A 45,267-nucleotide genomic window follows, 5' to 3' on the forward strand; every position below is an offset into this window, starting at 1 on the left:
GTCGAAGGTGATGACGCCGCCCTTCGCCACGGCCTCGATGAAGGCCGAGGAGGTACAGCTCGCTGGCGTTCCGCTACCGACGACGGTGGTGGGCTTGGAGACGTCCGCGAGCCCTGCCTCGGCGGGCACGCTGCACGTGGCCTCCGCGTTCGGATTGCCAGCGGGAGGGCCGTCCTTGGGATTGGTGAGCGGATTGGGCACGTCCACGCCCGGCCCCTCATCGTCTGAACAGCCCGCGGCGCAGGCGAGCACGAGCCCCGCGACCAGTGAGCGTGCCGTGGTCGCGGGCAACCGGTGAAGTCTCTTCGAGTGCATCAAGCCTCCGGGGATGGCGGCAGTGTAGGGCGGCGCTTCGCCCGAGACGAGCCGGCCTGTCCCGGGCGCCTCACATCGCCGCGGAAGCGCGGGCCAGTCGCCTGGGCTGCCAATTCCGCCGTGGCCAGGGCTCACCCGCCTGATGTGCTTCGGGTGAGGCCCCGGTCATCCCAACATCACTGCATTGACAGCGCCCAGGTGTAGCTGCCGCTCGAGCCAATGCCAGTCAGGGTCGCCTTGCAGGTCGCGAGCGTGCTGCCATTGGAGGTGGCCGTGCCGCTCGGCGTCCAGTACTCGGAGGTGCCCAGGAACGGGTTGGCGGGGGTGTAGATGGAGCTCAGGTTGAAGGTACAGGTCTTGGTCCCGCTCGCGTATCGAAATGCAACGGCCGTGGACGTGCCGCAGTTGAGCTGGTGCATGCCCGACGTCGTACCGGCCAGGACCGTGCCGAGGCTCGGGATGATGGGCGTGCACGTGTTCGTGAAGGTGTTGATGATGTCGCTGGTGGTGATCTTGTTCTGGACCGTGAAGGTCAGGGTCGCTGCCTGCGCGGAACCCATGCCCAGGACAGCCACTGAAAGTGACGCAAACAGCGTAGAGCTCTTCATGATCGACCCCGAGGGAGAAGGGAAACGAGTTTCCCTGGGGTCGAGCTAAACGTTTCTTACCTGCTTTGTCTAGAATGCGATGTTCAGGGGCCTTTGGGCTTGCCATGCGGACTCAAGGAGGCTGACCCGGGGTGTCCGCGGCTACCGGGATGGCCTCCGAGCGGCCGAGCGCCACGTAGATGTCGAACCACGCCCGATAGGCGCGCCAGACGGAATCGTTCTGCTCGATGAGGGTGCGCCGCGCTTCACCCATGCGCTGGGGCACGTCGAAGGGCATCCGCGTGTTCTCCTGCGCATGCAGTTGCGCCGCGAACCAGAGCACGTCCAACTGACCGGCATCGACGGGCGCGTGGGTGCGCTCCTTCAGGGCGTCGGAATGCTCCAGCGCCTTGCCCAGCCAGCGGGCCGCCAGCGCCGGGTCCTGTTGGTCCACGGCGTTCTCGGCCAATCGCAGCTCCGCCAGCGTCACGGCGCGGACGTCCTCGTCGCGGTCCGTCTCGTCGAACTGCTCCAGGAACAGCGCGCGCCGCTGTTCGAGCGCGCGCGCCGCGGCGTCCAGGCGCCCGAGCCGGGTCTCCGCGTTGGCGCGCAGGCCCGCGGCGATGATGCCGTAGGCGCGGTGGATCTGCCGGGGTGTGGCTCGCGCCTGGCTCAGCGTGGCCCGCACGGCGGGGAGCGCCAGGTCTCGCTCCACCTGCGCCAGGTCCTCCAGCGCCTGTTGGGGCTGACCCGCGCCCAACGCGGCGGCGCTGCGGGACAGGCGGACCACCAGCCGGTTGCGCAACCCCGCTTCGTCGCGGGGACTGGCTTCCACGAGCGGCAGCTCGCGGCCGTAGAGCGCCAGGGCCCGCTCGAACCGGCCCGCCGCGAGGTTGTAGAGGGCCGCGCGATCCAGGGCCAGGGGAACGAACCGGGCCAGCTTCGGCGCGGCGTCCACCAGGGCCAGGGCCTTGTCCGCTGCCTGCGCGGACTCCGCCTCCTTGCCGACATGCAGGAGCGCCCGGGCGCGGGCCAGCGACACCGCCACCCCCGCCGCGTTGTCCACGTAGGGATACGCGTCGCGCTGATCCAGGTAGCCCAGGGCGATGTGGTAGTTGCCCACCTGCGTGTGCAACAGCCCCAGTGCACCCAGCACCATGGCCTTGTAGCGGATGTTGTTGCGCACCAGGTCCAGGGCGACCAGGTAGTGCCGGTTGGCGCGCTCGGCGGCGGCGGGGTCGTGGCCGCGCAGGAAGTCCTCGTGCTGGATGGCGCCATACAGGGCCCGCGCCGCGCGCTGGTTCTTCAGCTCCGGCCAGGCCGCGCGCAGCTCCTTCACGGCCGCCGCCACCGCCTTCGCGTGGGCGTCGTCCTCCAGTTTGGTCATCCGGCGTGTCAGCAGATACGCCTTCACGAAGCGCTTGAGCGGTTCGCGCATCTTCGCGGAGGTGGTGGTGACCTCCTGCTCCACCACCTCCGGGCTGACGCCGGCCCGCAGTCGCAGGCTCATGGATTCGACGGCGCTCTCCAGTGAGCCCGTCCGTCGCGTCACGAGGTCGAAGTCGGCGCGGGCTTCGTCCATGCGCTGCCTTCCCATCCGGCGGTAGGCGCGGCCCATCATCGCGCGGCGGAACAGCCGATCGGCCCGGCGGGCCTCCTCGGTGCCGGCTGGGGCGTCCTCGACGTAGGCCGACGCCAGGGCCTCCATCACCCCGTCCGCGCCGAGGCTCGCCGCGCGCTCGACGGCGTCCTGCACCAGCGCGCGCCGCCGGAGCGGGTCCTTCTGCTGATGGTAGAAGGCCATCAGCGCATCCCGGACGGGGCGGGGTGGGCGCTCTTCGTGCAAGGCATTGACGTGTCGGCCCAGCTCCAGGGCAAAGGCATACGCGGACCCGGCGGGTGCCGCCGCGAGCGCCTGGGCCATCGCGGCATCCGCTTCCGCGTAGGGGCGTCCCCGGTACAGCGCACGGACGGCGGCGCGGGCGAAGTCGAGCTGGTCGTCTTCACGGAAGACCTTGTTCGTGGACAGCCGGCGGCCGGCGTCGAGCAGGGCCTCCCGGTCGTCGAGCATCCGGTACAGCGCGTCCGCGCGTTCAAACCACGCCTCCAGCACCGCGCGCGGCGTGGTGTCCGTCAACTGGGCCGCCTCCAATTCCTGTCGCGCCTGGGTGATGTCGCCCGACGCCTCCGCCAGCTCACTGCGCACCACGTGCTGGAAGACGGCGGAGGGCGGGCTGGGCGCATGCGCGGGATCCAACGCGGCCATGCGCTGCCGTTCGGCTTCGCTCAGCTCGTCCACCATGCGGCCGCGCTCGCGCTCCTTCATGGCCTTCCGGTGGTCGATGAGGATCCGCAGCGGCTCCGCCAGGCCCTGGGTGGCGGGGTCTTCCACGGACGACATGTGGCGGGCGTAGAAGGTCGCCGCGTCGAAGTCCTCGAACGCCAGGTGGAGCTGGCTCAGGCGCATCATCAGCAGCCGGCGCGGCTTGGGGCGGGATTCGCGCAGCAGGCGCTGACGGTAGAGCAGCAGTTGATCCGCGCGCCTCCCCACCATCCCCAGCTCTTCATTGAGGCGGGGCACGTCCCAGTCGCTGGGGACGAGTCCGTCCAGCGGCAGTTGATACACATCCAGCGACTGGTCGCGCGAACAGGTCGCGATGAGTGACGCGTCCGCCGGTGCCGGGTACTGGCAGCTCCAGGCCACGCTGGTGAGCTGGTCCGGACTGGAGGTGGCGGCTTGTTGGGGCGCGTCCTCCTGGTCGGAAGCGAAGGGCACCCGGAACAACACCCCGCTGTCGCTGGCGTCAATCACCCCGTCCGCGTTGGAGTCGGTGAAGAACTGCACCACGTACAGCGAACGCCCATCGCGGGCGAACACGGGCTGGCCGGTCTGCCCCGGCAGGTCGAGCGCCAGCGGGATGGGGGCCGCGTCGGGACGGTCCAGCCGGAGCGCCTCCAGATGGGGCGCGGCGCGCGCGGCGAAGCCCGGGCCCACCTGCTGCACGGAGCGTTCGATGGGGACGTACACCAGCCAGCGTCCATCGGGAGAGACCGTGGGGCTGGTCAGGTTGCGCACGAGCAGCGGGCGCACGCTCCACTCGCGCTCCACCGCGACCCGCGACAGGCGCAGGTCTCCCTGGATGCTCGCGCGGCTCACCAGCGCGATGTTCGCGTTGTCGATCCACTCCGCCTGCAGCGCGCTGGTCTCTTCCTCCAGGCAGTGGCGCTCCTCGGCGGCCGGCAGGTCCCTGACGCACAACTGTCCGCCGGCCTGGGTCCGGAACGAGATGTAGAGCAGGCGCTTGCCATCGGGGCTGATGCGCGGCCACGTCACGTCCGCGCCTTCGTCGAAGAGGCGCCGCTCGCGGCCCTGCTCCAGGTCCTGGGTGTAGAGCTCGGTCGCGATGTTGCGGTTGGACACGAAGAGCAGCGTGTTGCCATCCGGCCCCAACTGACCCAGGAACTGGTCCCCCATGCCCACGGTGAGCCGCGAGAGCGTGCGCATGCCCCCGTCGGGCTCGTCATCCTGGGCCCCGGCCCCGCCCGCCAGGAGCACGGAGAGGAGCGCGAACCACCGGGCCCCGGGCGTCAGCACTTCTTCTCTCCCCAGGTGCCGTCCCCCGCTTCGACCCAGCCGCCGCAGACCACCCCTTCGGCGTGCGCCTGCTGCCAGTTCTTGCGCAGCGTTGCTTCCGGCACGCCCGGGCGCACCGAGTGCATCCACTGCCACAACTGCATCCGGCCCCGGTTCACCCGCTCCATCAGCGCGACGTCGTCGGAGGACAGCCGCCCGGCCTGACACTTGCGCCGGGTGTCCACCAGCAGCCCCTCCCGGCCCTCGCCCACGCAGTGGCGGCGCACCAGGTCGTCCACGCGGTCCGCTGGCGTCCTGCCGAGGTTCTCGATGAGCGGCGTGGGCTGGATGCCCAGATCCTCCAACTGGTTGGGCGTGAGCGGCACCGGTGTCGGGCTCATGCCCGCGCGGGCCAGCCGCTGCTCCACGTCCTTGAATGAACCCGCGGCCTGTTCCTCGAGCGCCGTCGCGCGGTCGACCATGACGATCTCCGGAGCGCGGATGCAGCCGGGAGCGGCCAGGGCGGCCAGGAGCAGCAACCCACGGTGTTTCATGGCGTGGCCTCCGGAGGAGTCAGGGAAAGGAGCATCCGGTCGACGAGCGGCCCCATGGGGATGCCCCGGATCTCATCGATGCTGATCAGACTGGCGAGGCCGCCCATGGTGATGCGCAGGCTGCCAAAGCCGTGATTGAAGCTCACCCGCACGTGCTCCGGATAACCCAGTCCCAATGCGTAGCGGACGCGGTTGGTGGCGGGGTCCACGTGGCGTGGATCCTCCAGGTCGAGCAGGTCGAGCAGGTGGCGGTTGCCGATGCGGAGGATCTCCGCGCGTCCGTTGACGCTGCGCTCCCGGGCGGAGATGACCACGGCGGCATTGCCGTCGAAGGGCTCGCCCCGGGACGACTTCACGCCCGTCGCGCGCACGTGGGCCTCCAGCGTGGAGTGCTTGCCCTGCCAGTCCAGCAGGCACTGTCCGGTGATGCGCCCGCCCCGGACGCCCATCTCCAACTGGCTCATGGACACCACGTTCTGGTGGATGGACAGGTTGCCGGCCAGGGGCGCGATGGTGAGCATGGGCGTGGTGATGCGGCCCACCGACACGAAGCTGCTGCCAGACATCAGGGGATGCTGGTCGGCGAAGCGGAGCATCGAGTAGGGATTGACGTCGCTGTCGTTCATCAGCCGCGCCTGGCCCTCGGAGAACTGCACGTTCTCCGCCAGCGGTACGCTGCCATCGAGCGTTTCAATGGCGACGCCCGACTCAGGCATCCGCAGGTTCACGTTCTGGAAGACCAGGTGGGAGAGGGTCCGGAAGCTCACGAGGTCGGGCGAAGCCACCCGGAAGTCGACGGAGACCTTGCCGCTGCTCTCGATGCGGCCGGGCTGCGCGATCCGGGACAGGTCCTGCTCCAGGGCCCCCCGGAAGGCCAGCCGGCGCCGGCCGTCGCTCAGGTCGAGTCGCCCCTGGATGTTGAGTTCGGTCCCGGTCCCCGGGTTGGACAGCTTCAGGTCGGGGACGTGGATGACGCCATGGGGTTGGTGGCGGACGGTGAACGACGCCTCCAGGTCCTGGACGGGGAGGGGGTAGGGCAGCGCCGGCTTCTGTTCGAGGGTGCGGACCTTCACCTCGTGTCTGCCTTCAATCTCAGCCGCTTCCAGCTTGTCGGTGAAGGCGACGGTGGTTTCGCTCGACACGCCAGCGAGCGACAGTCGGCGGTCGCTCAGGGTCACGGAGAGCTTCTCCGCCGTCAGGTGGCTGTGCAGGCTGCGCTGGGACCCGTCGACGTGGGACTCGGCCTTCCAGTGCGCTTCGGGGAGGTTGATGGACAGGCCCTCCTGTTTCCAGCGCATCCCTTTTCCGTCCGCGACCACGGTTCCGTCGAAGGCGATGGTGCGCGGTGGGTTGGGTGCCAGGCGCGGGGTCCCATCCGTGGCGATGCCGGTGAACAGGCCGAACACCGTGCCGTGAACTTCGCCGCTGAGGGCCAATTTTGAGGGCTCCAGCTCCTTGGGCACCCGGGCCCGGACCAGGAGAGGCGAGAGCGGCCCGAGCGGCGGAAGGTCGCCCTTCACATCCACGCGAAGCCCCCGGGTCTTGCGGTCGAAAGCCAGCGCGGCGTCGACCGCGACCTTCAGCCCGGCCTGGCTGGTGAGCCCCAGCCGAAGCGACGGCTTGCGGCGATCCATGTCCACCGTGAGGCGCTGGTGCTGGGGGCCCGCATCGCTGTCGCCGATGCGCAGCCCTTCGACCTGGAGGTCCAGCTCGCCCTGATGCCGCCAGGAGTCGCCGTGGGAGCTCAGGACGAAGGTGGCGTCGCGCGCCGTCACATCGTCCCAGCCCGGACGCTGCAAGCGCAGCTCCGTCCGGTGCTCCACCCGGGGCGAGGCGGAGAAGAGGGCCGTCAGCTTGCCTTTGGACGCCACGGCCACACCCAACTGCTTCCAGGGAAGATGCGCGGCGACGTCGTCCGGGAGGAAGGGTCGGGCGACGACGAGGTCCGGGGTCTGGACGTCGAGGGTGTAGGCGAGGTCGTCGGAGCCTTTGGTGGCATCCAGCGATGCGTGCAGCGTACCGGCGTCGATTTCCAGACGGGCGCGTGCGCGGCTGAGCTGGGGCTCTTCCCAACCGGGGAACACCTCCGACGCGTGGAGCTTCACGGTCACCGGGCCCTTCAGCAGCTCGCGTCCCTCCGCCGTGACGACCTGGAGCAGCTCCACGGGCATGTCTGCCTTCAGCGTGAAGGGCGGCTTGCCGGCGAGCGGAGCCCGGAGCTGCAATCCCAGACGCTTCGCCATCACCTGGAGCCCGGAGGCGCGGACCTCCAGGGCCTCCACCATCCCAGACAGGGCCACATCCCCCGCGACCTGGAGGGGTGAGGCGGGGTCAGGCCGCAACTGGTGGCCCTTCAGCTCGCCGGAGGCCTTGGGGATGCGGAGCGCGGAGGGGCTCCGGACGTCCAATCCCTGGAGCGCGAAGGCGAGCTGGGCGGTGAGCCCCTGCTGGGGATCCGGGGTCGCCGTCAGGGAGATGCGTCCCCCGCCGAGTGACAGCCGGAGCGAATCCTGGGCGTGCTGGAGCGCCGCGACCTCCACCTCCAGCCCGAGCCTGCCCTGCGCTCCCAGTTGGGGCATGGCGCTGAGCGTGACGTCCTGGGCATCCAGGTGCACCTTGCCGCGCTCGAGGGTGATGGGCCGCAGGTCCGGGGGGAGCGCTTGCAACAGCCGTCCCAGGTCCACGTCCGCCAGGGCCCGGTTCAGGATGGGCGGGAGTTCCGCCGCATCCGGAAGCACCAGCTGCGCCTGCACTTCGGCGCTGTCGGTCAGCCGGGTGCGGTCCAGGTTGACGGTGATGTGTTGCTGCTCGCCGTCGAACTTCGCCGACACCGCGCCATGCAGCAGCGCGCGGACCGTGAACCGGGGATCGAAGGACTGCCGCGCGACGTCGAGGTCCACCCGGGCGCGTGCGGCGGAGGCACCCACTTCCGCGGAGAGGGCCAGCTCCAGCGCTGCCTGGGCCGGGGGCACGGTGGGAGCTTCGCGGCCCAGCACGAGCGGCAGGGGGCTTCCGGGCTGGCCCAGCTCCGCGAAGAGCTTCCATTCCCCGTCGTGACGTTTCGCTTCGACCACGGCCGCGAGCCCGCGCAGGGACCAGCGGTCGACCACGGCTCCGTTGAGGACGCGGACGTACCCCAGCGACACGCCCGACAGCTCGATCCTCCCGAACGGTGGGGCGGAGGACAGGAAATCCGCGGCCTGTCGGGAGGCTCCGAGGGGGGCTTCGAGCGGCGTCGGCTCCGGGGCTTCGGGCCCTGTCACCGCCACGAGGGAGGTGGGGCCCGCCTCATCGGCGACCTGGGTGAAGACCACGTCGCGTGCGACCACCCGCTCCACGCGGGGTGTCCGGCTCAGCAGGTCACCGGGAGACCAGTGCGCCTCCAGTGTTCCGACGCGCAGCAGTTCGGGCGCGGCGGCCTCGAAGGGCGGCGGGGTCCGCACCACCAGTCCTTCCAGGCGCAACCCCGAGAGCACCGCGACGCGCGCCGCCTGGTAGTCCACCCGCAGGCCACTGGCCGCTTCCACCTGGGAGACGATGCGCTGCTTCAACCAGGGCTGGTCCAGGTGGTGCAGCAGGACCACCCCGGTGGCCAGGAGCAGCACGACGGTCGCGACGAGCACGAGCAGCGTGCCCACGAGGATCCGCTTCAATCGCCGACGAGGCCGTTCAGCTCCGGGGGATTCCATGGTGTTCCGTCGAGGCGAGCCGGCCACCCGTGTCCTACCATGTGGCGGAATCAGGCTTCAATCGGAGGTCCCCTCGGAAGACGGGGGGCAGGCAGGGTGGCTCCGTGCGCCCGATTTCTGCTTCAACCGAAGGCGGACGGCGCCATTCCCGCCCTGTCCGCCATCCGGCTCCGCTGTGACGTCGGCTCTGGCCGCAGGAAGCATTCCCGAGGAATGCGGTGCTAGGTTCGTCCTGCCGCCGCATTCGCGAAAGGATCGCCTGCCATGCTGTCGCTGGTCGCCGCCGTCCTGCTGGCCTCTCTGCCCACGTCCTCCTCTCTGTCCCTCGTGTCACCCGCGCCGTCCTTCGATGGGCGGCCTCTGTCCGCGAGGCTGCTCGTGGCGCAGTCGCCCACGGGCTCGGAGCTGGAGCTTTTTCCCGCGGCACCGTCTCAAGACAACGATGCTCGGGACACCCAGGAGCGGGGCACGGACGAAGGTCTGGATGCGCGCATCCAGGAGCTGTCGCTGCGGGTGAGCCTGCTCCAGGGGGAGATCAACTCCATCCGCCTGGGCCGCCCCGCTGGCTACAAGGTGATGACCATCATCGGCTTCGCCCTCGCCCCGATGCTGCTGGTTGCCCTCCCCTTCCTGGTCGCGGGCCTGAACACGTCGGGAGACACGGGGGCCGCATTCATGGTCGCGGGCCTGATCTTCGCGGTGCCAGGCACGGTGGGCGTGGGACTCATCATTGGGGGCTTCAGCGGTGGCTCGCAGGCAGCCCGAGCCAAGAAGGACCGGCGCGACGCTCTCATCGAAGAGCGCACCCTGCTTGAAGAGGAGCTGCGCGACCTCCAGGCCCGTCGCGAGAGCGTGCGCACCCTGCGGTGGCAGCCTCGCCCCGCCGTGCCCCTGCTTGCCGTGCGCTTCTGACGGAGACGCGAGGGACCGCCCGCCATCCGTGTCCAGGCGTCCTCACGCGGGAACCGCTCTTCTCCGGGCCCAAGGCACTCTGCGCACGCCGCTGGATGGCAGACGGTGCGGTGCATCCGTGCGGGGGACATACACGTTCTTGACTGACATCCCTGACGCGCCGTGACTTTGGGTGTTGGATGACCCTCAAACACTGCGGTCGACAAAGACAGACATCTCCCACGGAGGGAAGGAACGAGTCATCCGTGCGCGCTGTCGGAACATGGGAGCGCCTCTTCGCCTGAGAGGTGGGAGGGTTCTGCTCCCGCGACCTCCAGGCCCGGAGCGACTGGACGGTGGAGTCCGCGTTCGACGTGCTCTCGGGACTGGCCCGCGCGGGCACGCTGGAGGTGGTGTTCGGAGGAGGAGAACCCCTGGCGTTCCGGGGCTTCGACATGCTCGTCCAGCGGCTCGCCACCCAGACGCCCCTCGCGGTCCACATCACCACCAACGGCACGCTCCTCGATGAAGAGCGGCTGGCGCGACTGTCTCCGTATCTGGATGAGGTCCGCGTGTCGCTCTATGACGACAACGCGTGGGAAGAGACCGTGCGGCGCCTGGCCCTTTCGGGGCAGACCTTTGGCGTGAATGTCCTCGCCACTCCAAAGCGGCTGGATGTGTTGCCTGGGATGCTGCGCACGCTGCACGAATTGGGGTGCCGGGATGTCGCCGTGTTGCGCTACGTGGGCAACGACCCCCGGCTTCAATTGCGCACGACAGACGAGGCGCGACTTACGGCGCTGCTCGCGGACAGCCCTGTACGCACGCGGCCGTCGGTTCAACGGAACCTTCCGCGTGGCGGGGGGCGGGGTGCTGGTGGAAGCGGACCCCATCGGGTCGTGGCTGCAACGTCGCTCCTGGCGTGGAGCGGTGCCGCTCATCGGCCGTCACGTCATCGTGAAGGGAAGGTTGCGCGGAACGGAACTCCAGCCCGCGGAGGTCAGCTCGCACCTGCGGCCCTCCCTCAAGCCGGAGGACCGGCTGACAGCCGAGGCCGATTCGCGGGGCCTGTCGCTCCAGGTCAGGACGTCGGAACCCCTGCGCGTGCTGCCGGCGGTCGCCGTAATTGGAGACCCTGTTGGGCCAGGACGTCGAGGTCGACCTGCACGAGGAGGACCCGCTCCTGCACCGCCTCCAGGTGGAACGGGAGGCGGAACTCCGGGGGCGATAGTCGCCTCCTGGTGGCGCGGTCACTCCGCCGTTTCGCTCAACCCTGGCGGGCAGATGAAGGAGGCCGGCACGGACCAGAGCTGCTCCAGGCCCGTGTCATCCCTTGCGGGGAAGTAGATGCGGAGGCCGGAGCGGGTGAAGTCCTCCGTCCCGGAGCCCGCGGCTCCCGGGCCGATGTCCGCGATCTGCCCGGTCGTCGCCACGGTGCCCCGGGTGAACCAGGGCTCGGTGTTCATCCCGGTGGACGACCCGGTGAAGAAGAGGGCCCCGTCTCCGGTGGGGAACAGCGGGGCGAATCGGGAGTAGTCCCTCCGGTCCAGTGAACTGAAGAGCCGGCGGAGACGGTTGGCCTCCGGCCTCTCCGGGAGCGCCCACAGGTCCACGCGCGTGGGCAGGTTGCTGGTGCCGTACTGGGCGACCGACAGGTACAGGGTGGTCCCGGAGACGGCCGTCCGCTGCACGGAAGGGGTCAGCGCCGGGGTGTCCTGGGGCAGGACGCTGACGAGCGTCTTCTTCCCGCCGTCCAGCGAGACGCGATGGATCTGCACCTGCTTCGCAACCGCATCCACGGACGCGAGGAAGACGTACCCGCCCAGCGCTCCAATGATGCGGACGCGCCTGCCGAACGTCTCCAGCCGGGAGGTCCCCGCTTCCGTCCCATCTGTCTTCCAGACCTCGTAGTTCGGAAAGTCGCCCAGGACGAACAGGCCCACGTCCCCCGCCCGGCCCAGCTCCTCGATGATCACCGGGCCTGAATCCAATGACTTGACGGCCGTGGTTCCAGCGGATGTGCCATCCGTGCGCCACAGCGTGGTGCCCACCTTGGCCTGGCTGCGGAAGAAGAGCAGCGCGTTGCCCACCGTCAGGGACTCCCGGAGGTTGAACCCGCTCACGGACTCCTCGAAGTCCCTCAACCGCGTCGTGCCCACGTCGGTCCCATCCGAACTCCACAGCTCCACCCGCTCGACCTCGTCCTGTCTTCGCCACACCAGTCGGAAGAAGACCAGGCGGCCGTTGACGGCGGTGGCGTGGCGCAACTCGAGCTGGGTGAGGTCCGACGCGAAACCCTTCAAGAACCGGGTCACCCGGGTCGCCTTGTCACTGAACCACACCTGCTCCGTTTCCGAGTTCGGCTCATAGAACTGGAAGAAGAGCTTGTCGTTCACCGCCACCAGGTTCGTCAGTTGATGGATGGCGTACGGAAACTGCTTGAGCTGGAGGGTGCCTGCCTCCGTGCCATCGCTGCGCCACAGCGCCACGCCGTTGTTCTCGCTGAGGTTGGACGTGAAGTAGACCGTCCCCTGGACATCGGTGAGGTCCATCAGCTTCGAGCCGGGCGATGCCCCCGGTGGATGGATGACGCCCACCCGCGACGCCACCCCGGGAGGACAAGCCTGGGCGCTCACCTCGTCGCTCGTGACCGCGAACGCATTCGGGGCAAGGCCCACCCCCGCCAGCACCAACCCGACCAGGACGCCCCTATTCTTGACACGCATGCCGTCTCCTTCTGGCGCGAAGCCGCCGGAAGGTGGGATGCGAGGCAATCTCTTCCAAGCCACACGCCAAGGAGGGGCAAGTGTCCTTGAACACTTCCCCCTGGCGGACCCTCGGGCACCTGGAGCGCAGCGACTACTTCTTGCCCAGCTTCTCGCCCACGGCGGACAAGAGCTGGTCGAAGGACTCCTCGAACAGGCGGATGCCGTCGGTGGACAGTTGGTCCGTGACGCTCTTCATGGAGATGCCGGCGGCCTCCAACTGGCGCATCGTCGCCTCCGCGCCCGGCAGGTCCTCCTCCAGGCTCGGGCGCACCTTGCCGTGGTCGCGGAACGCATCAATCGTCGCGGGCGGCATGGTGTTCACCGTGTCCTTGCCGATGAGCTCCTCCACATAGAGCACGTCGCGCAGCTTGGGGCTCTTGGTGCTGGTGCTCGCCCAGAGCACGCGCTGCACCTTCGCGCCCTTCTTCGCGAGCGCCTCCCACCGCGCTCCGCTGAAGACCTGCTTGAAGGTGCGGTAGGCGAGCTTCGCGTTCGCGATGGCTACCTTGCCGCTCAGGGCTTCCAGCATCTTCTGCTGCTCGGGCGTGGCGCCCGCCTTCAGCTTCTTCTCGATCTCCTTGTCCACCGCGGCGTCGATGCGGCTGATGAAGAACGACGCCACGCTCGCGACCCGGCTCACGTCTCCGCCCGACGCGGCGAACTTCTCCAGGCCGGACACGTAGGCCTCGGCGATGGCCTTGTAGCGCTCCTGACTGAAGAGCAGCGTCACGTTGACGTTGATGCCTTCGGCGGTGAGCTGTTCGAAGGCCGGCAGCCCCGGCACCGTGCCCGGGACCTTGATCATCACGTTGGGACGGTCGAGCGTCTTCCACAGCCGCCGCGCCTCCTCCAGCGTGCCCTCCGTGTTGAGCGCGAGCCGGGGTGACACCTCCAGCGAGGCGTAGCCGTCCTGGCTCTTCGTCGCCTGATAGACCGGGGCCAGGATGTCGGCCGCGCCCTGGACGTCGCGCACCGCCAGCTTCTCGTACAGGTCGTTGCCGTTGATGCCCTGGCCCTTCGCCCCGTCGAAGAGGTCCTGGTAGTCCTCGCTGCCCGACACCGCCTTCTGGAAGATGGTGGGGTTGGAGGTGAGGCCCTTGAGCCCGTCCTCGTCGATGAACTTCTTCAGGGTGCCCTTCGTGATGTAGCTGCGCTGGAGGTTGTCCACCCAGAGGGATTGGCCAAGCTCGGCAAGCTGTCGAAGCGGATTCATGGGGTTTTTCTCCGGCGGGGCGCGAAGGCTCCCGGATGGCGTTCTCTCAAAATGACCACGTCCGGCCCCCCATGTCCGAGCGGGCGGGCAGGCACTCGCGGATTCTGCCTGGGTCGGGGGCCGGCAGGGTGGACCGCTTCTCCCAGGGCGGGTCAGTCAACACAGTACGGAGGGCACCGGTGTGCCCCCTATTTCCGGGAGCGAGACGATGGCGGACACCTTGGCGGACCTCGCGGCGCAGTTGCGCATCGACAGCATCCGCTGCACCACGGCGGCGGGCTCAGGCCATCCCAGCTCGTCCATGTCCGCCGCGGACATCCTGGCGGTGCTGTTCCAGAAGTACCTGCGCTTCGACTTCCAGCAGCCCAAGGCCCCCAACAACGACCGCTTCGTGCTCTCCAAGGGGCACGCCTGCCCGGTCCTCTACTCCGCGTTCAAGGCGGCGGGCGCCATCGACGACAAGGAGCTGCTGACGCTGCGCCAGTTCGGCAGCCGCCTGGAGGGCCACCCCAATCCGCATGTGCTGCCGCTCGTGGACGTGGCCACCGGCTCCCTGGGGCAGGGCCTGGCCATTGGCGTGGGCATGGCGCTGACCGCCCGGCTGGACCAGCTGCCCTTCCGCACCTACGTGCTGATGGGCGACAGCGAGACGGCGGAGGGCTCCGTGTGGGAGGCGTTCGACAAGGCCGGTCACTACAAGCTCGACAACCTCTGCGCGCTCATCGACATGAACCGCCTGGGCCAGAGTACGCAGACGGAGCTGGGCTGGAACGCGGAGGCGTATCTCGCCCGGGCCCGGGCCTTCGGCTGGCACGCGGTGGCCGTGGACGGACATGACCTGGGCGCCATCGACCGCGCGTTCGCCGAAGCCCAGGGCAAGAAGGGCCAGCCCACCTGCCTCGTCTTCAAGACGGAGAAGGGCCATGGCTACTCGCTCATCGCCAACAAGGACGGCTGGCACGGCAAGCCCCTTCCGGAGGACAAGGCGAAGGAGGCCATCCAGGAGCTGGGCGGCCTGCGCGACGTGCGCATCCAGGTGAAGAAGCCGGAGGCGACGAAGCCCTCCGGCCAGGACGCGGCCGCGCCGCTGAAGCTGCCCACGTATGAGGTCGGCCAGAAGGAGGCCACGCGCAAGGCGTACGGCGACGCGCTCCTGGCGCTGGGCAATGCGCGCCCGGACGTGGTGGCGCTGGACGCGGAGGTCTCCAACTCCACGTACTCGCAGGAGTTCAAGAAGGCGCATCCCCAGCGCTACTTCGAGATGTACATCGCCGAGCAGAACATGGTGTCCACCGCGGTGGGCATGGCGGTGCTGGGCAAGCGCGCCTTCGTGAGCACCTTCGCGGCCTTCCTGTCGCGCGCGTATGATCAGATCCGCATGGCGGCCATCTCCAACGCCACGGTGCACCTGTGCGGCAGCCACGCGGGCGTCTCCATTGGCGAGGACGGGCCTTCGCAGATGGCGCTGGAGGACCTGGCGATGATGCGCGCGGTGGGCGGCAGCACCGTGGTCTATCCGAGCGACGCCAACCAGACCGCGAAGCTCCTGGCGCAGTTGGTGGAGCGCAAGGGCGTCACCTACCTGCGCAGCACGCGGGAGAAGACGCCGGTGCTGTACCCCGCGTCCGAGGAGTTCCCCATCGGCGGGAGCAAGGTGCTGCGGCAGTCCGACCAGGACGTGGCGACGGTGGTGGCCGCCGGCATCACGCTGCACGAAGCGCTCAAGGCGTATGAACTCCTGAAGCAGGACGGCGTCCTGGTGCGCGTCATCGACCTCTATTCGGTGAAGCCGGTGGACGTGAAGACGCTGCGCAAGGCCGCGCGTGAAGCGCAGGGCCGGCTCGTGGTGGTCGAGGACCACTGGGCCGAGGGCGGCCTGGGCGACGCGGTGCTGGAGGCCTTCACGGGGGAGCGCGAGCAGCTGCCCACCGTGGTGCGCCTCGCGGTGAAGAAGCTGCCCGGCTCCGGCAAGCCGGCGGAGCTCCTGAGCGCGGCAGGCATCGACGCGGAGCACATCGTCGACAGCGTCACCTCCCTGGTGGAGGACTCGCCGCTGGACACGGAGGGCCAGGGCAAGCCGCAGGATGGCACCTGGGGCCACACGAACGCGTAGCGCGTGGGGCCGGGGCGCTCGCGAGGGGCGCCTCCGGCTCCAGGCTTTCAAGAAGGAGTCGTCAGGTCAGGGAGGCGCCAACCGGGTTGCCGCGCGCATGGCCCCCATGGCGCAGGCGCAGTCCAGGGCCGTCTGTCCCTTCGCGTCCTGCTGGTCCTTGTTCGCGCCACGCTGGATCAGCAGATCCAGCATCTCCACCTTCTCGAACATGGCCGCGAACATCAGCGCGGTGCGCCCATCCGGGCCCGCGCCGTCCACCCGTGCGCCCCGATCCAGCAACAGCTTCGCGATGGCGACGTTGCCCTTGAAGGCCGCCCCCGCCAGCGGCGTCTGACCCCCGTCGTTGGCCAGCTCCGGGTTCGCTCCCCGCTCCAGCAGCAGGCGGGTCGCCTCCTCATGGCCATGGTAGCTGGCGAGCATCAACAGCGAGTCACCCCGCTCGTTGCGCACCCCCAGGGACAGCCCGGCGTCGAGCAACGTGCGCAACTGCACGGCGTCCCCCGTGCGCGCGAGCGCGAAGGCGCTCCTCGCCAGCTCCTGCAGGGCGGTCTCGTCGGCGTCCGCGCCGGTAGGGGGGACGGGGTCCTTCGGGTCGGTCAGCGTGCTCATGGGTGATGCTCCTTCCTGGCTTCAGCGTGCGCGGCGCAACTGCTGGACGGCGGTCGCCACGCGGGAACCGTACTCCTCATCCGCGGCGCGGAAGTGGGCGATGGCGCGGGCGATGATGTCTTCACGACTCACCTGCGCGAGGCTGCCGGAGAGGTTTTCCATCAAGCGCTGCTTTTCCGGCTCCGTCATCAGCCGGTAGAGGGCGCTGGCCTGCACGAAGTCGGTGTCCTCCGCGTGCTTGCCGTGGACGTAGGTGCCTGTAAGACCACTGACCGCGCAGCCCACGCCGGGTCCGGCGACGGGCCGATGCCGGGCACGAAGTTCGCCGGGTGCTGCGCCGCCTGCTCCACCTCCGCGAAGAAGTTCTCCGGGGTGCGGTCCAGGGTGCGTTTTCCCAACTCCATCCGCGGGGAGTCCTTGTAGGGCCACCTTGGTGAGGTCGAACGGGCTGAAGCGGTGGTTGGCGGCCTCGGCCTCGGGCATCACCTGGACCTTGAGCGTCCAGGAGGGAAACCCGGCGCTGGTGCCCCGGCGGACCGCGCTGTGTGCCCTAGCTTGCCGCCCGGTGCCGTTCGCGTTCCGCCAGGTACAGCGCCCGCTCCTCCGCGAATGCCTTCGCGACGCCGGGCCGCTTCAGCAGGCGCGCGAAGTAGGTCCTGAGCGCGGGCCACTTCTTCAGGTCGATGGGTGTCGCCACGCACCAGCCCAGCACCGTGACGAGGTACGCGTCCGCGACGCTGAAGCGCTCCAGGAGGAACTCGCGCCCGGTGAGGTACTTCTCCAGGTAGGCGAGCCGGGGCGCTCCCTTCTCCAGGGCGTAGGCCTTCGCGCCTTCGGACGCGGTCGCATCCAGCAGCGTGGCGAAGAGCCCCTTGTGCAGTTCGGTCCCGATGAAGGACAGCCACTGCTGGAGCCGCACGCGGCCCCGGCTGTCGCCCGGCGCGAGCTCCGCGTGGGGAAAGGCCCCGGCTAGGTATTGCAGGATGGCGGCGTTCTCCGTGAGCACGTCTCCGTCGTCGGTGCGCAGCGCGGGAACGAGCCCGAGCGGGTGCACTTCCCGGTAGTCACTTCCGTCTTGCGTGCGCTTCGTCTTCGCGTCGACCTCGATGTAGGTCGCCTCCGTGCCAGCCTCGTAGAGGCAGATGCGCGTCGCGACCGAACAGGCCAGGGGAGAGAAGTAGAGCTGCATGGGATGTCCTCCAGGACGTGGAGCGGATTGCCTTCGCGGCAACGCAGGACACTCTCCTCATCCCAGGAGGATGCGTCCAACGCATCGTTGGCATAGGCTCGATGCATGGAAGACATTGCCCCTCCACCGGCCACCCGCCTCGACGTGCGCGACCTGCGCGTCGTCGTGGCCCTGGCCTCCGCTGGGACGACGGCGCGGGCCGCGACCCTCCTGCACCTCACGCAGCCGGCGGTGAGCCGCGCGCTGCTCGCGGCGGAGGAGCGGCTGGGAGCGCGCCTCTTCGACCGGACACCGCGTGGACTCGTGCCCACCCCCGCGGGGCAGGAGCTCGTCACCGGCGCGACGCGGCTGCTGGTGGCGCTGGGCGACCTGGAGCACCGCGTGCGTGCGCCGGTGGCGCCGTCCGTGCGCCTCCGCCTCGTCTGCGAATGCTACACGGCCTATCACTGGCTGCCGTCCGCGCTGGTGGCGCTGCGCAGGAGCCTGCCGGGCATCCACCTGTCCCTGTCGGTGGAGCACACCCAGACCCCGGTCCCGGCCCTGGTGGCGGGGGAGCTGGACGTGGCGCTCATCACGACCGCGCAGGTCCCGCGCACGGGCCTGGAGACGCGGGCGCTCTTCTCGGATGAGATTGTCTTCGTGGTGGCCGCGTCGCACCCGCTGGCCTCCCGCAAGACGCTCACCCGGGAGGACCTGCGCACCCACACGCTCCTGACCTCGCCGACCCCGCCAGCGGAGTCGCAATGGTTCATGGCGCGGGCGTTTGGCCGCGAGCGTCCTCGCCTCCGGGTGGAACGGATGCCGCTCACCGAGGCCATCCTCGACGTGACCCGCGCGGGCATGGGCATCGCCCTGCTCTCCGAGTGGATCACCGCCCCGCACCTGACCAAGGGCGACCTCGTCGTGAAGCGGCTGGCGTCAGGGCCCCTGCGAAGGCCCTGGCGGATGGCCTGGAGGCGGGAGGTGGGCGACGCCGCGCTCCGCCTCCACTCCGCGCTGGAGGCCACGGTGCCCCGAGGGCTCGTGGGCTGAGAGTTGGCGGCGCGTCGCGCTCACGCAGCCTTTCAGTGCAGCGACTTCGCCGAGGTGACGATGCCGTCCGCGTCCGCGTAGAGGTAGTGGCCCGGGGTGAAGGTGACGCCGGCGAAGCGCACCTCCTCGTCGCGCTGGCCCTCGTTGCGCTTGCCGCTCTTGAGCGGATGGGTGCCCAGCGCCTTCACGCCGACGGCGGTGCGGCCCACCTCCTCCGCGTCGCGGATGCAGCCATTCACCACCACGCCCGCCCAGCCGTTCTTCTGCGCCAACGCCGCGAGCTGATCTCCCACCAGCGCGCAGCGGCGGCTGCCTCCGCCATCCACCACCAGCACACGGCCCTGGCCTGGTTCCTCCAAGGCCTTGCGGACCAGGGAGTTGTCTTCCGGGGCCCGCACGGTGCTGATGGGGCCCTGGAAGTCGCGGCGGCCGCCGTAGTCCAGGAAGCCCGGCTCGGCGACCTGGAAGTGCGCGGTGCCGGCGTGGTCGTCACAGAGGTCGGCGGTCTTGGGGGCGGTGGGGTCGCTCATGGACCGGAAGCCTGTGCGGTGCCCGTTGGGCGATGCAACCCTCGAAGCGCCGCGAGTCAGGTACACGCCACGCGTGGACCCGGCTGCCATTGTCCGTGTGGGGCCGTCTGGCTTGACGCTGAACGGTGCAGATGACCGGTTCCTGGCACGTGGGGCGTACGGACGCGCCCGGCCAGCCGGTGCCCGCCACGCTCGTCTCGCCGAACCCCATGTCGTTCACCGTGGGAGAGGGCCAGACGCGCCCGGTGCGGTTCCTCTTCAAGGTGGCGGGAGACGCCACCGCGGACGTGGGCTTCAGCGTGGACCACTGCGGCTGGATCTCCGGCTCCATTGAGTTCGAGCAGATGGGCGGACCGCAGGACACGTCCCTCTTCGCGTCGCTGCGCGGCACCACGGTGCCCTTCGTCATCAGCTTCGCGTCATCGACGGTGACCCGGGTCCCGGGCTCCGGCGAGAAGCGGGTGGAGGTGGTCACCAGCCCGGTCCCCCTCCAGTTCGGAGGCACGGCGTCCGACGCGCTGCAGAGCCGGGTGGTTCCCGCGCTGGAGGGGTTGCCACTGGTCCTGCGGATGACGCGGACCCCGTTCAATTCCGAGGTCGAAATCGAACCCATCCGGTTGGAGAACATGGAGATGGGCACCCGGCTCGGGATCGAGGCCGAGCCCGTGGATGGCGCGGGGGGCAGCGAGGGCTACCCGGCGTTGCAGCCGCTCGTGTTCGAGGGCTTCTTCGACGTCATGCGGTATGGCCCCGAGCGCTCCGACGTTGCCTTCGGCAGGGGCCACGGGGGACTCGCTCCCCAGTAGCCCGCTGAAAATCGACCGCCGCGCGCCGTCCGGGTGGGCGGCGCGCGGCGGGTGAAGCGGTGTTGGAGGCGCCGCTTCAGTTTTCGCGCGCGAAATTCTGGGAGTTGCCGTTGTAGGTGTTGCCGCTCTCGCTGAAGGTGGCCGCCTTGAAGACGAAGACGCCGTACGCGGGGCTCTCGGAGATGACGGAGTCGGTGAGCTGGAGCCGGCCCTGGTTGGAACTGTTGCCGCTGCCCACGGAGATGTTGGCGACAATGTCCCCGGCGTTCGTGAAGTAGTCGCAGCAGAAGTCATCCGAGCCGCCGTACTTCACGTCCGCGAAGGCGATGACGTTGCTCCCGCTGGAGGAGCGGATGGAGATGCCCTTCCAGTAGCCGGACGTCTCCGTCTTGCCCGTGAACACGATGCGGTCGGCCGCCGTGCCCCGCGCCACCAGGGAACCGTTCTGTTCGATGCGCAGGCCAGAGGACGCCTCGAACTGGAGCCGGACGCCCGGGTCGATGGTGAGCGCGCCCGTGTACGACACGGTCGAGTCCGGGATGCCGGTGGCGATGCCGTAGGGCACGTCCAGCTTGCGCAGCGTCTGGGTCGCGCCGGAGTCCGCCGTCGGGGCCGCCAGGACGTGGACGGTGTTGTCGCCGTTGGCGGCGGGGCTCGTCGCGCTATTGCCGGAGTAGATGCTCGCGCTGTCCAGCGCGCCCACCAGGGACATGGTCAGGCTGACGGGGGCGCCCAGGTTGCCCCGGAAGACGTTCTGCGCGAAGCCCGGCAGGCGGGCCTTGTTGAAGGCGAAGAGGCCCACCGTGCCGCTCTTCTCAATCGTCGTGTGAGTGATGCGCACCGTGCTGGCGGCGTCCCGCAGGTTGGAGCCCAGCAGCACGGCGGCGCGGGCGTCCATTCCGCCGCCAGCGCCGTAGAAGAAGTCGCAGCAGAAGGGCGACTCGCTGCCCGCGTAGGAGACGGTCACGTACTCCAGCACGTTGGCGGGGTTGTTGGACTTGAACGCGAGCCCCTTCCAGAAGCCAGGCGTCTGCGTCGTCCCCGTGAAGGTGATGGGCTTTGCCTCCGTGCCCACCGCGTTGAGGGAGCCCGTCTCCGCGATGAGCAGGCCCGCGTCGGGCCCGAAGCGGACCACCGTCCCGGGGGCGATGGTGAGAGCGCCGCTCACCTCGATGACGCCCTTCACGGAATAGGCGCAGTTGTCGTCCCCGGCCGACCAGGTCGTCGCCGCGGTCTGCTTTTCGGTGATGTCCCGAACGCAGGTGTCACCGTCGCCATCACCGTCGCCATCACCGGGCCCGTCCTCTCCGCCACAGGCGGCCAGCACGGAAGCGGCCAGGACCGGAAGGAGCCGCGAGAATCGGAGGAGGTGCTGTGCCATGGGGTACTCCGGAGGAGGTCGAGCGGAAAATGCCGCCTTCGGAGGTGATTACGCCGGCCCCCGCGCATATTCCGTCGCGTCCCGGGAAACAGCGGCGCTCAGGGCCCGACCCACCCGGTAGAGTCGCGCTTCCCTGGGGTACGCCCCCTCTTCTGGAAGCGACGATGACCGACCGAAGCGCGGGCGACCGGAAGCTGGAGGTGCTGTTCCAGAACAACCGCCAGTGGGCCGCCTCGATGGTGGAGAAGGACGCCGACTTCTTCACGAAGATGGCCGGCTCCCAGACGCCGGAGTACCTGTGGATTGGCTGTTCCGACAGCCGGGTGCCGGCCAACCAGGTCGTCAACCTGATGCCGGGCGACCTGTTCGTCCACCGCAACATCGCCAACGTGGTGGTGCACACCGACCTCAACTCGCTGTCGGTGCTGCAGTTCGCCATCGACCTGCTGGGCATCCGGCACATCATCGTCTGCGGCCACTACGGGTGCTCCGGCGTGAAGGCCGCGCTGGAGCGACGCCGGGTGGGGCTGGCGGACAACTGGCTGCGCCACGTGCAGGACGTGCACCAGAAGCACGAGCGGTTCCTGGGCGAAGCGCTGTCGCCGAAGCTCCGGCTCGACCGGCTCTGCGAATTGAACGTGCTGGAGCAGGTGCAGAACGTCGGTCAGACCACCATCGTGCAGGACGCGTGGCTGCGCGGACAGGACCTCACGGTGCACGGGTGGATCTACGGCATGGAGGACGGCCTGCTGGCCGACCTGGGCCTCACGCTCAGCGGCGCGGAGGACCTGGCGGCGAAGCTGCCCGCGAGCCTCGCGCGCTACACGGCGACGCCGTCGTCGGACCTGAAGCCCTGACGGCTCCGAGCCTGGGCCCGGCTCACGGGCGGATGGCGACCTTGAGCACGCCGTCCTTGCGTTGGCTGAAGAGTTCGTAGGCTTCGCGGATGTCCTTGAGCGCGAAGCGGTGCGTGAACAGGGGCGTGAGGTCCACGCGCTTTGTCCGCACCATCTCCATGAGCCGCCGCATGCGCTCCTTGCCGCCGGGGCACAGCGTGGTGACGATGCGATGGTCGCCCAGGCCTGCGGCGAACGCGTCGTAGGGCATCTGCAGCTTGCCGGAGTACACGCCCAGGCTGGACAGCGTGCCGCCAGGGTGCAGCGTGCGCAGCGCGCTCTCGAAGGTCTGCTGCGTGCCCAGCGCCTCGATGGCCACGTCCACGCCGCCGCCGGTGAGGCGCTTCACCTCCGCCACCACGTCCTGGTCGCGGAAGTCGATGGCCACGTCCACGCCCAGCTTGCGCGCCATGGCCAGACGCGTCTCGTCCCCATCCACGCCGATGACGAGTGACGCGCCCAGCAGCCGAGCGCCCACGGAGGCGCACAGCCCGATGGGGCCCTGCGCGAAGACCACCACCGCGTCTCCGATGCGCACCCCTCCGGACTCCGCGCCGCTGAAGCCGGTGGAAGCGATGTCCGCCAGCAGCAGCACCTGTTCGTCCTTCAGCTCATCCGGGATGGGGGCCAGGTTGGCCTGCGCGAAGGGCACGCGCACGTACTCCGCCTGCACGCCGTTCAGCGTGTTGCCCAGGCGCCAGCCGCCCGCGGCCTCGATGCCGGAGCCGTGTCCGCACTGGGCCGGGTGGCCCCCCAGGCAGCCCCGGCACTGACCGCACGGCGTGATGGCGCCCACCAGCACGCGGTCCCCCACGCGGTAGCCGGTGAGGCCTTCGCCCAGCTCATCGATGACGCCCACCATCTCATGGCCCACGGTCAGCCCGGGCTTCACCGGGTACTCGCCCTTGACGATGTGCACGTCGGTGCCGCAGATGGTGGTGAGCGTCACCCGGACAATGGCTTCGCCCGCGTGGGCCTTTGGACGTTCGACCTCCTCCACGCCCACCTGGTTGACACCTCGAAACACGGTTGCTCGCATGGGGCTGCTCCTGGCGCGTGCGCGCCGGATGGATCCCCAGCACGGCTCATGTGGCGTCAGGCCTTCGGGGGATGCGAAGGCCGGCCACCGGGTGCTTCACACGCGCGGCATCCGCACCGTCACCGCAGGCCGGTCGCTGCGGGCCATCACCTGCTGGGCCACCGAGCCCAGGACGACCCGGCTCACGCCGCCCCGGCCATGGGTCCCCAGGCAGAGCAGGTCCACGCCATACCGCTCGGCGGCCTGGGTGATGACCCCGGCCACGTCGTCGCCGGTCAGCACCGACAGCTTCACCTGATGGTCCCCTTCGTGCTCCGAGCGGGGCACGCGTTTCTCCAACTGGTGCCGGGCCTCCTGGAGCTGCTCCGGCGTCGCCCGCGCGGGTTCGACGTGCAGCAGGTGCACCGTGCCCCCGGGAGGCGTCAGCGCGAAGGCATACGCGATGGCGCGGTCCCCCGCCGCCAGGAAGTCCGTGGTCGCCAGCACCGTGCGCACCCGGGGCGGCTCCTCGCCCATGCCCTGTTCGGTGGCGGGCACGGGCACGCTCACCACCGACATGGGGGCCAGTCGCCGGGCGTGGTGCGACACGCTCCACAGCCGCGCGAGCGCCTTGCGGTGGTGTGTGCCCACCACCAGCAGATCCACCTGCTCATCGGTGGCCATCGCGACCAGGTGATCCGCGATGCGGCCCAGGCCCGGCTCCAGCCGCACGCGCACCGTCACGTCCTCCCCGCGCAGTGGCTCCAGCAGGGTGGACACCTCCCGCATCAGGGCTTCGCGCAGCTCTTCCGACACGTCCTTGTAGCTGTGCGGATGCACCAGCCCCAGGCGCTCCGATTCCTCGGAGGCCCAGAACACCCGGCCGCCCACCACCTCCATCGGTCCGAATCGCTCGAGCTCCTTCACCCAATCCCGCGCGGCCTCGGAAGGCCGGGAGCGGTCCACCCCCAACATCACCTTCAGGGGACGCTCGCAGCGCGCCCACGCTTCCAGGGCGGTGCCGTCCCGGACCACCAGGAGGGGCACCTCCAGGGCCTGCGCCATCCGGTCGACCGTGCCCCCCAGGCCCAGGAAGGGCGTGTCCTTGCGAGGCGCGGCGACCACCACCCCCTGGAGGCCGCGCTGCACCACCAGCTCCGCCAGGGCCTTCTCCGGCTCGCCCGTGAGCAGCACCCGGTCGACGGCCACGCCTCCCAGGGCCTCCAGCCGCCGGCCCTCCTCCAGCAACGCGGCCTGCGTGGCCTCCCAGATGGGCTGACCGAGCGTCCGGACGGCGTTGGCGGGGAGCACGTGGACCAGGCATAGGGCGACGCCCATCCGCCGGGCGAGGAGGACCGCCGTCTCACCGGCACGCCGGGACGTGTCGGTGAGCAGGGTGGCGCAGGCGATGGTCATGGGAAGGCCTCCGGGTGGCGGATGTCTTTGAAGCTAGCCATCCCCCGGGGCCCTCATCGGCCGAGGGGCGGCGGGCACGGGCGCGTGCCGGGCCTCCTGCCTGCACGGGATGGGCGCGTCAGGCGGGCAGCCGGGCCCGGCCCCTGGGAAGGGAGTCGTCCCGTCCGGTCCGCCTGGCGCTTCGCGAGCGCAGCCACTTCTCCAACCCCACGACGGGCAGCACCACGGCGCCGGCCAGCACGGAGCGGGCGATGGCCCCGAGCGACAGCGGCGCGGTGCCGAAGAGGCGCTGGAAGAAGGGCACGTACATGAAGGCGGCCTGGAGCAGCACCAGCGTGGCGATGCCCACGAAGACGGTGCGGTTGCTGAACCGGCCCACCTCGCGCATCGAACCGCTCAGCGTGCGGCACAGCCACAGGTAGAAGATTTGAAAGCTGATGACGGTGTTGACCGCCATCGTCTGGGCTTCGGCCAGGGGCCTGGGGTCCAGCGCGGCCTGGGCTCCTCCCTGCCGCGAGAACTCCCAGAGGAACAGGCCAATGGCGCCCGCCGCCATCAGCAGCGCGACGAGCCCCGTGCGCATCACCACGAAGTGGTTGAGCACCGGTGCGTCGGGAGCGCGCGGTGGACGGCACATGACGTGGCGCTCGCGGGCCTCGAAGGCGAGCGGCAGCGCCAGCGTGACGGTGGCCACCAGGTTGATCCACAAGAGCTGCGTGGGGCGCATGGCCATCAGCGGCACGTGCACGCCCGCGGCTTGTTGGATGGGAAAGAAGGCCACGCCCATGAGGAGGATGAGCGCGAGTCCCAGGTTGGTGGGCAGCACGAAGGCCAGGGACTTGATGAGGTTGTCGTAGACGCGGCGGCCCTCCTCCACGGCGGAGACGATGGTGGCGAAGTTGTCGTCCGTCAGCACCAGGTCCGCCGCCTCGCGGGACACCGCCGTGCCGGTGATGCCCATGGCCACGCCGATGTTCGCCTGCTTGAGCGCGGGGGCGTCGTTGACGCCGTCGCCCGTCATCGCCACCACGTGCCCCTTCGCCTGGAGCGCGCGCACCAGGCGCAGCTTGTGTTCGGGGGCCACGCGCGCGAACACGTTCGTGTCCATCACCGCCTGGGTCAGGGCCGCGTCGTCCAGTTCGGACAGGCGCGCGCCGGTGAGGCCCGAACGCCCCGGGGTGTGGATGCCCAACTGGATGCCAATGGCCTCCGCCGTGGCCAGGTGGTCCCCGGTCATCATCTTCACGCGGATGCCGGCGGTGTGGCAGCCCTTCACCGCCTCCACGGCCTCCTCGCGGGGCGGGTCGATCATCCCCTGCAAGCCCAGCAGCCTGAAGCCGTCCTCCACGTCGCGAAGCGGGAGGGACGTGGCCCCGGGCGCGTCCTTGCGCGCGACCGCGAGCACGCGCATCCCCTGCCGGGCCATGCGTTCGACCTCCGCCAGCACGCCGTCCGCGTCCGTCTCCGGCGCGCAGCGGCGCAGCACCACCTCCGGTGCGCCCTTGAGGAAGATGAACAGCTCGCGGCCGTCCACCCCGTCCTCGTGGAGCGTGGCCATGAACTGCTGTTCCGATTCGAAGGGGATGGCGTCCAGGCGGGGATGGCGCGCGCGCAGGTCACTCACGCCCAGGCCCACCTTCTCCGCGGCCACCAGCAGCGCGCCCTCGGTGGGGTCGCCGGTCATCCGCCAGCGTCCTTCCTGGGACTGGAGCGAGGCTTCGTTGCACAGCACGCCCGCGACCAGCAGCGCGCGCACGTCGTCGGGCGGTGTGTCCTGGAGCTGTCCCTCGCTCAGGAGCTGCCCCGCGGGCGCGTACCCCACGCCGGTGAGCTCATGGTGCCCGCGCGGGGTCCACAGCGCGCGCACGGTCATCTCGTTGCGGGTGAGGGTGCCCGTCTTGTCGGTGCAGATGACGGTGGTGCTGCCCAGCGTCTCCACCGCGGGAAGTTTGCGGATGACGGCGCGGCGGGTCGCCATGCGTTGCACGCCAATAGCCAGGGCGATGGTGACGATGGCGGGCAACCCCTCCGGGATGGCGGCCACCGCCAGGGTGATGGACACCAGCACGGCGTCGCTGAACGTGTACCCGCGCCCGAGCCCCACGACGAGCAGCACGGCGGACAGCACGACGATGCCCAGCGTGATGAGTCGCCCCAGCCGCGCCAGCTCCTGCGTGAGCGGCGTGGTCAGGTCGGCGGCCTGCTCCAGCATGTGGGAGATGCGGCCCAGCTCGGTGGCGCTCCCCGTGGCGACCACCACCGCGGTCGTCGTTCCGGAGGTCACCAGGGTGCCTCCGAACGCGAGGCTCGCGCGGTCCCCCAGCTCCGCGTCCCCGGCGACGGCCGCGGAGTGCTTGCTGGAGGGGACGGACTCCCCGGTGAGGGCGGCCTCCTCCACCTGGAGGTTGCGGGAGTGCAACAGGCGCAGGTCCGCGGGCACGCGGTCTCCGGACGCGAGTCGCACCACGTCGCCGGGCACCAGCTTCGAAGCAGGCAGGTCCACCGGGCGGCCGTCGCGCACCACGGTGGTGGACTCCGGCACCATGTGGCCCAGCGCCTGGATGGCCTTGCCCGCGCGGTACTCCTGCACGAAGCCGATGAGCGTGTTGAGCACCACGACGGCGGCCACCACCAGCCCGTCGGTCACCTTGCCCAGCAGGATGGCCAGCACGGCGGAGGCGATGAGCACCCAGATGAGCGGGCTGTTGATCTGCCGCCACAGCAGCTTCCACGCGCTGTCGCCGCGTTCGCGCTTCACCTCGTTGGGGCCGAAGTGGGCCAGGCGCTCCCGGGCTGCCTCCTCCGTGAGCCCCTCGGCGGTGCTGGACAGTCGCTCCAGCACCGCCTCGGGAGGCAGGGCGTGCCACGGCACGGACGGGGCCCCATCACCCTGGATGCCCGGCTGCTTCCGGGTGTGTGGCCCCTGCTGCATGGCGTACCTCCCGGAAGGAAGGTGGCAACGCCGGGGCCACGAAACCCCGGAAGGCCGCCGTTGGAGCCCCGGCCAGCAAGGCCGGCCGCCCCTGGCCCTCCAGGGCGCGTGGGCTCAGGGCGTGAAGGTCAGCGTGTAGTTGGTGGACGTGCCCGTATCCAACTCCCGGTAGCCCAGGCTGCGCGCGTTGGTGTTGCAGATGTTGTCGCAGTAGTTGAAGGCGGCGTACGGCGTGCACGTGGAATAGGTGCCAGCCCAGACCTGACCGCCGCCCTCCGCGAAGTAGTACGAGTAGCGGCTGGGAAGGCTGGGCCCGAAGACGACCTTGCATTCACCCGGGTTCAGGCTCCACCAGCCCTGCTTCTGCCAGGGATTGCCGCCCGTGGGGTCGCACGACGGCGCATACCACTGGTACGTGGTCCAGAGCGTGATGCTGGTGCCATTGCAGTACTGCATCCACGCGTGGGCCTGGCCCGAAATGCCCAGCCCCAAAGCCAACGCCATCGCCGCCGCGAACTTTTGATTCGACACATGAACCTCCTTGGAAGGTGACGCGATGCCGGGTGGAGCTACCTGGGGGAACGCCGGGGGCTGTCGGAGCCCGTGAGTCCGGGGGACTCGGGCCGCGCCGCTTCCACGCCCGCGGAGATGCGCACGTGGGGCGCGGAGTCCGGAGCGATGACGTACTTCACCGGCACCGCGGTCACGGGCGCGGAGGTCCGCGTGGCCGCCAGTTCCTGTTCGGAGGGGCGGTCCTGCGACGGCGCGGCCTGGAGCGAAGCGGGCGAAGGTGACGGGGCTCCTTCCCGGGCACCGTCACCGCAGCCCACCGCCAGCGCCGTCAGGCCCAGGGCCATGAACGTTGCATGCTTCTTCATTGTGCCGCCTCCATTGGAAATGCAGCCCCACCGCGGGCTGTCATTGGCAGTTACGGCGGTGTCTTTCTTTATTCGCGCGAGCGCGGGCTGTTGTGCTGGGAGTGGATGTTTGTAATTGGAACAGGGAATCCGGGGGAGCCCGGAGGCCCCGGCCTTCCGGCGGAGTGCCCTGGAGGGCACTTCCACCCACCCCCTGGGCCCTGTCGGCAGGCAGGCAGGCGGGACAAGCGAGCGGGTGTCCTCCAGGGCACCCCCGCGTGCGACCGTCGCCGACCCCCGGGCCGGCAATCTCCCTTTGAAATTCGGGGCGCCTTCCCGTAGTTTCCCCCGCGACTTCGAGGAGCGTTGCGAGGCCCTCCCGGCCCCAGGCTCGAAGCCGATTGACCCAACGGCGCTCACCTGTACGCGTTTCTGGCGAGGGTGAGTCCGGCCGCTGGGCCTGATGTCCTCTCTCGCCAGGACGGCGCCCCACCTGGACCCGGAGCCATTCCATGACCGCAGCCACCCCGCAGAAGAAGCAGGATTACGCCGTCGCCGACCTCAAGCTCGCCAGCTGGGGCCGCAAGGAGATCCGCATCGCCGAGAGCGAGATGCCCGCGCTCATGGCCATCCGTGACGAGTACGCGAAGCAGCAGCCGCTCAAGGGCGCGCGCGTGACGGGCTCGTTGCACATGACCATCCAGACGGCCGTGCTGGTGGAGACCCTCCAGGCTCTGGGCGCGGAAGTCCGCTGGGCGTCGTGCAACATCTTCTCCACCCAGGACCACGCGGCCGCCGCGCTGGTGGAGGCCGGCACGCCGGTGTTCGCGCACAAGGGCGAGTCCCTCAAGGAGTACTGGGACTTCACCCACCGCATCTTCGAGTTCGGCCCCGCCGGCAGCGACCACGAGGGTCCGAACATGATCCTCGACGACGGCGGCGACGCCACGCTGCTCATGCACCTGGGCAAGCGCGCGGAGAAGGACCTCTCCCTCCTCTCCAAGCCGGAGAGCGAGGAGGAGCGTGAGCTGTACGCCTCCATCAAGGCCAAGCTCGCCGAGGACGCGACCTGGTACTCGCGCAAGAGCGCGAAGATCCTGGGCGTCACGGAAGAGACCACCACGGGCGTGCACCGCCTGCAGGAGATGTCCGTCAAGGGCACGCTCCTGTTCCGCGCCATCAACGTCAACGACAGCGTGACGAAGAGCAAGTTCGACAACCTGTACGGCTGCCGCGAGTCGCTGGTGGACGGCATCAAGCGCGCCACGGACGTGATGATCGCCGGGAAGATCGCCGTCGTCGCCGGCTACGGCGATGTCGGCAAGGGCTCAGCGCAGGCGCTGCGCGCGCTGTCCGCCCAGGTGTGGGTGACGGAAATCGACCCCATCTGCGCGCTCCAGGCCGCGATGGAAGGCTACCGGGTCGTGACGATGGACTACGCCGCGGACAAGGCGGACATCTTCGTCACCGCGACGGGCAACAAGAGCGTCATCACCCACGCCCACATGGCCAAGATGAAGGACCAGGCCATCGTCTGCAACATCGGTCACTTCGACAATGAGATCGAGGTCGCCTCCCTGGAGAAGTACCAGTGGGAGGAGATCAAGCCCCAGGTCGACCACGTCATCTTCCCGGACAACAAGCGCATCATCCTGCTCGCCAAGGGCCGGCTGGTGAACCTGGGCTGCGGCACCGGCCACCCCAGCTACGTGATGTCCAGCTCGTTCGCGAACCAGACCATCGCGCAGATCGAGCTGTACTCGCACAGCGACAAGTACCAGGTGGGCAAGGTGTACGTGCTGCCCAAGCACCTGGATGAGAAGGTCGCCCGCCTCCAGCTCAAGAAGCTCAACGCGCAGCTCACGGAGCTGACGCCGGAGCAGGCCAACTACATCGGCGTGGAGAAGTCCGGTCCCTACAAGCAGGACTCCTACCGCTACTGATCGCGGAGGGCCGTGACACCCGGGGCACCGTGGGCCATGTCGCCCGCGGTGCCCTTCGTCGTTTCAGGGCTGCGCGTTCAGAACAGGCGGTTGAGGCCGTTGAGCGCGGCGACGCGGTAGGCCTCCGCCATGGTGGGGTAGTTGAACGTGGTGTTGATGAAGTAGTCGATGCTGTTGCCCGGCCCTTCCTGCGCCATGATGGCCTGGCCGATGTGGATGATTTCGGAGGCGTTGTCCCCGAAGCAGTGGATGCCCAGAATCTCCCGGGTCTCCCGCTGGAAGAGCAGCTTCAACATGCCCACGGTGCGGCCGGTGATTTGCGCGCGCGCCAGGCTCTTGAAGAAGGCGTGGCCGACTTCGTAGGGGACGCCCGCCTGGGTGAGCTCGCGTTCGGTGCGGCCCAGGCTGCTGATTTCGGGGCTGGTGTAGATGCCGGTGGGGATGTCCTTGACCAGCTTGTGCTCCAGCCTGCCCTCCACGATGTGCGTGGCGGCGAAGCGGCCCTGGTCATAGGAGGCGCTGGCCAGGGACGGGGCGCCCACCACGTCCCCCACCGCGTAGATGTGGGGCACGGACGTCTGGTACGCGTCGTTGACCTGGATGCAGCCGCGCGAATCCACCGCGATGCCCAGCGCTTCCAGGCCCAGGTCCTGGCTGTTGCCGGAGCGGCCGTTGGCCCAGAGGAAGACGTCGGCCTTGAGCCGCTTGCCGCTCTTCAGGTGCAGCACCACGCCGTTGTCGTGGGCCTCCACCTGCGTCATCTCCTCCTGGTGGCGGATGAGCACGCCCTGTTCGCGCAGGTGGTAGGAGAGGGCGTCGGAGATTTCGTCGTCCAGGAACGACAGCAGCCGGTCGCGCGTGTTCACCAGGTCCACCTTCACGCCGAGCATCCGGAACATGGAGGCGTACTCGCAGCCGATGACGCCCGCGCCGTAGATGATCATCGACAGCGGGGACTCGCGCAGCCGCAGGATGGTGTCCGAGTCGAAGATGCGCGGGTGGCGGAAGTCCACGCCCTTGGGGTGGTAGGGCCGGGAGCCGGTGGCCACCACGAACGCCCCGGCCGTCATCAGCTCCACGGAGCCACGAGGCTCCGTCACCTCCACCGTGTGGGCGTCCCGGAAGCGCGCGCGGCCCACCACCAGCTCCACGCGGTTGCGCTCGTAGAAGGTGCTGCGCAGCTGCACCTGCTTGGAGACCACCGTGGTGGCGGCGCGCATCATGTCCTTGAGCGTGGTGTGCCGCGCCAGCTCCGCCCGCAGCTCCGGGTGGTCCTGCTGCACGTCCATGAGGCGCTGGATGGCGTGGCGCAGCGCCTTGGAGGGGATGGTGGCTGTGTGGGTGCAGGCGCCGCCCACCAGGGGGCTCTCTTCCACGGAGCACACCCGGCGGCCGGACTTCACCGCCTTCATCGAAGCACCTTCACCGCCCGGACCGGAGCCGAGGACCACCACGTCGAACTGCCGAGCACTCATGGGGCGGGAGTGTTTCCCCACCCCGGCCTCGAGGAAAGAAAGCTGCCTCGGGGCCGGGCCTGCCTGCTTCCTCAGGGTGAGTAGGAGGCCTTCAGCTGCACCCCGTCGTAGGCGGCGTAACCCCGGAGCATCACGTGGTAGGTGCCCGCGGACGGGTAGCTGATGCGGCACTGGTCAACGTTGCCCCCGACGTAGCCCCGGCAGTCGTAGAGGGCTTCGGTCGGCTGCGTGTCCTTGCGGACGTACAGGTCGGAGTCACCCGTCCCGCCGGTGGTGGTCACGTCCAGGTAGGACTGACCCGACGGCACGACGATGGTCCAGTAGCGCAGGGAGCCCGCCGTCCCCGACAGGTTGGACACCGCCTGGTTGTTCGTCAGCACCGTGCTCCCACCGCCGCTGCCGGGCATGTACATGCCGCGCAGGGTCACCCCGGAGAGCGTCCCGGACTGGGACGAGTTATAGACGCGCACGTGCCAGATGCCCGCCGTGGGCGAAGCGATGGTGCAGGTCAGGGAGTTGGTGCAGTCGTAGGACGACGGCGTGGGCGCGCTGCCGCGCTTCACGTAGAGCTGGCTCGAGGCCCCGGAGCCTCCGTACTGCGAGAACACGACCTTCGTCGCCCCCGTCGGCACGGTGAGGGTGTAGTCACAGGAGAGGCTGCCGGCGGCGGCCCCCACGTTGTACACGGGCGAGTCGTTGAGGAGCTCGCTGGTGCTGGTGCAGCCCGGATAGCCGGTGATGGAGTAGCTGGCCGTCAGGCTCGCTCCAGAGAAGGTGCCCTGGCCATACAGCCGCGCGTAGTAGATGCCGGGCTGGGTCGCGGTCAGGGTGCAGGTCTCCGTGTTGGAGTATCCGGAGGACTTGCAGTCGTACGTGGTCTCGTTCGGAGAGGAACCCCGGCGCACGTACAGGTCGCCGTTGCCAGTGCCCCCGCCGGAGACGAACTGCACGCTCGTCACGCCCGTGGGGATGGAGAACACGTAGATGCAGGACCAGCTCCCCGCGGACGTGCCGATGTTGCCCACCGGGACGCCGTTGGTCAGGGTCGTGCTGCTGGTGCAGCCCGCCGAACCCGACGGCGTGTAGGCGCCCGTCAGCTTGACGCCGGAGAAGGCGGAGTAGCCATAGACCTTCACGTAGTACGTGCCGGCCTGCGCGGTGGTGATGGCGCAGGACTCCGCGCTGCTGCTCCCATTGGAAAGACAGTCATACACGCCCGACGTCGGCTCCGCGCCATACTTCACGTACAGGTCCGCGTCTCCCGTCCCCGTGGTGCTGGTGTCGAAGCGGAGGTTCACGGCGCCCGCCGGAACCGTCAGCGTATAGGTGCAGGACCATTCCCCCGTGTTCGCGGAGAGGTTGCTCACCGGGGTGTTGCTGGTGAGCGGAATGGGCCCCGTGCAGCCCGCGAGCGCGAACACCCGCTCCGTCGGAGGCGGGCCCTTCTCCTTCACCGGGGCCTGCTCCTCCTCCACGCCGGCTTCGAGGGCCCCCTCTTCCAGCTCCGCTCCGCAGCCCGTCAGTGCGACCGTCAGCCATGCAGCCGCGAACGCCTTCCATGCGAGACGCTTCAAGGGTTGCTCCTTTTTTGAGAAATCGTTGCGCCCGAGGCCGCGAAAAACCGTCGCCGCAAGCCTTCAGACAAGGAGCAACCTAGCAGTCGTGTCTGACATGGATTCATACCCGGAGTGGGTGGAATCCAGCGTGGTTCAGGGCGCGAGGAACAGGCTGGCGCCGCTCATCAGGCGCTTGTGGACGGCGCGGGTGTCCAACTGGATGAGCGCCTCCGGCGACTCCTCTGCCTGCTCTTCGGCGGAGAGCGAATCCCATTCCTCGGTGTCGAGCACCTCCGGGACCACGAGCGTGCGCAGGTCGGGCTGCTTCGGGGGCTTGATGGGCGTGCGCCCGTGCATCACGTAGTGCGTGAGGTGCTTCACGCGCAGCAGGGACGGGTCGCCAAAGAGGGTGAGCCACGCGCCCGAGCCGGAGTCGAGCAGCTCCGCCTCCACGGCGCCCGCCACGTACGCGATGCTGTCCGCGGCCCGGGTGACGAGCGCTTCGCGCACGCGCAGCGTGCCGGTGCACACGAAGGAGAACCCGACGCCCACGTAGAGGTTCCGGCAGGTGACGTCGCCGAACACGATGAGGACGCCGTCGTCGTGCTTGCCGGTCGACACGAGGACGTTGCCGTCGACCTCCAGGGGCCCCATGACGAGGGTGTAGGGATTGGACGGCGTCCACGTCGCGGAGCCGGTCTGCTTCACCTGGGAGCGCTCGTCCCAGGGCTCTTCCACGTCGAGCGTGAGCAGATTCCTGACGAACTCCTGGAGCTTCTCCGGGGCCGTCTGGAGTTGGGGCGGAGGGGTGGGCCTGGGGGGCATTGGCGTGTGTCCTTTCAAGATTTCGGGCCCGCGTGGAATGACACGTCACGGGGGCTTCGGGTAGCATTCTCCGCGAGCTGTCGGGCCGGCGAAGCGCGAGTGAGCCATGAGCGATTTCCCCCGGAAGCAGGATGCGTCGTCACCTCCCACCCCGTCCGAGCCCGCCGCGCCGGAGCGCCGCCGCAGGGGCCGGATGCTCCAGGCCGCCTCCGCCGCCGGTGCGGCCCTCGCGGTCTCCGGGTGCGAGCCCTTCATGACCACCAACCCGGCGCCCTGCATCTACGACGGCGGCTTCTATGATGACGACTGCGACCCGAGCAACGGCGTGAACGGAGAGCCCCAGCAGCACGCCGACGCGGGCGCGGATGCCGGGACGGATGGCGGGACCCTGGTGAATCCGTAGGGCGGTGCGAGCCATGGCCTCCGAACTCTTTGAAATCGACCTGACGGACGGTCCCGCGCTGACCCTGCATGAGCGGGCCACGGGGGACCTCGCGCAGCGCTATCCCTGGGCGTCGATGGATCCGTCCTGCTACCCGCCGCTGCTGGTGGAGCGGGCCCGGCACTCCTGGACCCTGCGCGCGCTCAACGAGTTCGGAAGCGCCACGGTCATGGGACAGCTCGTGCAGGTGCTGGGCGAGGCGCGTGTCCCGCTGGACCTGTGGAGCCTGGCGGCGCGCTTCCCCTCCGAGGAGATCCACCACGTGGAGCTGTGCGCGCGGATGGCCATGTGCCTGGGCGGGGGCACCCAGTTGTCGTACGACCCGGCGGCCTTCGCCGTGGCCTTCGACCCGTCGCTCACCTTCCTCCAGCGCGCCAGCGAGCTCATCGTCCAGGTGTGCTGCGTGGGGGAGACGCTCTCCTTCGCGCTGCTGTCGGGCTGCCTGCGCGCGACGTCGCATCCCCTGACGCGCGCCGTGCTCACGACGCTCGTCCAGGAGGAGGCGCTGCACGGGCGGCTCGGGTTCCTGTATCTGGATTGGATTGCCCCGGAGCTGGGGCCCGCGGAGAAGGAGCGGCTGGGGCGCGTCGCCCGGCGGACGCTGGATGCCCAGGCGCCGCTCTGGGAGAAGCTTCGCAGCTCCACGAAGGAGGGCGTCACCCGCGAGGGCTTCCTCCTGGAGCACGTGAACGCGCTGGGCTGGATGGAGTCCCAGGACTACATCGCGGTAACCCACGAGACGGTGGAGGCGCAGGTGAAGGCGCCGCTCCTGCGCCACGGCATCCGCGTTCCCTGAATCATTCCTCGACGGTGGCGAGGAACGCCGTGCCGTTCGCCTCGCACCAGCGCCGGTAGGTCTCCAGCCGGTCCGCGGACGTCACCCGTCCGAGGACCTCGCCGTCCGGGCCCAGGTATTCGATGGCGCCTCGCACGTTGATGAGCAGGACCACCGGTTCGTCACCGACGACCTGCCAACTGTCGACGTTGCCGGGCGGCTCGTAGACGTAGGTGCCCGGGCCAATCACCTCGCCGGTGTCGAGCAACTGGCGGCGGCCCGCGACGTTGAAGCCGTGCGCCTCGCCGGTGTGGCGGTGCCGGGGGATGCGGGTGCCGGGCTCCAGCCGGAAGAGGTACATCCAGCCACTGCCGTCCCGGAAGAAGCGGAGCGGCTTGAAGGAGAGCCCGGGAGGCCCCATCGGGGTCCACTGCATGCGGTCGGAGTCGATGGGGTGCGACGCGAAGTCCATGGATGGGTTCATGACGGCAGGGTGCCTTGTTCCTGGACCCGTGGCAGGGCCAGGAATGCTGAATCCCATTGGACCAATCCGTGGGAGCATTCCGCATGGACTTCCACGTCGACCTCCAGGACCGCAGGGACCTGTCCGGGAACATCTACCGGGAGCTGCGCGCGGCCATCCTCGACGGGCGCCTGCGCAGAGGGGAGCGATTGCCGCCCACCCGAGAGCTGGCGCTGCGCCTGGACGTGTCCCGCAACACCGTGAGCCTGGCCTACGAATGGCTCACCGCCGAAGGACTCCTGGAAGCGCGCACGCGGGCGGGCAGCTTCGTGCAGGGCGAACCCCTTCCCCGGGAGGCCCGGAAGGGACAGGCCTCGCGCGTGCGGCTGCGGGCCCGGGCCTTCTGGCGCGAGCAGCCGGATGCACCCGAGCGTCGGCCTCCGACGGGCTATGGCTTCGACGTCGGGGTGCCGGATGCCCGGCACTTCCCCTTCGATACGTGGCGGCGGCTGGTGGCGCGCCAGCTCCGCGCCGCCGCGCTGCCCGCGGGATATGCGGACGCGGTGGGGCATCGCGGATTGCGAGAAGCGGTGGTCCGGCACGTCGGCGTCGCGCGAGGGGTCCACGCGGACGTGGAGGACGTCCTCATCACGAATGGCGCGCAACAGGCCATCGATTTGGTGGGCCGGGTGCTCATCGAACCGGGAGACTGTGTCGCGGTGGAGGAGCCGGGCTATCCCCCCGCGCGTCAGGTGTTCCACTCCCTGGGGGCGCGCGTGGTGCCCGTTCCCGTCGACGCGGAGGGGCTCGACGTGCGGGCGCTGCCGGACTCCGCGCGGCTCGTCTATGTCACGCCCTCGCACCAGTTCCCGCTGGGCATGCCCCTGTCTCCCGCGAGGCGCGGTGCGCTGCTGGAGTGGGCCAGGCAACGCGACGCGGTGATTGTCGAGGACGACTACGACAGCGAGTTCCGCTTCGGAGGCCGCCCCCTGGAGACGTTGCACGGCCTGGACCGCTCCGGCCGCGTCCTCTACGTCGGCTCGTTCTCGAAGGTGCTGCTCCCGGGGCTGCGGATGGGATTCCTCATCGCGCCCCCTTCACTCCAGCGGGAGCTGCGCCTGGCCCGGCGCGTGATGGACTGGCACGGTCCGTTCGCCGAACAGGCGGCCCTCGCGCGCTTCATCGACGGAGGCATGTTCGCGCGGCACATCCGGAAGCTGCGGCGCGAATACGCGGAGCGACATGCGCGCGTGGAGGAGGGGCTGGCGCGGCACTGCGCGGAATGGCTCGAGGTCGTGCCGTCGCTCGCGGGCCTGCATCTGAGCGCGACCTTCCGGCGGGGCGGTTTGAAGCTGGAGCGGGAGGCGGTGGAGCGGGCCCGGGCGGCGGATGTCGGACTCGTCACGCTCTCGCGTTACTACGCCGGCCCCCGCGCCCGGCCCGGGCTGGTGCTGGGCTATGGCTCGCTGCCGACCGCGCGCATCCCGGAGGCAACGCGGCGCCTGGGGGCGTGCCTGGCCGCGGCGTCGGGCGGGCCCTGAGCGCGAGGTGGCTTGCGCGGCTCCCTGCCGCCCCCGGCCGTCACCCCGAAGGCTTTCATGCATAGGTGATGACTATCGATCCATTGGCGCCAGGGCCCTCACGGTGGCCGGAGGCGAGGTCTATATGTGTCCACGTCGCGGTCGCGGTGACGCCCCGGCGCACTCCGATTCCCCCTGGACCCTGGAGCCTTCGATGAATGCCTTCCTGACGCCGTACCGCATGACCTTCCTCGCGCTGACCACCTCGCTGATGGGGCTGGGCTGCGCGTCTTCCAACAAGAGCACGACGGGTGAATCCATGACGACGACGACGCAATCGCAGAAGGCGGAGAACGTGCACGTGGGCCTGCTGGTGCGCCTGGAGGCGAAGCCGGGCAAGGAGGGCGACGTGCAGAAGTTCCTGGAGGGAGGCCTGCCCCTGGTCCACGAGGAGCCGGCGACGGCGCAGTGGTTCGCGCTGCGCTTCGGTCCGTCCTCCTTCGGCATCTTCGACACCTTCGCCGACGACGCGGGCCGCAAGGCGCACCTGGGCGGCAAGGTGGCCGCGGCCCTGATGGCGCAGGCGCCGGAGCTCCTGTCGACGCCTCCGTCCATCGAGCAGGTGGACCTGCTCGCCGTCAAGGCTCCGGGCACTCCGGATGCGACCGACCAGAAGGCGCTGGTCGTCATCCTGGAGGCGAAGCCGGGCAAGGAGGGCGACGTGCAGAAGTTCCTGGAGGGCGGGCTGGCCATCGTGCGCGACGAGCCGGCCACCCTGCACTGGTACGCGCTGCGCCTGTCGCCGACCACGTTCGGCATCGTGGACACGTTCCCCGACGAGGCGGGTCGCCAGGCGCACCTGGGCGGCAAGGTGGCCGCGGCCCTGATGGCGCAGGCGCCGGAGCTGCTCGCGAAGCCGCCGGTCATCGAACAGGTGGACGTGCTCGCCGTGAAGCGCTGAGCGTCCTCCGGCCGTGAGGACGCCGGGCGCGGGTCACCTCCTGGGGTGACTCGTGCCCGGCTTCATTTCAGGTGCCCGGGCGCGGGCGGCCCGCGCTCTCCAGCAGGGTGCGCCAGAAGAGCTTCGCGACCGGCGGCGCGGTGCGGTCCCCGGAGCGCAGCAGGGACACGGTGCGCTGGAGCGACGGTTCGACGAGGGGACGCGCGGTGGCGGCGCCGGGCAGCAGCGAGTGTTCAGGCATGAAGGCGAAGCCGACGCCCGCGGCGACCAGGCTCTGCACCCACTCCTCGCGCTCGGTGCGGTAGCTGGCGTACAGCGCCACCTTGCGAGAGGTGCACAGCGCCCCGACCTCTTCGCGCATCTCGCAGGAGAGCCGGTCGATGTAGGGCTCGTCGGACAGCTCCGCCAGCCGCACGGTGTCCTGCGCGGCCAGGCGATGGCCGGGGGGAAGCACGACGAGATAGCGCTCGTCGTAGAGCGGGGTGACGACGCACCAGTCGGGCGTGGGCGCGGCGGCGTGGGTGATGACGAGGTCCACCTCCGCTTCCTCCAGGTGTCGCAGCACCTTGTCGCGCGTGCCGACCTGGAGCTCCACCTCCACCCCGGGCGCCACGGCGCGAAACGCCGCCAGATAGCCGGACAGGCGCGCGGGGCCGATGGTGCACAGCACCCCGACGCGCAGGGGCACCTGCTTCAGGCGGCGGTGGTTCTCCGCGATGAGCGCCACGCTCCGGCTCTCATCGTCGATGCGCTGGAGCCGGGGCAACACCAGCCGGCCCAGGGGCGTGAGCTTCGCGCCACCCCGGTCGCGCAGGAGCAGCGGCCCGCCCAGCTCCACCTCCAGCTTCTTGATGGCGGCGGTCAGCGTGGGCTGTGACACGTGGCAGCGCTCCGCCGCGCGGGTGAAGCTGTGCGCCTCCGACACCGCCAGGAAGTACCGGACCTGATGCATCTCCATGCGGCGCAGGCTCGCCCGTCGCCGGTGGGGAGGCAACCCGCGCGGACTCCAGGACGCGCCTTTCCAGGACCCGGGGTGGATTGACGAAGGATTGCCAGAAGTGGCCTGATTCCTTCCACATGCTCAATGCCGTCGAGGGGGAAGTCGAATCCCAGCCCATGTGTCCGAGCCATCCCGCCCGGGAGGCGGTGCGGACGTGTGAGCGCTGTGGCAGGTATGCCTGTTCCTGGTGCGAACGCGAGGGCGGTCAGTGCCGCGAGTGCTCGCGGCAGGCCGCGCTGGCGGTGCCGGATTCACGCGTCCGCGCGCGGCGCGCGACCTGGGCGCTGGGCACCTCCGCCGCCATCACCGCGCTGGCCCTTCCCCTGGGACTCTGGGGCGTCTTCGGCTCCGAGGGGAGCGTGGACCTGGACGAGATGCGGGTCCTGTATGGCTTGCTGTCCATCGGGAGTGGAGTGATGGAGATCGTCGGGCAGATCTTCTTCTTGATGTGGCTGCACCGGGTGGTGCGTCAGCTCAAGGCCTGGGGTCAGGACATCGGGACCAGTCCGGGCTGGGCGGTCGCCTTCTGGTTTATTCCCTTCGCGAGCCTCGTGAAGCCCTATCAGATCGTCAAGGCCATCGCGGAGCAGGTGGGGGGCTCCTATCTGGCCGCCAGCCTGCCGCTGTCGCTCTGGTGGGGTACGAACATCCTGGCCCGACTGCTCAACCGGGTGGAGCAACAGACGTTCGACAAGGTCGGGACGATCGAGGGGGCGCCAGCCTCCGCCAGTTATGCCATTGGCCTCGGCACGACGCTGTGCTCCGTCGTCACGGTGGTCTGCTGCATCCAGATCCTCCGGGTCATCCAGGAGCAGCTCGACCGGCGCCGCGCGGGGATGGAAGCTCCGTACATTCCACCCACGGAGGAGGACGCGCCCGTCGCGGCGTGAGTCAGGCGGGGCGCGCCGAAGAGGCTCACGGGGTGGGAGCTGGCTTGGGCATCCGGGTCACGTGGCTGGCGGCGAGCTTCCACTGGCCTTCGCGGTGGACCCAGGTGTCGGTGAACTGGAAGTCGCCTTCGAAGCGCGTCTTGCCGGAGTGGCCCTTGAGGGTGGTGATGCCGGTGACGATGGCGGCGTCGCCGTACAGGCGGATCTTCTGATGGTGGTTGCGGAAGACCTCGTAGACGGGATCCTTCTTCACCACCTCCGCGAGGTTCTGCTCCAGGTTCGTCACCGTGCCCTGCGAGTCCGTGAGCGTGAAGCGCGCATCCAGGCTCTTGCGCAGGGTGTCGGCATCGCCGGTCTCGAAGGCACGGCAGAGGGCCGCTTCGACCTTGAGCAGGTCGCGCTCGTCCTGCGCGGGGTCACGTGCTTCCGCGCTGCTCGCGGCGATGGCGAGGACGGTGGTCAGCGTGGTCTGGAGGTTCATCCGCGGCTCCCGGCGTAGGTGGAGGATTCGGGCGAGCGAAGCACATCCGCCCGTCGGTCGTCCAAGCGCGGCCTGGTGCTCAGTCTGGCGCGGCGACACGCACCAGTTGCTTGCCCAGGTTGTGGCCTTCGAACAGGCCCCGCAGGGCCGTGGGCGCCTGCTCCAGTCCCTCGGCGAGGGTTTCAGCGCAGACGAGCTGCCCCTGGGCGGACCAGGTGGACAGCTCGCGGAAGGCCTGGGGGAAGCGCGAGACGTGATCGGGGAAGATGAAGCCTTCCATCCGCGCCCGTTGGAAGGCGAGCTGCATGTAGTTGCGGGGCGCGACGCCGTAGCTGTCGTCCTTGTAGCCCGAGGCGATGGAGCCGCTGAGCACCACTCGTGCATCGCGCGCGAGGTGGTCCAACGCGGCCTCCAGCACCGGGCCGCCCACGTTGTCGAAGACGACATTCACGCCCTGGGGCGCCAGATCCCTGAGCCGCGCTCGCACGTCCTCGGACTTGTAGTCGATGCACGCGTCGAACCGGGCGACCCGGGTGACCCAGTCCACCTTGCGAGGTCCACCCGCGATGCCGATGACGCGGCAGCCCCGGAGCCGGGCCACCTGTCTCGCGATGGAGCCGACGCTGCCTGCGGCGCCGGAGACCAGGACCGTTTTCCCCCGCCGCCGCGCGGCCAATGTCGGTGACGCCGAGCCAGGCGGTCAGCCCGCTCGCTCCGTAGAGGTTCAACATCGTCTTGGGGTCGATGCCATCCGGCACCTTGTTGAAGCCGAAGAGGCCCGCATCTCCGGTCAACACGTAGTCCTGCCAGCCCGTCAGTCCCGCGACGTGGTCGCCCACCGCGATCCGCTCCGTCCGGGAGGCGATGACCCGGCCGACACCCGCGCCGCGCATCACCTCTCCGAGCGCGACGGGTTGGGTGTACGTCGCGCGTTCGTTGAGCCACGTGCGCTGGGTGGGTTCAATGGCCAGCCAGAGGACGCGGACGAGCCCTTCGCCGGGCCCAGGCGTGGGCACCGGCCCCTCGCGCAGCTCGAAGCAGTGGTCGGAGACCTCATGCCGGGGACGGGCCCGCAGCACCCACTGGCGATTGACGGGAGAGCTCACGGCACCTCCCTGGCGAACGCGGGGGCCGCGAGGCGCCGCGCGCAGTCGCGGATGTCCTCTGGTCATGCGCGGGTCCACTTGTTGAAGCGGGTGTGGTCGCCGGCATAGAGTGCGCGGGCCGTTTCCTCGTAGCCCGGTGCGTTGCCGGCCATCGTGGTCATGAAGCGGCCCGTGGCAGCCTGGGCCTGACGGACGCGGTCGGCATCGCCATGGGTCGCGCAAGTGGCCTCTACCAGCTTGCGCAGCGTCACGGAGGCGCCGCCCGGCTGGGGTGGCCAGCCATTCCCAATGCCGGGGCAGGAGTGTGACTTCGCGGGCCACCACGCCCAGCCTTGGACGTCCGGGACCTTGAGGCTCGTCGGCTCCATCCGACGTCGGCGCGGGCGCCGGCTGGAGGCGGGCGAGCACCTCCTCCAGCGAGCCGCGCAGGTGGAAGTCGACCGGTCGGCCCGTGGCTTCATCGAACGGCAGGAGGGGCTCGGAGTCGCCCGCGTCGAGCGCGTGGCGGGCCGCAGTGACGACCTTCGCCGGAGGGCCGGAGGCAAACAGTCGCTGTCCCGCGAAGGCGGTCCAGCAGGCGGAAGGCGAAGGCATGGTCAGATATTACCCGGGTAATATCTGGTGTGCTTCGTGCCCGTCCTGCGATGGGCCGAGGGCTTCTGGGAGCGGAGAGGGCGGCGGTCAACCGATGGTATCCGCAGTCTCAATAAGGCCAATGGTCCGCTCAGCGTTGCGCTCCTGATCTCGGACCTGGTTCCTTGGCGACCCCTTCTGCTGAGGTAGGACGGAAGTTCCTGTCCCGGCGTGTGAATTGCTTCGATTTATTGAACTGCTGGTTGGTGAGGTGGGTAGATTTGAGGCCCTATGGCAATCCACAGAGGTAGACGGGGATTGGCGGGCATGGGAGGCGGGCTTCCTGGCCTGGGCTTTCAAACCCTGGGGCAATCTGGAATGCTTGTCAGTCTCGACTGAAGGCTCCCTGCCAGGCCCGTGAACTCAAGCCCTCACGCCTCGTCCCCTCGCTGGTCCATTGAGTCCGACCAGTTGTGCATCTCCCTGCTCAATCTTGCCCCTGACCTGGCTTCTCGCGTCCGCCTCCGACGGGACGAGTGGACGTCAAAGGGCTGGTGCGACGTCCAGGAGCTTCGCTTGCAAAGGGAGCAATGGGTCTCGCTCGGCCGCCCTATTGACAAAGGCGCGGATGAGGAAGAACGCGACTGTCTTCGTGAGGAATGGGCCTCGTTGCAGCACTTGCTCATGGACCTGCTCGGGATCGAGCGGCAGGACATTCGCTGCGACGTTGTAGGCGTTCCGGGCGGATCCCGGACGCAGTACAAGGTACGAATCGATGACGAGCCGCTCCCGGGGGGATGGGAGGTTCTTCCCTGGGTTGTAACGTCCAGGGATGGAAAGGCCCTCCCTCTGTCTCCAACAGCGGCATGGGCTTGTTCCGAAGCGCGCACCGCGACCCATGCTTCGCCACAGGAACAACTGTCGGTGCTGGCGCGACTTCGCAGCCTGTTGGACGACGCGTCCCAGTTGATGGGAGGTCGTATCCACTTCACTCCTTCAGGCTTCCTCAAGACCTTCGAACCTCAGGTCGTGAGCCGGGTGGGACTGCGTTGGGAGTCAGAGCCGGATGCCGAAGACGTTGTCTCCTTACGCTCGTATGCTGTTCTCAAGGATGGCGCGCAGGCTCCCTTGCCCCTGTCCTCGGTCCGTTCAGGGGGAATTGCAGGCAGCGACAGTCGTCGACCCCTCTTGCTTCCTGAGGGGGCGGAAGAGGTGCTGGAAAAGGCTCGTCCGTTGCAGCGCCGTCTTGTGGGCGACGTGGCGAAGGAGATGGAAGACCCCACGCTCCTTGTTCCCGAAGGGCGGGACGTTGACTCCATCCTGGACCTTTCGCAGTACTCGCAGCGAGTCGCGGGTTTTGAGCTCATCCGTGGGAGACAGCCAGGGGCGGGAAGAGAGGCAAGCGGTCTCATCTGGATCGATCCCCCAACGGACTCCGATGCTTTTGGGCTGACGATTCATGTCGGGCAGGGTGACGGGTCGGAACCTCTCCGCATCCAATTGCGGTCGCGCGAGGAGTCGATGGACCTCCTGACGCGAAATGACGCTGCGCTGAAGCAAGCACCCACCAGCGCCCTGACCGTTGGAGGGCACCGAATCCTTCCCAGCGAAGCCCTGGGTCGCCAGCTCCGCACGGCGCTCAAATTGTCGGAGCAGCCTCCCGAGGGTGGTGAGTCCGGCGTGGCGCTGGAGGCAGGGCCGCGTTCCCAAGGGAGGGAGGCTGCAATTGTTCTCGAATTGGGTGCAACGAAAGAGGGTTCGGGAAGGCTTCCGAAGAGTTCGAATCCAGTGCCGTGGGACCTTCTACGAACCGCCTTCTGCCCAGGAGTTGCGCTCAAGCCCCACCAACAGGAGGGGCTTGCATGGCTGTGGCGCCACGCCCAGACCAATTCTCCGGGGGTTCTGCTCGCGGATGACATGGGGCTCGGAAAGACGCTGCAGGTCGCCTGCTTCCTGACCCTCCGTTTGCTTGGCAGCGGTGGTGGTGTGCGTCCGCAACTGGTGGTCTGTCCCACGATCTTGCTCGACAACTGGAGGCAGGAACTCGCCCGCTTCTTCCAGGAACACGTTTGGGAGAATCCCTTCATTCTCCATGGCGCGGATCTTCGCGCCGTCAAGCGTGGTGATGGACTCAATACCGAGTTCCTCTCGCAGCAACAGTTGATTCTCACCAACTACGAGACGCTCGGGGCCTATCAGCGCTCCTTGTTGAAAGTGGACTTTGACGTCGTCGTTTTCGACGAGGCGCACAACCTCAAGAACCCCGACACGTTGCGCGCCCGTGCTGCCCGTGCGCTCAAGCGGTCCTTCGCGATCGCCCTGACGGGCACTCCGGTCGAGAACGAGTTGTTCGACGTCTGGGCCGTCTACGATGCGATCCAGAGCCGAGAACCACGTGTCTTCGGTGCGCGGTCCTCCTTTCGTGCGGATCACTCCGGGGACCAGGGCGGCGCGAGCCTTCGACTCCGGCTGGGATATCCTTCGGAGGAATGCACGCTTCTGCGCCGTGAAAAGGCGCAGGCTCTCAAGGACCTCCCTCCGAAAATCTATCAAAGCAATGCGGTGGAGATGACGGCCCTCCAGGAAGAGCAGGAGCGGCTCATTGCGCAGCAGGCGCCGAAGCGAGGTGCGTTTTGGTCACTGGCCGCGCTGCAGAAGCTCTACCAGCATCCCGCCCTGCTTTCGGACTCAAGAGGGATGTCGGTCGAGACCGCTCTTCGGGAGAGCCCGAAGACTCGACTCTGTCTGGAGCTGTTGGCAAGGGTGGAGAGCCAGGGCCATGGCGAACGAGCGGAGAAGGCGCTGGTGTTCGTCCTCTCTCGTGCCATGCAGGAACTGTTGGCTCGACTCATCGAAGAGAAGTTCCGGTTGGACAGCGTCCCCGTCA

General features: G+C 69.1%; 38 protein-coding genes, 5 pseudogenes and 1 riboswitch (1 of these 44 cut by a window edge). Of the genes and pseudogenes, 14 read left to right on the plus strand and 29 right to left on the minus strand.

What is annotated here, in order from left to right:
• The 5 genes from OV208_RS25510 to OV208_RS25530 form a co-directional block, all read right to left on the minus strand.
• Nucleotides 1-315, minus strand: the 5' portion of a protein-coding gene (locus tag OV208_RS25510; protein WP_267576502.1) for a hypothetical protein. 822 nt of this gene lie to the left of the window's left edge; the window shows 315 of its 1,137 coding nt (coding positions 1-315); its start codon is at nt 313-315; the stop codon falls past the left edge of the window.
• Between the two features lie 176 nt (nt 316-491).
• The gene (locus OV208_RS25515) at nt 492-875 is read right to left on the minus strand and encodes a hypothetical protein (RefSeq protein WP_267576503.1); all 384 of its coding nucleotides are present in this window, start codon (nt 873-875) and stop codon (nt 492-494) included.
• A 160-nt stretch (nt 876-1,035) separates the two neighbouring features.
• Nucleotides 1,036-4,497: a hypothetical protein gene (locus tag OV208_RS25520; RefSeq protein ID WP_267576504.1), complete on the minus strand. Its 3,462-nt coding sequence runs from the start codon at nt 4,495-4,497 to the stop codon at nt 1,036-1,038.
• Nucleotides 4,491-5,030, minus strand: a complete 540-nt coding sequence (locus tag OV208_RS25525) for a DUF1318 domain-containing protein (RefSeq protein WP_267576505.1) — start codon at nt 5,028-5,030, stop codon at nt 4,491-4,493. The genes OV208_RS25520 and OV208_RS25525 overlap by 7 nt, the downstream gene beginning before the upstream one ends.
• On the minus strand, nt 5,027-8,683 hold the full coding sequence (locus OV208_RS25530) for a hypothetical protein (protein WP_324291411.1): 3,657 nt from the start codon (nt 8,681-8,683) through the stop codon (nt 5,027-5,029). Before OV208_RS25530 ends, OV208_RS25525 begins: the two co-directional genes overlap by 4 nt.
• Before the next feature lie 300 nt (nt 8,684-8,983).
• Here OV208_RS25530 and OV208_RS25535 point away from each other — a divergent pair, with 300 nt between their 5' ends.
• Together OV208_RS25535 and OV208_RS41390 are read left to right on the plus strand one after the other, a co-directional pair.
• On the plus strand, nt 8,984-9,631 hold the full coding sequence (locus OV208_RS25535; protein ID WP_267576507.1) for a hypothetical protein: 648 nt from the start codon (nt 8,984-8,986) through the stop codon (nt 9,629-9,631).
• Nucleotides 9,632-9,966: 335 nt separating this feature from the next.
• A pseudogene (locus OV208_RS41390) lies at nt 9,967-10,179 on the plus strand (radical SAM protein); the annotation flags it as partial.
• A 681-nt stretch (nt 10,180-10,860) separates the two neighbouring features.
• Here the strand turns inward: OV208_RS41390 and OV208_RS25540 are convergent.
• Together OV208_RS25540 and tal are read right to left on the minus strand one after the other, a co-directional pair.
• The gene (locus OV208_RS25540) at nt 10,861-12,336 is read right to left on the minus strand and encodes a hypothetical protein (RefSeq protein WP_267576508.1); all 1,476 of its coding nucleotides are present in this window, start codon (nt 12,334-12,336) and stop codon (nt 10,861-10,863) included.
• Between the two features lie 133 nt (nt 12,337-12,469).
• On the minus strand, nt 12,470-13,591 hold the full coding sequence (gene tal / locus OV208_RS25545) for a transaldolase (RefSeq protein ID WP_267576509.1): 1,122 nt from the start codon (nt 13,589-13,591) through the stop codon (nt 12,470-12,472).
• A gap of 208 nt (nt 13,592-13,799) precedes the next feature.
• Here tal and OV208_RS25550 point away from each other — a divergent pair, with 208 nt between their 5' ends.
• Complete coding sequence (locus OV208_RS25550) at nt 13,800-15,704, plus strand: transketolase (RefSeq protein WP_267576510.1); 1,905 nt, start codon at nt 13,800-13,802, stop codon at nt 15,702-15,704.
• A 66-nt stretch (nt 15,705-15,770) separates the two neighbouring features.
• On the opposite strand, the gene OV208_RS25555 is transcribed toward OV208_RS25550, so the two are convergent.
• The 5 genes and pseudogenes from OV208_RS25555 to OV208_RS25565 all read right to left on the minus strand — a co-directional run bounded on the left by OV208_RS25555 (nt 15,771) and on the right by OV208_RS25565 (nt 17,502).
• Nucleotides 15,771-16,313 carry an ankyrin repeat domain-containing protein gene (locus OV208_RS25555; RefSeq protein ID WP_267576511.1) on the minus strand — a complete coding sequence of 181 codons (543 nt, stop codon included), beginning with the start codon at nt 16,311-16,313 and terminating at the stop codon, nt 15,771-15,773.
• A 21-nt stretch (nt 16,314-16,334) separates the two neighbouring features.
• Nucleotides 16,335-16,598: a catalase-related domain-containing protein gene (locus tag OV208_RS41265; RefSeq protein WP_324291412.1), complete on the minus strand. Its 264-nt coding sequence runs from the start codon at nt 16,596-16,598 to the stop codon at nt 16,335-16,337.
• On the minus strand, nt 16,502-16,717 hold the full coding sequence (locus OV208_RS41270; RefSeq protein WP_324291413.1) for a catalase: 216 nt from the start codon (nt 16,715-16,717) through the stop codon (nt 16,502-16,504). Before OV208_RS41270 ends, OV208_RS41265 begins: the two co-directional genes overlap by 97 nt.
• Nucleotides 16,716-16,820, minus strand: a pseudogene (locus tag OV208_RS41395) (catalase); the annotation flags it as partial. The pseudogene OV208_RS41395 and the gene OV208_RS41270, both read right to left, overlap by 2 nt.
• A gap of 43 nt (nt 16,821-16,863) precedes the next feature.
• Nucleotides 16,864-17,502: a glutathione S-transferase N-terminal domain-containing protein gene (locus OV208_RS25565; protein WP_267576512.1), complete on the minus strand. Its 639-nt coding sequence runs from the start codon at nt 17,500-17,502 to the stop codon at nt 16,864-16,866.
• A gap of 105 nt (nt 17,503-17,607) precedes the next feature.
• Between OV208_RS25565 and OV208_RS25570 the strand changes: the two genes are divergently transcribed.
• Entirely contained in the window at nt 17,608-18,534 is a 927-nt protein-coding gene (locus tag OV208_RS25570) for a LysR family transcriptional regulator (RefSeq protein WP_267576513.1), read from the plus strand.
• 32 nt (nt 18,535-18,566) lie between these two features.
• Here OV208_RS25570 and rraA read toward each other — a convergent pair whose 3' ends face one another.
• Nucleotides 18,567-19,064 (minus strand): ribonuclease E activity regulator RraA, encoded by a 498-nt coding sequence (gene rraA, locus OV208_RS25575; protein WP_267576514.1) that lies wholly within the window; start codon nt 19,062-19,064, stop codon nt 18,567-18,569.
• A gap of 131 nt (nt 19,065-19,195) precedes the next feature.
• Here rraA and OV208_RS25580 point away from each other — a divergent pair, with 131 nt between their 5' ends.
• On the plus strand, nt 19,196-19,870 hold the full coding sequence (locus OV208_RS25580) for a hypothetical protein (protein ID WP_267576515.1): 675 nt from the start codon (nt 19,196-19,198) through the stop codon (nt 19,868-19,870).
• 76 nt (nt 19,871-19,946) lie between these two features.
• Here OV208_RS25580 and OV208_RS25585 read toward each other — a convergent pair whose 3' ends face one another.
• Entirely contained in the window at nt 19,947-21,251 is a 1,305-nt protein-coding gene (locus tag OV208_RS25585; protein WP_267576516.1) for a hypothetical protein, read from the minus strand.
• Nucleotides 21,252-21,415: 164 nt separating this feature from the next.
• Between OV208_RS25585 and can the strand changes: the two genes are divergently transcribed.
• Nucleotides 21,416-22,108 (plus strand): carbonate dehydratase, encoded by a 693-nt coding sequence (gene can, locus OV208_RS25590; RefSeq protein WP_267576517.1) that lies wholly within the window; start codon nt 21,416-21,418, stop codon nt 22,106-22,108.
• A gap of 22 nt (nt 22,109-22,130) precedes the next feature.
• On the opposite strand, the gene OV208_RS25595 is transcribed toward can, so the two are convergent.
• The 5 genes from OV208_RS25595 to OV208_RS25615 all read right to left on the minus strand — a co-directional run bounded on the left by OV208_RS25595 (nt 22,131) and on the right by OV208_RS25615 (nt 28,391).
• A complete protein-coding gene (locus OV208_RS25595) occupies nt 22,131-23,186 on the minus strand; it encodes a zinc-binding dehydrogenase (protein ID WP_267576518.1) in 1,056 nt (351 codons plus the stop codon).
• A gap of 96 nt (nt 23,187-23,282) precedes the next feature.
• On the minus strand, nt 23,283-24,581 hold the full coding sequence (locus OV208_RS25600) for a universal stress protein (protein ID WP_267576519.1): 1,299 nt from the start codon (nt 24,579-24,581) through the stop codon (nt 23,283-23,285).
• 118 nt (nt 24,582-24,699) lie between these two features.
• Nucleotides 24,700-27,513 (minus strand): cation-translocating P-type ATPase, encoded by a 2,814-nt coding sequence (locus OV208_RS25605; RefSeq protein WP_267576520.1) that lies wholly within the window; start codon nt 27,511-27,513, stop codon nt 24,700-24,702.
• A 114-nt stretch (nt 27,514-27,627) separates the two neighbouring features.
• A complete protein-coding gene (locus OV208_RS25610) occupies nt 27,628-28,044 on the minus strand; it encodes a DUF1036 domain-containing protein (protein WP_267576521.1) in 417 nt (138 codons plus the stop codon).
• Nucleotides 28,045-28,082: 38 nt separating this feature from the next.
• Nucleotides 28,083-28,391: a hypothetical protein gene (locus tag OV208_RS25615; protein WP_267576522.1), complete on the minus strand. Its 309-nt coding sequence runs from the start codon at nt 28,389-28,391 to the stop codon at nt 28,083-28,085.
• A 331-nt stretch (nt 28,392-28,722) separates the two neighbouring features.
• Nucleotides 28,723-28,795, plus strand: a riboswitch (S-adenosyl-L-homocysteine riboswitch).
• An 87-nt stretch (nt 28,796-28,882) separates the two neighbouring features.
• Between OV208_RS25615 and ahcY the strand changes: the two genes are divergently transcribed.
• Complete coding sequence (gene ahcY, locus OV208_RS25620) at nt 28,883-30,313, plus strand: adenosylhomocysteinase (RefSeq protein ID WP_267576523.1); 1,431 nt, start codon at nt 28,883-28,885, stop codon at nt 30,311-30,313.
• A gap of 77 nt (nt 30,314-30,390) precedes the next feature.
• On the opposite strand, the gene sthA is transcribed toward ahcY, so the two are convergent.
• From sthA to OV208_RS25635, 3 genes are all read right to left on the minus strand, one after another.
• Nucleotides 30,391-31,788 carry a Si-specific NAD(P)(+) transhydrogenase gene (gene sthA / locus OV208_RS25625; RefSeq protein WP_267576524.1) on the minus strand — a complete coding sequence of 466 codons (1,398 nt, stop codon included), beginning with the start codon at nt 31,786-31,788 and terminating at the stop codon, nt 30,391-30,393.
• Between the two features lie 71 nt (nt 31,789-31,859).
• Nucleotides 31,860-33,362 carry a PPC domain-containing protein gene (locus tag OV208_RS25630; RefSeq protein WP_267576525.1) on the minus strand — a complete coding sequence of 501 codons (1,503 nt, stop codon included), beginning with the start codon at nt 33,360-33,362 and terminating at the stop codon, nt 31,860-31,862.
• A gap of 135 nt (nt 33,363-33,497) precedes the next feature.
• A complete protein-coding gene (locus OV208_RS25635; protein ID WP_267576526.1) occupies nt 33,498-34,169 on the minus strand; it encodes a hypothetical protein in 672 nt (223 codons plus the stop codon).
• 106 nt (nt 34,170-34,275) lie between these two features.
• Here OV208_RS25635 and OV208_RS25640 point away from each other — a divergent pair, with 106 nt between their 5' ends.
• Together OV208_RS25640 and OV208_RS25645 are read left to right on the plus strand one after the other, a co-directional pair.
• Nucleotides 34,276-34,572 carry a hypothetical protein gene (locus OV208_RS25640; RefSeq protein ID WP_267576527.1) on the plus strand — a complete coding sequence of 99 codons (297 nt, stop codon included), beginning with the start codon at nt 34,276-34,278 and terminating at the stop codon, nt 34,570-34,572.
• A gap of 13 nt (nt 34,573-34,585) precedes the next feature.
• Nucleotides 34,586-35,407 (plus strand): hypothetical protein, encoded by an 822-nt coding sequence (locus OV208_RS25645; RefSeq protein WP_267576528.1) that lies wholly within the window; start codon nt 34,586-34,588, stop codon nt 35,405-35,407.
• A 1-nt stretch (nt 35,408) separates the two neighbouring features.
• Here the strand turns inward: OV208_RS25645 and OV208_RS25650 are convergent, their stop codons facing one another.
• Nucleotides 35,409-35,870, minus strand: coding sequence for a cupin domain-containing protein (locus tag OV208_RS25650; protein WP_267576529.1), 462 nt, complete (start codon nt 35,868-35,870; stop codon nt 35,409-35,411).
• Between the two features lie 83 nt (nt 35,871-35,953).
• On the opposite strand from OV208_RS25650, the gene OV208_RS25655 reads away from it, so the two are divergent.
• The 3 genes and pseudogenes from OV208_RS25655 (at nt 35,954) to OV208_RS41405 (ending at nt 38,330) form a co-directional block, all read left to right on the plus strand.
• Nucleotides 35,954-37,390: a PLP-dependent aminotransferase family protein gene (locus OV208_RS25655; protein ID WP_267576530.1), complete on the plus strand. Its 1,437-nt coding sequence runs from the start codon at nt 35,954-35,956 to the stop codon at nt 37,388-37,390.
• Between the two features lie 298 nt (nt 37,391-37,688).
• Nucleotides 37,689-38,018: pseudogene (locus OV208_RS41400) on the plus strand (putative quinol monooxygenase); the annotation flags it as partial.
• Entirely contained in the window at nt 37,998-38,330 is a 333-nt protein-coding gene (locus OV208_RS41405) for a putative quinol monooxygenase (RefSeq protein ID WP_420715049.1), read from the plus strand. The pseudogene OV208_RS41400 and the gene OV208_RS41405, both read left to right, overlap by 21 nt.
• Nucleotides 38,331-38,397: 67 nt before the next feature.
• On the opposite strand, the gene OV208_RS25665 is transcribed toward OV208_RS41405, so the two are convergent.
• Nucleotides 38,398-39,324: a LysR family transcriptional regulator gene (locus tag OV208_RS25665; protein ID WP_267576532.1), complete on the minus strand. Its 927-nt coding sequence runs from the start codon at nt 39,322-39,324 to the stop codon at nt 38,398-38,400.
• A gap of 83 nt (nt 39,325-39,407) precedes the next feature.
• On the opposite strand from OV208_RS25665, the gene OV208_RS25670 reads away from it, so the two are divergent.
• Nucleotides 39,408-40,220 (plus strand): DUF4328 domain-containing protein, encoded by an 813-nt coding sequence (locus OV208_RS25670; RefSeq protein ID WP_267576533.1) that lies wholly within the window; start codon nt 39,408-39,410, stop codon nt 40,218-40,220.
• Nucleotides 40,221-40,245: 25 nt separating this feature from the next.
• On the opposite strand, the gene OV208_RS25675 is transcribed toward OV208_RS25670, so the two are convergent.
• The 5 genes and pseudogenes from OV208_RS25675 to OV208_RS25695 all read right to left on the minus strand — a co-directional run.
• Nucleotides 40,246-40,701 (minus strand): nuclear transport factor 2 family protein, encoded by a 456-nt coding sequence (locus OV208_RS25675; protein ID WP_267576534.1) that lies wholly within the window; start codon nt 40,699-40,701, stop codon nt 40,246-40,248.
• Between the two features lie 79 nt (nt 40,702-40,780).
• Nucleotides 40,781-41,302 (minus strand): MDR family NADP-dependent oxidoreductase, encoded by a 522-nt coding sequence (locus OV208_RS25680; protein WP_267576535.1) that lies wholly within the window; start codon nt 41,300-41,302, stop codon nt 40,781-40,783.
• 232 nt (nt 41,303-41,534) lie between these two features.
• Nucleotides 41,535-41,873, minus strand: a pseudogene (locus OV208_RS25685) (hypothetical protein); the annotation flags it as partial.
• Nucleotides 41,870-42,058, minus strand: coding sequence for a DUF2239 family protein (locus OV208_RS25690; protein ID WP_267576536.1), 189 nt, complete (start codon nt 42,056-42,058; stop codon nt 41,870-41,872). The pseudogene OV208_RS25685 and the gene OV208_RS25690, both read right to left, overlap by 4 nt.
• Nucleotides 42,059-42,128: 70 nt before the next feature.
• A pseudogene (locus OV208_RS25695) lies at nt 42,129-42,401 on the minus strand (DUF2239 family protein); the annotation flags it as partial.
• 903 nt (nt 42,402-43,304) lie between these two features.
• On the opposite strand from OV208_RS25695, the gene OV208_RS25700 reads away from it, so the two are divergent.
• On the plus strand, nt 43,305-45,267 hold a 1,963-nt coding region (locus OV208_RS25700; protein ID WP_267576537.1), incomplete at its 3' end, for a DEAD/DEAH box helicase.

Origin of the sequence: Corallococcus sp. bb12-1 (genome assembly GCF_026626765.1) — a bacterium.
Taxonomy (GTDB): domain Bacteria; phylum Myxococcota; class Myxococcia; order Myxococcales; family Myxococcaceae; genus Corallococcus; species Corallococcus terminator.

Excerpts from the sequence above, each read along its gene's own strand:
- OV208_RS25515 (WP_267576503.1), bottom strand. The coding sequence starts at position 875 with ATGGGTTCCGCGCAGGCAGCGACCCTGACCTTCACGGTCCAGAACAAG.
- OV208_RS25525 (WP_267576505.1), bottom strand. The coding sequence starts at position 5,030 with ATGAAACACCGTGGGTTGCTGCTCCTGGCCGCCCTGGCCGCTCCCGGC.
- OV208_RS25535 (WP_267576507.1), top strand. The coding sequence starts at position 8,984 with ATGCTGTCGCTGGTCGCCGCCGTCCTGCTGGCCTCTCTGCCCACGTCC.
- OV208_RS25540 (WP_267576508.1), bottom strand. The coding sequence starts at position 12,336 with ATGCGTGTCAAGAATAGGGGCGTCCTGGTCGGGTTGGTGCTGGCGGGG.
- tal (WP_267576509.1), bottom strand. The coding sequence starts at position 13,591 with ATGAATCCGCTTCGACAGCTTGCCGAGCTTGGCCAATCCCTCTGGGTG.
- OV208_RS25550 (WP_267576510.1), top strand. The coding sequence starts at position 13,800 with ATGGCGGACACCTTGGCGGACCTCGCGGCGCAGTTGCGCATCGACAGC.
- OV208_RS25555 (WP_267576511.1), bottom strand. The coding sequence starts at position 16,313 with ATGAGCACGCTGACCGACCCGAAGGACCCCGTCCCCCCTACCGGCGCG.
- OV208_RS41270 (WP_324291413.1), bottom strand. The coding sequence starts at position 16,717 with ATGGAGTTGGGAAAACGCACCCTGGACCGCACCCCGGAGAACTTCTTC.
- OV208_RS25565 (WP_267576512.1), bottom strand. The coding sequence starts at position 17,502 with ATGCAGCTCTACTTCTCTCCCCTGGCCTGTTCGGTCGCGACGCGCATC.
- OV208_RS25570 (WP_267576513.1), top strand. The coding sequence starts at position 17,608 with ATGGAAGACATTGCCCCTCCACCGGCCACCCGCCTCGACGTGCGCGAC.
- rraA (WP_267576514.1), bottom strand. The coding sequence starts at position 19,064 with ATGAGCGACCCCACCGCCCCCAAGACCGCCGACCTCTGTGACGACCAC.
- OV208_RS25580 (WP_267576515.1), top strand. The coding sequence starts at position 19,196 with ATGACCGGTTCCTGGCACGTGGGGCGTACGGACGCGCCCGGCCAGCCG.
- OV208_RS25585 (WP_267576516.1), bottom strand. The coding sequence starts at position 21,251 with ATGGCACAGCACCTCCTCCGATTCTCGCGGCTCCTTCCGGTCCTGGCC.
- can (WP_267576517.1), top strand. The coding sequence starts at position 21,416 with ATGACCGACCGAAGCGCGGGCGACCGGAAGCTGGAGGTGCTGTTCCAG.
- OV208_RS25595 (WP_267576518.1), bottom strand. The coding sequence starts at position 23,186 with ATGCGAGCAACCGTGTTTCGAGGTGTCAACCAGGTGGGCGTGGAGGAG.
- OV208_RS25600 (WP_267576519.1), bottom strand. The coding sequence starts at position 24,581 with ATGACCATCGCCTGCGCCACCCTGCTCACCGACACGTCCCGGCGTGCC.
- OV208_RS25605 (WP_267576520.1), bottom strand. The coding sequence starts at position 27,513 with ATGCAGCAGGGGCCACACACCCGGAAGCAGCCGGGCATCCAGGGTGAT.
- OV208_RS25615 (WP_267576522.1), bottom strand. The coding sequence starts at position 28,391 with ATGAAGAAGCATGCAACGTTCATGGCCCTGGGCCTGACGGCGCTGGCG.
- ahcY (WP_267576523.1), top strand. The coding sequence starts at position 28,883 with ATGACCGCAGCCACCCCGCAGAAGAAGCAGGATTACGCCGTCGCCGAC.
- sthA (WP_267576524.1), bottom strand. The coding sequence starts at position 31,788 with ATGAGTGCTCGGCAGTTCGACGTGGTGGTCCTCGGCTCCGGTCCGGGC.
- OV208_RS25635 (WP_267576526.1), bottom strand. The coding sequence starts at position 34,169 with ATGCCCCCCAGGCCCACCCCTCCGCCCCAACTCCAGACGGCCCCGGAG.
- OV208_RS25640 (WP_267576527.1), top strand. The coding sequence starts at position 34,276 with ATGAGCGATTTCCCCCGGAAGCAGGATGCGTCGTCACCTCCCACCCCG.
- OV208_RS25645 (WP_267576528.1), top strand. The coding sequence starts at position 34,586 with ATGGCCTCCGAACTCTTTGAAATCGACCTGACGGACGGTCCCGCGCTG.
- OV208_RS25650 (WP_267576529.1), bottom strand. The coding sequence starts at position 35,870 with ATGAACCCATCCATGGACTTCGCGTCGCACCCCATCGACTCCGACCGC.
- OV208_RS25655 (WP_267576530.1), top strand. The coding sequence starts at position 35,954 with ATGGACTTCCACGTCGACCTCCAGGACCGCAGGGACCTGTCCGGGAAC.
- OV208_RS25670 (WP_267576533.1), top strand. The coding sequence starts at position 39,408 with ATGCTCAATGCCGTCGAGGGGGAAGTCGAATCCCAGCCCATGTGTCCG.
- OV208_RS25675 (WP_267576534.1), bottom strand. The coding sequence starts at position 40,701 with ATGAACCTCCAGACCACGCTGACCACCGTCCTCGCCATCGCCGCGAGC.